The organism is Streptomyces sp. NPDC029151 (assembly GCF_055564315.1).
Window position 1 is genome coordinate 494,655 of sequence record NZ_JBVHWQ010000005.1, and the last position, 56,052, is coordinate 550,706.

Genomic DNA, 56,052 nt, shown 5'->3' on the forward strand with positions numbered 1-56,052 from the left:
AAAAGGAAAAAAAAAAAAAAAAAAACCACCCACCCCCAACACCCCCCCCACCCCCCCCCCCCCCCCCCCCCCCCCCCCCCCCCCCCCCCCCCCCCCCCCGCCGCATGTGGGCTTGGTGCACCCGACGCGGCAGACCGACTTCGAGTGCCGTTCTCCCGGCCGCGCGGCCGCCCCGGCGGGGCACCGTGGACCCGCGGTGATCCGGACTCCGGTCCGCTCCCCTCCCCCGCTGATCAGTTCGGGTTGTCGCCATGGGTCAGGGTCTCCCAGGCGACGAAGAGGTTGTTGCTGCCGGCCGGGCGGTTCTGTCCGGTCAGGGCCTGCGTGTTGGTCATGGCGATGCCCAGGCGGTTGTGCAGGGCGTTGTAGCCGACCTCGGTGACCGGGCCCAGCCCCCGCTTGACGGATCCGCCGCACAGCCAGCTCGGGACGGCGGCGCCCAGTTCGTACTTGGCCTGGAAGCCGAGCGCCTGCCGCAGTCGCTCGCCGACGTCCGTGCCGTACAGGTCCTGGCCCTGGATCCGGCTGGTCTCGGCGACGTGCGAGATGGCGGAGATGCCGTAGCCGGTGTGGGTGAAGTCGCGGCAGGTCTCCTGGGTGAGGCCGGTGACGAAGGTGGACTGGCCCTGCCAGTAGGAGACGATCTTGTCGCGGGTGTCGAGGTTCTGGCTCGGTACCGTCTTCGGCAGGTCGCCGTCGGAGGCGAGGTAGACGTACGCGGCGGTGCGGGTGCGGAACCTGGCCATGGCCGTGTCGTACGACGCCTTGTCCTCCAGGAAGACGGAGATGCCGACGGCCGCCTCCGTCATCGACAGCTCCCAGTTGCCGTTGGAGTTCGAGCCGTTGATGATCTCGGGCAGGTAGACGTTGCGGAGCATGGTCGCGAAGCGGCCGGAGTTGGCCCAGGCGCCGGTGTACGTGTACTTGATGATCTCGGCGGCCTTCGGCCAGGAGGAGCCGGCCCAGCCCGTCTGCAGCGGCGCGTTGCTGTTGGTGTGGTCCCGGAGCACGGCGGACCAGGCGTCCATCAGCTCGATCGCCTTCTTGGCGTAGCGCTCGTCGCGGGTGATGTACCAGGCGAGCGCGTCGGTGTAGGCCGCGATGGCGTCCTCGCGTTCGTCGGTGCAGCCGTAGTTGGGGTTGGAGTACGAACCGCACTCGACCACGGCGCGGGGCTTGGGCGTGCGGCTGAGGCTCGCGTACGGGCTCGCCGTCATCTGGTCGTAGGCGCTCTTCCAGGGCTGCGCGCCGGCGAGCACCTTGTCGCGGGTGAAGTCGAGTTGAGCGCGGGAGACGGTGACGCCGGGATGGGCGAAGGCCGCGGGTGCCGCCTCCGCCCGCTGGGCTCCGGGCCAGGAGAGCAGTCCGGCGCCGAGCAGGGCGGTGGCCGCCGTGAGGGCGAGAGCGGAACGCGGGGACTTACGGCGGCGCCGGGTGGGCATGTCCTGCATCTGATCCGTCCTCATATGTGAACGCTATACGGCTAGTTGAACGGGCGAGTTGAGCGAGACCATAGGTACGGACCAGCAGTGCGTCAAGGGGGTGGGAAGCGGCCTCCGTTTCCGGTGCCCTCCGGGGCGGTTGACCTTCCTGGCCACTTCCTGCACGGTGCACCGTGGTGGACACCCCTCCCCGCCGGGTGGCGCCGTCGCCGGCCGCCCGGTATCCCCCGCCTCCGACCTCAAGGGGCCGCCCTCATGCCGATGCCACCAGCCGTACTGCGGCTCGCCGTCACCGCCGCCGGCCTCCTGCTCACGACCACCACGGCCACCACGAACGCCCCGGCCTCGACTGCCGGTCCGGCCGCCACGGCCGGCGTGGCCTCCGCCGCCGTGCCCCCGCGCTCCGCCGTCGCCGGAGTCGCCGCCGACACGGCGGACCAAGTCACCTGGTCCGCCCCGCTGTCCACCCGGGGGCGCTACGTCGTCGACGCCCAGGGCAACCGCTTCCGGATGAAGGGCGCCAACTGGGACGGCGCGCAGGGCTCGTGGACGGGCACCGGCAGTGCCGCCGACCCGGCCAACCATCACGCCGGGCAGGACTCCCACGGCATACCCCTCGGCCTCGACCGGGTACCGCTCACCCAATTACTCGACGACTTCCACCGATTGGGGATCAACACCATCCGGCTTCCGTTCTCCGGCGAGATGATCCACGCCACGGCTCCCGTACCGGACGGCGCCGTGGCGGCCAACCCCGAGCTCCGGGGCCGGACACCGCTGGAGATCTACGACACCGTGGTCGACGCGCTCAGCCGGAGCGGGTTCGCCGTGGTACTCAACAACCACACCGTCACCTCCCGGTGGTGCTGCGGCATCGACGGCAACGAACGGTGGAACAGCGGACAGTCCACCGCGCGGTGGGCGGACGACTGGGTGTTCATGGCCCGTCGCTACGCCTCCGTCCCGCGCGTGGTCGGCGCCGACCTGTACAACGAGGTCCGGCGTGACGTGCTGGACGACCCCAACTGGGGGCTGGGCGACGACCACGACTGGTACGCCGCGGCCCGGCTCGCCGCCGACCGCATCCTCACCGAGGGCGACCCGCGCCTCCTCATCGTGATCGAGGGCATCAACTGGACCGGTGTCCCCGTCGACGGGCTCCCGCACGGACGGCCGGTGCTCACTCCCGCCCGCACCCTGTCCCACACCCTCGTGGACCCCCGCAAGCTGGTCTACTCCGCCCACTTCTACGGCTACACCGGCCCGCACCACAGTGGCGCCACCGGCATCGGCGAGACCCACGACCCCCGTTACCAGGACCTGTCCCCCACGGAGCTGGCCGCGGCCCTGGACGACGAGGCGTTCTCCGTGGAGGAAGGCGGCCGGCACCACACCGCCCCCGTCTGGGTGAGCGAGTTCGGCATCGGTGCGAACGAGACGAACCCCGCCGCCCGGGCCTGGTTCGGCCATATCGTGGACTACTTCGCCGAGCACGACGCCGACTTCGCGTTCTGGCCGCTCGTCGGCTTCGAGGGCCACGACGACTGGGCGCTGCTGCGCTACGACAGCGCGGGGCACCGCTCGGGCATCCTCGACCCCGGCGACTGGCGCGCCACCGCATGGCAGCGCCTGATGACCGCGCCAGGCAGGACCGGTCCCGTGGCGTCCGTTCCGCTCTGGCGCATGCTCAGCACCGACCACGGCGACTCGGTGGCGTCGCTTCGCGTACGCGGCACGGGGGACTGGGACCCGGGAGCGTTCAAGGCCGCATGCCCCGACGGCACACGACTGGCCGGGCTGGGCCACACCGGCGGGCGCGGCCTGTGCACCGACGCCGGCACCGGCGATCTACGGGCCCCGGACGCGCGCCAGACGGTCGTCACCGACGAGCGGTACGTGCCCGCCGGCGGCGACTGGGCGTCCGGCTACACCAAGTACCAGTGTCCGGCGGGTCAGTTCCTGATCGGGTACAGCCTGCGCGGCGCACGCGTGTCGGCGGCGCTGTGCGCGCCGGCGCGGACAGGGCCGGCGGCTGCGGGACGTACGGTCTGGTTCGACCGGTCCGACAACCGCCCCGCCGACGCGGCCGGCGGGGACTTCGCGTACGGCGCCTACAAGGGCCAGTGCGGGGCGGCCGAGTACGCCGCCGGGATCGCCTTCACCACCCGCCTGGGCAGCGGCCCCGGCCCCGCGGCCCTGCTCTGCCGGACGCTGCCCTGACGGCCGGGAGCGCCAGCGGGGGCCACGGCCCGGGTGGTGACGGCTGCCGTGGCCGGTGCGGAGGACCCCGTACGCAGTGGGCTGCCGCCCCGGGCCCCGGACCCCGTCACGGCCGGCGGCGCGCAGTGCGGTCGGGCCGGCCGGCCGGTGGGGGGACTCGGACGGGCGCGGGCCCGACGGTTTCCGGCGGTGGGCGGCGTGCCGGGGCACGACATCTGCGGCCTCGGGGAACATCGGTACAGCGGTTATCGGTGAGAACGATCATGGCCGGTGGAGTCGATGAGCGCGCACGTCGCCTCGACCTGTGGCCGGCTTCGCAGAAGCAGTGAGAATGCCCCTGAACAAGCGGGCGACGGCTGTCTTCGCCTGCGGGTTGTGCAGACATCCCCGCAGAGCGCTTGACCTTACCCTCAAGGGCAAGGTTTAGCGTTCTTCGAGGTGAGAGGCATGCGGATCGGTGAGCTGGCCCGGCGAGCGGGTGTGACGACCAAGGCGGTGCGCTACTACGAATCGCTGGGGCTGCTCGCGCCGGTGCGGTTGGCCAACGGCTATAGGGACTACGACGAGCACGACGTACGGCTCACGCAGGAGATTCGGGCACTGTGCCGCCTCGGCATCCCTGTCGAGGCGACACGGCCGTTCCTGGAATGCCTGGCCCTGGGGCACCGGCACGCGGACGACTGTCCGGCCGCGCTGGCCGGGTACCGGGACGCCATTGATGAGCTCACGCAGCGGATCGAGAGCCTCACCGCCCGCCGGGCGGTGCTGGTGGCGCACCTGCACGAGGCCGCTCATCGCAACAGCCGCTTCTCACCGGCCAACGGAGAGGAACCGATGACCGACTACACGAGCCTGCCTGCCGATCTGCCCGTTCCCGAGGACGACGGCGCTGCTGCCCACCTGCGCGGGGCGAAAATGCCGCAGCTGGAGCTCCATGCCACAGACGGCGCCACAATCAGCCTTGATGCGCTGGGTGCAGGTCGCACGGTGCTCTACATCTACCCGCTGACGGGCCGCCCTGGTACCGATCTACCCGAGGGCTGGGACTCCATCCCCGGCGCCCGTGGCTGCACCGCCGAGACATGCGGCTTCCGCGACCACCACCAGGACCTGCTCGCGGCCGGCGCGACCCAGGTGTACGGCCTCTCCAGCCAGGACAGCGACTACCAACGTGAGGTCACCGAGCGGCTCCGCCTCCCGTTCCAGATGCTGTCCGACCCCGCATGGAGCTTGGCCCAGGCACTGGGCCTTCCCACATTCACCGCAAGTGGGCTGACGCTGTACAAGCGGCTCACGCTGATCATCAAGGACAACGTGATCGAGCACGTTTTCTACCCGATCTTCCCGCCAGACAAGCATGCCGACCACGTCCTGGCCTGGCTCAGCGACAACGCCCACCGGTCTTGATACATCGGGTACAGCTATTGGCGATGATCATGGTTCGGTCGGGACAAGGGCGCTGACCCGGTTCTCGTATTCGCGGCGGGCCATGCGCTGTGCCGGGACGGTCGGGGCGCCTTGAGTGCCGTCGAGGGGTTGGCAGCGGGCGAGGAGCTGGCGGTGGACTGCCGGGGTGGCGCTGACCCGCAGGGTGTAGCCCTGACCGCGCCGCACGGTTACGCCGTGGTCGAGCGCGGCCAGCTCGGCGTCGCCCATATCGGCGGCGCGGAGGAAGTCGGCGACCTTGCCCGGCATGTCGAGGGTTTCCGGCAACCCCGGGGCGGGGCCGCCCTCCTCGATGGCCGTGTGGTCGGGCATGAGGTCAGCCACGGCTGTGCGGATCGCGCCGCGGCTGACGCCGTGCTCGCGGGCGAGGGCCGCGATCGAGCGGCCCTCCAGGTAGGCGGTGCGGACGGCGTCGGTCTTCGCGGCCGCCACGGCCGGGCGGCGCCCGCCTCGCGTTGGAGGCGCGCTGGAGTTCGCCAGCGGCGGCGAGGGTCTGCACCGTGGACTTCACGGTGGACAGCAGCTCTCCGGTGCGCGGGTGGCGGGCGGTGAGGTCCATGCTGGAGAACGCGCCGTCGTGAATGCGCAGGGCGAGGCGGTCGCGGTGGAGGACGTCGAGCACGTCGAGGATATGCCCGGTGCCGCGCACCAGACGGAACATCTCGGAGATGTGCACGGTGTCGCCCGGCCGCGCGTACGTGAGGAGCTCGCCAAACTTCGGCCGCTGGAGCGGGTGGAGGCGGCTGGAGGTGCCGGCCTCCTCCTCGAAGACCACCGGGTCGTCGATCCCTGCCTCGGCCAGGACGAGGTTCTGCCGGTCGGTCGACACCCGCTTCTAGACGAGATTGGCCACGCTCTTCCCCCGCTCCTGTCGGCGCATCGGACCTCGGGTGTCATCTAACCCTGTCGTCAACCCTCATCGGATCTCATTGGATCTGAGCTGTTGTCAGGCCCCCGAATCTCCGGGTTCATTGGACGCCCGCCAGCCCTGTCGTCATTCGTTCGTTTGCCGACAGGGGCAGATGCTTCCTCCGACGGTTCAACATCGGTCTCTTACGGGCCTCAGACGTGGAGCTCTGGCGGGAAGCCGGTCCAGCGGAGCTCGGCGGGGAGGTGACCGGTGTCGTTGAAGAGGAGGACCGCGGGGGGACGGTCGGGTGTGTAGCGGATGACGGTCAGGGCCGCGTTGGCATGGTTGATGCCCAGCCATCGCCACTTGGGCGCGTCAAGGGCGGCTCGGATGAGCCAGCCGACGAGGAAGTTGTGGGTGACGACAAGCTCATGCCGCGGTTCGTCTCCGACGACAGTCCCTGTGAACTCTGCAAGTGCCGCTGCGGCAAGCCCGGGGCCCTGCTCGCGTTCCTCGACCGTGAACTGACGCAGGAACTCGATCCAGGCGTCCGCTGCCTCCGGCGGCAGCTCCTCGCGTGTCGGCAGGTAAGGGAGGTAGTCGCCGGCCGCTTCGGAACGACGGCAGGGAACTCCGTCGAGCTGCTCACCGACCACCCGGGCGGTCTGTTCGGCACGGGCGAGAGGGCCGTGGTGGATCGCCGCCAGCGGAACCCCACGGAGCCGCTCCCCCAGCAGGGCAGCCTGGCGGCGGCCCGCATCCGTCAATTCACTCTCATCCGGCGATGCCTCGCCGTGACGGGCGAGATAGAGGTAGCGGGCGGCCGTACCGGTCATAGATGCGTCCTTCAGCGAAGTCGATCTTGCGGACTCATGGAAGGACGCCGACCTACGCGGACCGGTTCCCACGAGGGGGAGAGTCGGGCCTCAAGCCGATCAACGCGTTGCACGGTCTGCACGGCGTGTCTTGATCCTCGCCGCCGTCGTCCTCGTCCAGCTCCGGCGCGTCCGGATCGCGCAGCGGTCGCAGGGCACCGGCGGCCGGGACGCTGGCGGTGAAGCCCTAGCGGCCGAGCAGGTTCAGGTTGCGGTGCTTGAGCGGGGACAGGCGGGCGATGTCCTCTTCCTGGATCTCGTGTCCCTCGGCCTGGAGCTGGGCCACAGCGGAGGGGGCGGGGATGGGCGGAGGGGCTTCCTGGTAAGCCTCGGGAGGCTCGCCGACGTAGGTCGCGGTGGAGGCGGTTGCGGTGTCGGCGACCGTCCGGCGGGAGTGGCAGCCGCCGGCGATGGTGTGACAGGGCGGCACGGGCTTCCCGGTGCGCGCCGCACGGGTCACTGGTAAGGCCCCTCCCCGCCCAGGGCAGGTCATCCGGGCGCCGGAGCCGGGCTCGCCCGCAGATGTCCCCTCTGGTGCAGGCGTGCGAGCAGCGCGGCGCAGCCGAGCCCGGTCGTGGCCAGGACGGCCCACGGCAGCCAGCGCACCCCGGTGTCGAAGAGCGCCCCGACGGCGAGGTTGCCCAGCGAGACCGCGACGCCGGAGGCGGTGTTGTAGGCGCCGTAGTAGGTGGCGACGAGCCGGTCTCCGGAGAGCCGTACGACGGTGTCCATCTCGAAGGGGTACAGCAGCGCCCCGCCCCAGGCGAGCAGGACCGCGCACAGCGTCAGCGCGACGGCCCCGGCCGGGGCACCGGGTGACCGGGGCAGCAGCGGCAGGAAGGCGGCGCCCATCACGGCCAGCCCGCAGGCGACGGCCTGCGGGCCGGTCAGGGTGCGCTGGGCCCACGCGGTCAGCTTCAGCTGGCCCGCGAGTGCGGCCAGCGCCGAGGCGGCGAAGACCGCACCGGTGACCGGTCCGGTGCGGTCGCCGAAGAGTGCGCGGGCGTACAGCGGGAGGGCGAGATAGACCTGGAAGGACAGGACGTAGGAGCCGCTCATGGCGGCCGCGAAGAGGAGGAAGGGGCGGTTGGCGACGACGGAGCGCCAGTCGGCGACGACCGCCCGCCAGACGGGTCGGCTGTCGCGGCCGACGGGCCCGGTGCCACGGCCGGTGGGTTCGCCGTTACGGTCGGCGGGTTCGCCGTCACGACCGGCGGGTGCGCCATCACGACCGAAGGGTTCGCTGTCACGGCCGACCGGTTCACCGCCGCAGACGACGCCTTCGCTGTCACGGCCGACCGGTCCACCGCCGCAGACGGCGCGCTCGCTGTCACGGCCGGCGCGTTGACCGTCGTAGTGAGCGAGTTCGCTGTCCCGGCCCGGGGGCTGACCGACCCGGCCGAGGAGTTCGCCCTCACGACCGAGAGGTTCGCCGTCGCGGCCGGGGTGTTGACTGTCACGGTCGACAGGTTCGCTGCCGCAGCCGACGGGCTCGCTGCCGCAGTCGGCGGGCTCGCTGGCACGGCCGGCGGGGGGACGGGCGGGCAGGGCGTGGGACTGCAGGACGGCCAGGGCGCCGAAGATGAGCGCCGCGGCCGCGCAGACTGCGCTGAAGTCCCAGGCCAGCAGGGCGAGTCCGGCGAGCGGGCCGACCAGGATGCCCGCCTGGTAGAAGACGTTGAACGCGGCGAACGCCGCCACCCGCCGTTCCTCTCCGGCGTCCGCCGCGAGATACGCCCGTACGGCCGGGTTGAACAGCGCCCCCGCCAGACCGGTCAGCGCCGACGCCGCCACCAGGGCGGGCAGGGAGCCGGCCACCGCCAGCAGGGTGAAGGCGACCGCTCGCAGGGCGCACCCGATCAGGATCATCGGCTTGCAGCCGTAACGGTCGGCGAGAGTACCGCCGACGAGGAACATGCCCTGCTGGGAGAAGTTGCGGACGCCCAGTACCAGTCCCACCGCCCAGGCCGCGAGGCCGAGGCCGTGGGCCAGATGGTCGGCCAGATAGGGCATGAGCATGTAGAAGCCCAGGTTGATGGCGAACTGGTTCACCATCAGCAGGCGGGCCGGCCGGTCGAAGGAGGCCACCTGGGCCCACAGCCGCCTCACCGGCTCCCCGCCTCCGCTCGCGTCCCCGCCTCCGCCTCCGCCTGGCAGATTCCTGACCCCTCCTGGACTCCCGCCCTCACCCGCGCCTCCGCCGCCGCCTCCGCCTCCGCCTCCGCCCAGACCCCACCCTGAGCAGCCTGATCCCCCGTCCCCGCCCGGATCACGCTCCCGGCCCGGACCGCCTCCTCCGGCCGGACCTCCTGTGCCACTGCCTTCCCCTGGCCGCCCGCCACCGCTCGGTCCCCCGCCTGCACTCGAGCCTCGGCCCGGCCTCCCGCCCCCACCTGGTCCCCTTCCTTCGTCCGAACCCCCGCACCCCTTGGAACTCCACCGGCGGCCGGGGTCCCCGCCCCCGCACCAGTGGCGGCCTCCCGGTCACGCGCCTTCCCCCGCACCCGCGCGAGCGGATCGCGGACTCGGCCGCACCGGGTCCACCGGGTCACCCGGCGTGCGTCCGGCTCGGTGATGTCGTCCGGTTCGGGCGGTGGTGTCCGGCCCAGGAGGCCGTGTTCGTGGCACCAGGTGTCGTCGTAGACCGTGCCCAGGTAACGGTGCGGACCGTCGGGGAAGATCGCGGCGATCCTGGTGCCGGCGGGGTGGGTGCGCGCCGCCCACCCGGCGACCAGCGCCACCGCTCCGACGCTCCAGCCGCCGGAGACGTAGTGGCGGCGCGCGAGTGCGCGGCAGGCCCAGACCGCCTCGGCCGGCGCGACCCAGTGGACCTCGCCGAAGGCCGCGTAGTCGACGTTCTCCGGATGGATGCTGGACCCGAGGCCGCGCATCAGTCGCGGCCCCGTCGGCTGGCCGAAGATCGCCGAGCCGACCGAGTCCACCCCGATGAGCGTCAGCCACGGGAAGGTCTCCCGCAGCACGGCGGAGACCCCGGCCGAGTGCCCGCCCGTACCGACCGCCGTCACCAGCACGTCCACGCGGCCGAGTTGGGCGATCAGCTCGGCGGCCAGCGGCCGGTAGGCGGCGACGTTGTCGGGGTTGCGGTACTGGTCCGGGCAGTACGCGCCCGGCGTGCGGGCCAGGAGCTCGGCGACCCGGGCGCGGCGCGCCTCCTGCCAGCCGCCCTCCGGGTGCGGCGCGGCGACCTGGACGACCCGTGCGCCCCGCGCGGTGAGCAGGCGGGCCACGGCCGGTTCCATGCCCGGGTCGGTCACGACGGTCACCGGGTGCCCGAGGGTCAGTCCGGCCAGGGCGAGGCCGAGCCCGAGCGTCCCGCTGGAGGACTCGACGATCGGAGCGCCCGGCGCGAGTTCACCGCGTCGGCGGGCCTCGCGGACCATGTGCAGGGCGGGCCGGTCCTTGAGACCGCCGGGGTTGGCGCCTTCCAGCTTGGCGTGGAAGCCACGGCCGGGCGGGGCGAAGGGTTCGTCCACCCACAGGACGGGGGTGTCGCCGACGAGGTGGGCGGCGCGCCGGGCGGTCCGGCGACGGGAGGCGCGGCTGGCGACGGGTTCGGGCAAGTGTGCGGGCAGGGAGAGGTGCATGGGCGTACGGCTCCTTCGCGCCCGGCGGCTGTACGGCGGGCGCTGTGCTAGGGGGGCAGGGCGCGCGGGTAGGCCTCGGACGGGGGACTCTCGTCGCCGACCGGGTCCGGGGCGTGCGGGCGCGGGCCTACTGCCGCAGCACGCAGACGACAGCCAGTGAGGGGCCGTTCCGGCAGGGACGGGGGGTGCCGGGCGGCCTGCGCCGGGCGGTGTCCGTGGAGCGCCTGTCCGCCACGCCGGTGTGGAGCGGCTGGTCCGCCTCGTCGCCGAGCCCGACGTGGTCCAGGGCGGGGCGCGGGCGGTCCGCCGTGTGGTCGGCGTGTCCGTCGGCCGCGTGCCGGTGTTGCGGAAGCGGCTGGGCCGCACCCCCGCCGCCGGTGCCGTCCGCCACGGGCGGAACGAGCGGCGCCACGGAGGCGGTCGTGTCCGGACCGGTGAAGGAGCAGGCGTGCACCGCGCCGCAGAGGTGGGCGGAGATCACCAGCACCAGCCCCACGAGGAGCGCGGCGCGACGGCAACGCCTTGGGCGCCCGCCCGTACTGCCCCATGACCCGATCACATGCACAGAGTAATCATGAGGTGACGCACTGTCATAACGTCGTAGGTCGCAATCGTCCGACCGGGGGCCGCTCGATCATCACCGCGCCACGCGACGCCGTCCTCCTGCACCAGGCCATCGGCAGCGCCTGCCCGCTCCTCGGCCGGGACACCCTGGCCGGCCGGGCGGGCGGGACGCGAGACCGCGCGGACGCTGTACGGGGGAGGCGTCCGCGCGGTCGTTCGGGGGGCGGTCAGCTCGTCGCGCGGACCGCCTCGCGGATCAGGTCGGCGACCTCCTTCGGCCGGGAGACGGCCACCGCGTGCGAGGCGCCCTCGACCTCCACGACGGTCGCGCCGGCCCGCTTCGCGCCGAAACGCTCCACCTCCGGGTTGATCGCGTTGTCCGCACCCGCCACCAGGGCCCAGGACGGCTTGGTCCGCCACGCGGCGGCGGAGGCCTTCTCCTCGAACGCCGCGGTCGCGAGCGGGCGCTGGGCCGCCGCGAGGACCTTCGTGACCTCCGCGGGCAGGTCGGCGGCGAACACCGACGGGAAGGCCTCCTCGGCGATGGTGACCTCGACGGCGGGGTCCGCGCCCTCGACCGGGTACGTCCACTGCCTGAGGTTGGCCACCAGCGGCGAGAGCGGGAAGCGCCCCTGGAGTTCACCGAGGCTCTCACCCTCTTCGGGAGCGTACGCGGCGACGTAGACCAGACCGACGACGTTCTCCGTGACACCGGCGACGGTGATGAGCGCACCGCCGTAGGAGTGCCCGACCAGCAGCACCGGGCCGTCGACCTGGGCGGCGACCGAGGCGACGTACGCGGCGTCGGACGCCAGGCCGCGCAGCGGGTTCGGCGGAGCGAGCACGGCGACGCCGTCGCGCTGCAGTTCCTCGACGACCCCGGACCAGCCGGCGGCGTCGGCGAAGGCGCCGTGGACGAGGACGACGGTGGGAGTGGAGGTGGTCATGTGTGTCGTTCCCCTCCGGATCAGGCGGTGTGCAGGGCCGCGTGGAGCGTGCGGACCGCCATGGTGATGGCGGCCTCGGCGGCGTGGGTGCCGCGCAGGGCGTCGAGCATCACGAAGTCGTGGATGATGCCCTGGAAGCGGACCGCGGTGACCGGCACTCCCGCCTCGCGGAGCTTGTTGGCGTACGCCTCGCCCTCGTCGCGCAGCACGTCGGCCTCGCCGGTGATGACCAGGGCCGGCGGCAGGCCACGGAGCTGCTCGGTGGTGGCGCGCAGCGGGGAGGCGGTGATCCGGGCCCGCTCGGCCGCGTCGGTGGTGTACTGGTCCCAGAACCACTGCATGCCGTCACGGCGCAGGAAGTAGCCGGTGGCGAACTGGTGGTACGACGGGGTGTCGAAGTTCGCGTCCGTGACCGGGTAGAACAGCACCTGCTGCACCAGCGGGATTCCTCCGCGCTCCTTGGCCATCAGCGTGAGGGCGGCCGTCATGTTGCCGCCGACGGAGTCGCCGGCCACGGCCAGCCGGGAGCCGTCCAGTCCCTTGGACGCGCCCTCGTCCACCACCCACTTGGCGACGGTGAAGTTCTGCTCGATGGCGACCGGGTAGCGGGCCTCCGGGGAGAGGTCGTACTCGGGGAAGACGACGGCGGCCTGGGCGCCGACGGCGAGTTCGCGGACCAGGCGGTCGTGGGTGTGGGCGTTGCCGAAGACCCAGCCGGCGCCGTGGATGTAGACGACGGCCGGGAGGGTGCCGGTGGCGCCGGCGGGCTTGACGATGCGCGCTCGGACACTGCCGGTGGGGCCGCCCTGGACGGTGATCCACTCCTCGTCCACGGCCGGCTTGTCGATCGCGCCGGACTGCACCTCGTCGACCGCCTTGCGGCCCTCGGCCGGGGCCAGGTCGAACAGGTAGGGCGGGTTGGCGGTCGCCGCCGCGAACTCGGCCGCCGCGGGTTCCAGCACCGGGTTCACCGGCTCCTGGGCGTCAGACATGGAGGGCTCCTGTGATCACGTAGGGGACGCCGGTCGTTCCGGCGGACGACCCGGATCGCCGTGCTGGGCACTCCGGCGCCGCTGACCGCCACCGTACGTCCGCCGTCCGCCCGGCAGTTGACCGTCAGCGCACGCCCGGAGTCCTCACAGCGCACGTCGGCCTCCCGCCCCGGACCAACGCGGGACTGCTGATCCTCCGGGTGGTGGCGGGGCTGCTCATCGCCGGCCACGGGGTGCAGAAGGTGAGCTTCCGGCTCGGGGGCCACGGCTTGGCAGGCGGAACGGAGGAGTTCCGGCACGACGGGTTCCGCGGGGGCCGGCTGACCGCGGTCGTCGCGGGCGCCGGCCAGATCGGGGCCGGCCTGTTCCTGACCGCCGGTCTGCTCACGCCGCTGACCGCGATGGCCGCCATGGGCGTGATGACGGTCGCGGGCACCGTCAAGTGGCCCAAGGGACTCTGGGTGCAAAAAGACGGCTACGAGTACCCCCTGGTCCTCGTCGTCGTCTCCGCGGCGCCGGCCCTGACCGGGCCCGGCCGCTGGTCGGTGGACCACGCGCTGGGTGTCACCCCGTGGCCGGCGTGGGTCGCGCCCGCCGCGATCGTGATCGGCCCGGTCAGCGGGCTGCTGACCCGCCTGGTGCTGCACCGGGCCCCCACGGCGACGGAAGGGAAGATCCATGCGCGGCCTGCTGACTGACGCGCTCCGTACGCTGGCACCGCCCAGGGGGACCGCCATGGCCCGTTGGCGCCGCTGATGCTGACCCTGACCCTGGTCACCGGACCGTCGACGCGGTGAGTTACCTGGCGCTGGGGCACGTCTTTGTCGCCAACATGACCGGCAACGTGGTCTTCCTCGGGTTCGCGCTGGGCGGCGCGGCGACGCTGTCCGCGCTCGCCTCCGTCGTCGCGCTGACGGCGTTCCTGCTCGGCGCGCTGACCGGCGGCAGGCTCGGCACCCGGCACGCCGGGAACCGCGGGCGGTTGCTGACGACGGCCACCGCGGTGCAGACGGCTCCGGTCGCCGTCACCGTCGTCGTCACGGCGGTCGCCGACGGCCGGGGCGGCGCCGGGGTCGAGTACACGCTGATCGTGTGCCTGGGACTCGCGATGGGGCTGCAGAACGCGGTCGCCCGGCGCCTCGGCGTCCCGGACCTCACCACGACCGTGCTGACGCTCACCCTCACCGGTCTCGCCGCGGACTCGTCCCCGGCGGGCGGGACGGCGCCGAGGCCCGGTCGCCGGATCCTGTCGGTGCCGGCGATGCTGCTCGGCGCCCTCGCCGGAGCCGGGCTCGTCCTGCACGGCCACCTCGTGCTCACCCTGGCCCTGTGCCTGCTGCTGGCGCTGACCTCCGTGGTGACGCACCGGCTGTCCGCCTCCGGCGCGGCCTGGACCCGGCCGCCGTCCTGAGGGACGGGCCACGGTCAGCCTGCCCGGCCCGGGCTGCCCCGCTTCCGGAGGTGCCCGGACCGTCTTCGGGGGCGGTCCGGCGCCGAGGTGTCCGGACCCACCGCAGGTTGCGGATCGATCTCGGCGGCGCCCTCGACGGCGTTTCTTCTCCGGCCCGGCAGCGGCCTACCGTGAGGACCAGCAGCGGTCCACCGTGAGGACGACAGCGGGCGCCTCGCCCGGACAGCGCCCCCGGTCCTTCACCAGCCCCGGCCGACCCCGGCACGATACGGCTTCCTCGGTCGACAGCCGGGCGAGCAGGGTGTGCGGCGCCGGCGGAGGTCCGGCAGGTTCGCCGCCGACCCGGCTTACGGCCCCGGGGACCTGACCGCCGGCCGTGCCGTCCACGCTGCGCGGCGAGCCGTGGGCTCTCTCGGGCGACGGCCGTTTCCGGCGCCGGTTGCCGACGCAATGGTCGGCTGTCGCCGCGTGGCCGTTCTCCGACAATGCCCGCCCTCCCTCAATGCCCGCCCACGGAATGCGGACGCTCCACGCACACCTCGGCCGCCGGTCCGCCAGGACCGGCGGCCGGGGTGTGGTGAGGTCAGGCCGGTTCGGTGTCCAGCCGGCGCAGGACGTCGGGTGTCACGTCGTCGACGAGGCCGGCGAACTCCTCGGTGGAGGGCCGGTTCACCGGATGTCCTTCCCGGGGTGACGCGGCGGATTCCCGCGCGGCGTCATGGTCGCGTGGGGCAGTACGGGCGCGGGCAGACGGTCTCCCGGATATCCCTCGACGGCGCCGAAGCGATCGGAGGAGTTCTGCCATTCCTCGCGCGCCCTGACGATGTCCTCATGGCTGCGGCCGATGAAATTCCACCACATGACGATCTCCTCCTCGAAAGGCGTTCCGCCGAGGAGGACCGCTCGCGCCGCGCCGTCCGACTCGTTGGTGAGGGTCAGGCTGCGGGGGCCGGGGTGGACGTAGCCCAGCTGGGCGGCGTCGAGGACGGCGTCCGCGATCCGCACGGTTCCCTGGTCGACCAGGAGTCCGTGCTCGAAGCCGGGGTCCACGGCGAGCGTGACGGCCGCGCCCGGGGCGAGGACGATCTCGGCTCCGAGCAAGGGGGTGAAGGTCGGAACCGGGGAGGCGGAGCCGGCGAGGGACCCGAGGAAGACGCTGATCTCGGCGCCGTCGGTGCGTACGGGCTCGGGAACGTAGTGCCGGAAGTCCCGCGGGGCGGCCCGGTGCTCCTCCGGCAGGGCCACCCACAGCTGGACGCCGTGCAGGACGGTGGTGCGCGGGGTGGAGACCTCGGAGTGGCTGATGCCGTACCCGCCGGTCATCAGGTTCAGCTCGCCGGGCCGTACGAAGGCGTGGCTGCCGAGGCTGTCGCGGTGCTCGATCTCCCCGCTGAAGAGCCAGCTCACGGTCTGCAACCCGGTGTGGGGGTGCGGGGCGACGTCCATGCCGCCGGTCCGGGACACGTCGTCGGGGCCGTAGTGGTCGGCGAAGCACCAGGCTCCGATCAGGGTCCGGGTCCGCTGCGGCAGCGTGCGCCGCACGGTCATCGCCCGGGGGCCGCCCAGCGGGACGTCGCGCGGGGTCAGTACCTCGACCCGGGGCGTACGGTCCGCCTGCGCGTCGTCCACCGCCGTGCCGCAGCGCACTTCGACGGGCTCGGTTTCGACATTGCTCATCGGGGGCCACCTCTCCACCCGGACGGGGTTCTCCCGAACCAGTCACGGGGTTCTCTCCACCCAGTAATTGTTCTATATTCAACCATCATGCGTCCGGGTCCGCCCGGACACATGGCGGCCTGCTCGCGACTTCCTCTTCGGACCACGACCCGTGCGCTCGTCGGCAAACCGCTCCGCCGGCCCCGCCGTACGGTCGTCACCACCTCAGGGCCCGCGGAAGACGGGCCGGCACACCGAACCGCAACCGCCGCAGGCAGGGGGCCCGGATGAGACACGATCCCGCGGGGACCGCGGACCGAGATCCGATCGTATGCAGGACGAGCGTCCGTGTCGCCGTCACCGGCGAACCACCGGTGCCACTGACCGCCGAACTCCGGTACTCGGCGGCGGACCCCTACGCGGTCCGCCTGTCCCTCGGCGCGCCCCACGCCCGTTCCGTCGACTGGGTCTTCGCCCGGTCGCTCCTCGCCCAGGGGCTGACCCGGCCCACCGGGACCGGAGACGTCGTGGTCTTCCCCGAGCGACGGCGGAGTCCGGACACGATCCGCATCCTGCTCCGGACCCACGCCGGTGCGGCGCTCCTGGAGATCGCCGGCTCCGCCGTCACCTCCTTCCTGCACCGCACCCACGCCGTGGTGCCGCCGGGCACCGAAGACCGCCACCTCGACGTGGACCGCGTCGTCGAGCAGCTCATGGCAGGCAGCGAATGACCCGGCCGGTGCGCTGACAAGCACCGGCCGGTGCGCTGACAAGCACCGACGTGTGCGCTCCCGGGCCATGCGCCCGGTGTTGCAGCCCCTAGCGTCGACCGCGTACGCACAGCCCGCCGTCCGCAGGAGGCACTTCATGACCACTGGCACCAAGCCCCCGACCAGCCAGCCGTGGCTGCACCAGAAGGGCGCGGTCATCCAGGAGTTCGGAACCGTCAAGCAGTTCCCGCTCGCCCTGTCCTACGAGGCGCGCATGTACTCCTCCCAGCGCCTGAACAAGGTGCTCGCGGACACCCAGACCCTCTACGGCCTCTACAAGAAGCACCACTGGATCATGCGGGGCGCGACCTTCCACCAGCTTCACCTGCTCCTGGACCAGCACGCCGGTGCCCAGCTGGAACTCGTGGACGCCCTCGCCGAGCGCGTCCAGACCCTGGGCGGCGTGGCGGTGGGCGATGCCCGGCACGTCGCCGAGATCACCTCGATCCCGCGCCCGCCGGACGGCGTCGAGGAGGTCCCGGCCATGCTCTCGCGGCTGCTGGAGGCCCACGAGACCATCCTGACCGACGCCCACGACGCGGCCGCCCGGGTCGCCGAGCTGGGCGACGACGGCACCAACGACCTGCTGGTCTCGCAGGTCATCCGCACCGGCGAACTCCAGGCCTGGTTCCTGGCCGAACACCTGGTGGACACCCCGCTCGTCCGCTCCTGAGCCCTGTGGGGGCCGCCGGCGGCGGAGGGGGCGGGTGTCCGCGAGGCCGACGTCGCCGGGGCGTCTCGCCGGGCGGTTGCCGGCGGCTGCCGGCACCGTGCCGCTCGACGGCACGCCGGTGCGCGAGGTACCCCGACGGACCGCCGCCGGGACGGTCACGCCGGTCGAGGGCGACGACGCCGGACGCGGCGGTCTCGGCCGTCGCGGGCCTCGGTCATGGACGGGAACCGGGCTGACGGTCACGGCCGGGCCGACGCCGCCGCCCGGTCGGCACGGGACAGCAGGCGGCGGCGTCGGCGGGGTCCCCACACCAGCTCGGCCAGGACGAGGGCGGCCACCAGCCACGAGGCGGCCGCCTCACCGGTGGAGCCGGTCAGGGTGTCGAGCACGGCCAGGGCCCACATGAGCGCGGTCACGAGCAGGACGGCCCAGCGGGGCAGCCGATCCTCCGCCGCCGCCCTGTGCAGCGCGGCGGCGTACCCGACGACCGAGGGCGCCAGCCGGGGGTCGTCGACGGCCTCGCCCCGCCGGGTGGCGCGGACCACGGCCGCGCGGTCGGCGCCGCTCAAGGTCCGGGCCTGCGGCCAGAGGCGGTCCATGCGGCGCGCCGTCCGGATCCCGGAGAACAGGCCCGGCACGAGCAGGGCGACGGCGGCGCCCCACCACGACCCGGACTCCAGGAGGACGAAGGCCCCGCAGAAGACACCGGCGGCGAGACCCGCGCCGACACCCCGGCCCACCGGCCCCCGCTCCCACATCCGGCCCGGAACGAGAATCACCGGTCCACGGTGGCCGGTGTCCCGCCGGGAGGCAATCACCGCACCGGCACGTCGGCCCCGGCACACGCGCGCGGCCCACCGGAAGGCACGGCCTGTGCGGGCTTGGCGCGGCGAAGGCAGGGGTGTGCGGGCTCGGCGTGGCGTCCGCCGCGTGTCACCGGTGTCAGAGGCCGCTGCTCCCGTGGGGCCGCCCGGTGCGGGTGGCGCCGAAGCCGGTCTCGTGGTCCCAGACCTCAGTGCAGGAGGGGCACTGGAGGTGGAGCAGGCTGCCGGTGTTGGAGAGGAGGTAGCGCCAGTGGTCCCGGCACCTCCGGCCCTCCCGGCAGGTGGGGCAGTCCCGGTGGTCCTGGCAGTGCGGACAGGTCACCCAGGCGCGGCGCCCGATGTCCGCCTGGGGGTCAAGCGGAAGCACGGCCGCTCCCCCGGCGCGGGAGGACACCGGCCGCCACGAGGATGTCGTGGATCCGCTGCTGTTCCTCGTCGAGGCCCGAGTACAGCAGGTCGTACGCCTCCTCCTCGCCTCGCATCGCCTCGGCCGGGTCCCAGTCGGCGCCGAGCGCTTCCATCACGTGGGCGCGGCGGGTCATCTCGTGGCTGGTGAGATCCACGGCGAAGTGCATCGGCTCGGCGGGAGGTGCGGTGTCATGGTCGGACATATGACCGAACTTAGGTACATCTTTCGGTCACGCCAAGGGCCCGTGGGACACCTCACACCGGGCGCCGCGCCCGGCTCCCCGTACTCACGGTCGTACCCCTGGTCTCACGGATTCACGTGATGTGGTGGGCGGGCCGCGCTGGCACGGTGTGTCCGGACGACGCACTTGCCGAAAGATGGAGCTCATGTCGCCGCAGTCACCGGCACCGGAAACCGACATCCCGGGCAGTCTCTACACCACCGAGACGGTCCCCGCCCACCGGCGGCGGGCGTACTGGCGGGAGGTCCTGTCCCAGACCTTCGGCGCCGTGGACATGGGGGTCCCCGACGAGATCGGGTGCGGCACGATACGCGCGTCGCCGCTGGGCCCGGTGCAGGCGGTCACCGTGGACGGCGATCCGCTGCGGGCCCTGCGGACCCGGCGGCTCATCGCGGGCAGCGACAACGACGACCACGTGGTGGTGAAGCTGCTGAGCAGAGGGGTCGCCCGCATCGAGCAGGACACCCGGGAGGCCTACGTACGGCCGGGCCAGCTGTTCGTCTACGACATGGCCCGCCCCGTCCGGCTGACCCTCCCGGAGCGCTTCCGCACGAAGTCCCTCGTACTGCCCCGGCAGGTCCTGGGGCTGAGCGAGTCGGAGCTGCGCCGGATCACGGCGACCCCCCTGGGCACCGACTCGGCACTCGGCGAGCTGCTGACGCCGTTGCTGTCCCGGCTCGTGGACACGGCGGGATCGTATCCGCGGCGGACGGGCGAGCTGATCGCCCGCAATGTCGTGGACCTGGTGCAGACCCTGGCCGAGGAGCGGCTCGGCCGGACGGGCACGGACACCCCGGACGCCGCCCGGATGTCCCTGGTGCGGATCCGGGCGTACATCGACCGGCACCTCGCGAGCCCGGATCTGACACCGGACGCCATCGCCCGTGCCCACCACATCTCCGTGCGCTATCTGCACAAGCTGTTCGAGCCGGAGGAGATCACGGTCAGCCGGTGGATCCAGCAGCGCCGGCTGGAGCGGTGCCGCCGGGACCTGATCCGGCGGGAGTCGGCGAACCTGACCGTCGCCGCGGTGGCCCACCGCTGGGGTTTCGCCAGTGCCTCCCACTTCAGCCGGGTGTTCCGGGCCGCCTACGGGGTCTCCCCCGCCGAGTGGCGCGCCTCCGGCACGCACCGCCCGGCCTGACGCCGCCTGCCTCGTCGCGCGCACACGCCCGCCGGCATGTCCCGCGTCGCCCCGCCCGGCACGCCCCGCGTCATGCGTCCGCCGGCATCCCTCGCGTGGTCCCGCCCAGCCGGCACGCACCGCGCCACCCCGTCGCCCCGCTGTCCCGCGCCACCCCGTCGGCCCCGCCTGTCCCGCGCCCTCCCCCGAGACGGCCCGCACCGTCCCCGGTCATGACCTGGGTCACTCACCACCCCTTCCGCATATGCGCTGAGCTGCCGTTCTTGCCATAGTGGCCTCCGGGCGCCGGCGTAACGGGCGCGTGCGGACAGGGAGGACCCGAGTGGCGGGGGCAGGCGGACCGCTGTCCCGGAGCGGTCTGCGCGGACGGGAGGGTGAACTCGGACAGCTGCATGCGCTGATCGACTCGGTGGCGCACACCGGAAGCGGCGCACTGGCCCTGATCCGCGGGGAACCCGGCATCGGCAAGACCACGCTGCTCACCGAGGCCGTCGCCCGGGCCGCCGCGGCGGGCTTCTCCGTCGGTCTCGGCAAGGCCGACGAACTGCACCACATCGTGCCGCTGTCCTCGTTGGCGGCCTGTGTCCTGCACGGCGACCGGCCGCTGCTGTCCGGCGACGCCCTGGTCGACCTCGCGCGCCGTGACGACCAGCGGATCCGGCTGGTGGAACGCCTGGCGGAGATGATCGAGGAGCGGGCCGGCGGCATGCCGGTGCTGATCGCCCTGGACGACGCGCAGTGGGCCGACCCGCTCAGCCGGTTCGCCCTCCGCCAGCTGCCGGGCCGGCTGCGGACCTCGCCGGTGTTGTGGCTGCTCACCGAACGGCAGGGCGTCGACGGGCCGGCGGAGGAGATCGTCGCGGCCGTACGGGAGGACCTCCCGGTGCTCACCGTGTCCCTGGGCCCCCTGTCCGGGGCTGCCATCGGCCGGCTCGCCGGCGACGCCCTGGGCGCCGCCGCGGACGAGCGGGTGCGCGAGCTGCTGGCGGGAGCCGGCGGGAACCCGTTCCTCGCCGTCGAGATGCTCGCCGGACTGCGGACCGCCGACACCACCGGTGAGCCGGTGCCCCCGGGGCTGGTGACGGGCGTACGCGGCAGGCTCGGCTCCCTCCACCCCGAGACGCTGCGCTTCCTGCAGATGGGCGCGGTACTGGGACGCGGCTTCGGCTTCCGTGACGCCGCCGCGCTGTGCGGCCGGCCGTCCGTCGCGCTGATCCCGGCCCTGGAGGAGGCGGTGCGCGCGGGACTTCTGGACGACGACGGCGAGCAGTTGCTCTTCCGGCACGATCTGCTGCGCCAGGCGGTGTACGTGGACATCCCGCCCTCGGCCCGCAAGGCGCTGCACCGCGAGGCGGCGGCCCGGCTCGTCGCCGCGGGACACCAGCCGATCGACGTGGTGTCACACCTCCTGCGGGGCGCCGAGCCCGGGGACCGGGAAGCGGTCGCCCTGCTCCGGCGCGCGGCGGACGACGTGCTGGCGGTCACCCCCGGGCTCGCGGCCGACCTCGCCACACGGGCCCTGGACCTCGTACCGACGGCACGGCCTTTGTGGTTCGCCGTGGGCGAGCAGGCGATCGGCTGCCTGAGCCGGGCCGGCCGGAACCCGGAGGCGCTGGCGACGGGTGACCGGTTGCTGGCCTGCCGGCCGCCCGTGGAGACGGTCGGCCGGTTGCAGGCGGCCCTGGGCGGCACGCTGTGGAACATGGACCTCACCGACGAGTTGCTCCGCCGGACCGAGGGGGCCCTCGCGCTCGGGGGTGTCGCGCCGGAGGTGGGTGCGCGGCTGGCCGCCCTGCGGGCGCTGGCCCTGTCCCGGGCACACGACCTGGGGCCTGCGCGCGCGGCCGGGGAGGAGGCGCTGCGGGCCGCCCTCGCCGGCGGTGACCGGGAGGCCCATGTCCAGGCGTTGTTCGCGCTCGGGGAGATCGCGCTCAACGCGGGTGAGAACGCCGTCGCGCGGGAGCGCTTCACGGCACTGAGCGCCGTCGACCCCGCGTTCGCTCCCGAGGAGGTCGTCGCCTGCCAGCACATGGACGACTTCGCGACCGGCGAGCGGCTGCTGTCGAAGGCGGCGGACGGCGCCGGCGCGACGCGGGAGGTACTGCTGCTGTGGGCGCAGGGACAGCAGCACCTGGGGCTGGGCAGACTCGACGACGCCGACGCCGACTTCGTGACGATGGAGCGCCTGGAGGACGAGGTGCGGGTGCACGTCCAGCAGGTGAACGGCCGGGTGATCCGTTCCCGGATCGCCCTGTTGCGCGGCGACCGGGAGGCGGCGCGGGAACACCTGGCGGAAGCCCGCAGGAGGCTGGCGGTCAAACCGAACCCCGGCAACACGGCCGCGGTGCGCTTCCTGGAGGCGGTCCACGCCGAGGCCGACGGGGACGTCCGGCTCGCCGTCGACAGGATCCGCCGGGTGCAGGAGCAGGGCCCCTTCCTGCGCTGGCGGCTGCTGCGGACCTGGGTCCCCTCCGCGGTCCGGATGGCGCTGGCCGGCGCGGACCGGGAACTCGCCGAGGACCTGGCCGCGCAGGCGGAGGCTCACGCCGCGCGCAATCCGGCGGTCCCCAGCGCCACGGGTGTCGCGGCGCGGGCCCTCGGGCTGGTGCGCGACGACCTCGCCCTGCTGGAGCGCTCCGTCGCCCTGCTCCGGGCGGGTCCGCGCCCGCTGGTCCGGGCAGCGGCCTGCGCCGACCTGGGACGGGCGCTGCTCGCGGCGGGGCGGAAGACCGAGGCGGTGACCGCTCTGACCGAGGCCCGGTCCACGTTCGCCGCGTCGGGCGCGCCGGCCGCGGCGGCCCGCGTACAGCACGCTCTGCGGGCTGCCGGGGCCGACGGCCGCCGGGCGGCGGGCGGACAGCGCCCCGTCCAGGGCTGGCCGGCCCTCACCGCCTCGGAGAAGAAGGTCGCGCGCCTGGTCGCCGAGGGCCACAGCAACCGCCGGGCGGCGGAGTTGCTCGTAGTGTCCCCGCACACCGTCAACACGCATCTGACCTCGGCCTTCCGCAAACTGTCGGTCAACTCCCGGGTGCAGCTCGCCAACCTGGTGCGGGCGCTGCCCGACGACTGAGGGCGTTCGGTCTCGACGCCGGCGAATGCCTGCTGGACGTCACGACGCGTTTCCCGCCCGTGCCGGGCGCGGACGCCGTGTTCACCGAGTCCGTCCCGGCCCCTCCTCCGTACCGCCGAGCGGCGAACTGTCCATCCGCAGGGAGCACTTCGTCCGGGTGTACGCCGCCGACCTGTCCCCCGGCGTCACCCGCGTCCTCTCCGTGAGCCAACGCCCGCTCGCGCACAGCGCGCTGAGCGGTTGGCACGCCGTACCGCGCTCCCGGCCGCACGCCGTGGCGGCGATGATCCGGGCAGCGGCGGGCGGGGAACGGTGAGCGGGCGGGCCTTCGGTGAGCGGGGCGGAGGTCTTGGGTGAGCGGGGCGGGAGACGGGGCGGCGCCGTCCGAGCAGAAGATCTTCCAAGCGGTTGAATGCGATAGCATCCCAGGCCCGGGACCGGAACATGCCGGTATCGACCATCTCGCCGCACCCCTGGGTCGCCGGCACCAGACACCCCTCGGGAAGGCACCACCATGCGCTCAGCGGTCATACCGTCCTGGCGGCGGTTCACCGCTCTGGCCGGATCCGTCGCCCTGCTCCTGACGGCCGCCGGCTGCGGAGGAGGGACCGGCGCGGTGTCCGCCGACGGCAGGGTGACCTCGATCAGCGCCCTCGACTACTACACCGACACCACGGAACACGCGCAATGGGGCGCACGGCTGACCGCCTGCGGCAGGCGCGCCGGCGTCACCGTCGAACACCGGAGCGCGCCGGGGGCCTCGCTCGTCCCGCAGGTGCTGCGGCAGGCGTCCTCACGGACCCTGCCCGACCTGCTGATGCTCGACAACCCCGACCTCCAGCAGATCGCGCAGACCGGGGCGTTGACCCCGCTGGACGAGTACGGCGTCGACTCCGGCGGCTACGCCGAGGGCATCCGGTCGGCGGGCACCTACCGGGGCAAGGTGTACGGACTGGCGCCCACGGTCAGCACGGTCGCCCTCTTCTACAACAAGGACATGCTGGCCGAGGCCGGTGTCACCGTACCCAGGACCTGGGCCGAGCTGGAGAAGGCCGCCGCCGAGCTGACCCGGCCGGGACGCTACGGGATGGCGGTGGACGCCAACGCCACCTTCGAGGGCACCTGGCAGTTCCTGCCCTTCCTGTGGTCCAACGGCGGGGACGAGACCCGGCTGGACACCCCGCAGGCCGCCCAGGCCCTCCGGCTCTGGGCCGACCTGGTCAAGAGCGGATCCATGTCGCGGTCGGTGCTGAACTGGACGCAGGCCGACGTCCACGACCAGTTCGTCGCCGGCAGGACGGCCATGATGGTCAACGGCCCCTGGCGGATCTCCGAGCTGGACAGGGCCGCGAAACTGCACTGGGGCGTGGCCCCGCTGCCCGTCCGCCGTCTCGGGCAGACCCTGGTCACCCCGCTGGGCGGCGAGGTGTGGACGGTCCCGCGGAACCCGTCCGAGGCCCGGCGGAAGAAGGCCGCCCGGGTGCTGGCCTGCCTCAACGACTCCCGCACCATGCTCGCCCTGGCCGAGCAGTACCACACCGTGCCCTCCCGTACCGCGGTCGCCTCCCGGTACGCCCGGGAGGCCCCGTCGATGGCCGCCTTCGTGAAGAGCGTGGAGCGGGCGAGGGCCCGCACCGGCCGGCTCGGCACCCGGTGGCCCCGGGCGGCGACCGGGATCTACACCGCCGTACAGGCCGCGCTGACGGGTGAGCAGACTCCGCGGGAAGCACTCGGGCATGCGCAGCGGATCGCGACCCGCTCCTGACCGGCCCGCGGTCCGGGCGACGAGGCGGGCCGGAGCCGTGGAGCCGACGGCCCGGCGACTCCGCCCGGCCCCACGGCTGCGGGAGGGCGTCACCCGGTGGACCCCACGGCTGCGGGAGGGCGTCACCCGGTGGACCCCACGGCTGCGGGAGGGCGTCACCCGGTGGCTGTTCCTCCTGCCAGCCCTGGCGTACCTGGTGCTGTTCGTCGGCTGCCCGCTGGCCGAGAACGTCGTGATGAGCTTCCGGCGGTACTCGGTGACGACCTTCTACACCGGTCAGGCGCCCTTCGCGGGACTGCGGAACTACGCGACGGCCCTGCCCTCGGACCAGTTCCGGGAGGCCGTGCTCACCACGGTGGTGTTCACAGTCGGTTCGCTCGTCGGACAGTTCGTGATCGGGCTCGCCCTCGCCCTGTTCTTCCAGCGCAGGTTCCCGCTGAACGGCGTCCTGCGGTCGCTCCTGCTGCTGCCCTGGCTGGTGCCGCTGGTCGTCTCCGGGACGACCTGGAGGTGGATGCTCGACACGGACACCGGCGTGGTCGACCGCGCGCTGCGCGGCCTCCACCTGGTGTCCTCGGGCGTCCCGTGGCTGACCGGCACGTCGGAGGCGCTCGTGTCGGTGATCCTGGTCAACGTCTGGGTGGGCATCCCCTTCAACACCGCGATCCTGTACGGCGGTCTCCAGGCCGTCCCGGTCCACCTGTACGAGGCGGCGAAGCTGGACGGTGCCGGCCCGGTGGCGTCGTTCCGTCATGTCACCTGGCCGCTGCTGCGGCCGGTGGCCGGTGTGGTGCTGGTGCTGGGCGTGGTCTACACGGTCAAGTCGCTCGACATCATCCTGGTGGTGACGGGCGGCGGACCGGCCGACGCGACACAGACCCTGGCCACCCGGTCCTACGCGCTCTCCTTCCAGCAGTTCGACTTCGGCCGAGGCGCCGCCCTGGGCAACGCCCTCGTCCTCGTCTCGTTCGTCCTCGCCCTCGTCCACCTGCGTGCCGGCCGGCGCGCGGCGGACTCCTGAGCGGGCGGCCCCGTGAGACGCTCGCCCGCACGCGGCCTGCTGTCGACCCTGGTGGGGATCGTCCTGCTCGCGGTGATGCTGTTCCCGGTGTACTGCATGGTGAACGCGTCCCTGCAACCGGCGGGCGGCCTGCCGCGGGCGGACTGGTTCCCCCGCCGGCCGGACCTCTCGGGCTACGCCACCGCCCTGCACGACCAGGGACGCAATCTCGTCACCAGTCTCGTCGTGGCCCTCGGCAGTGTGGTGCTGAGCCTCGCCCTCGCCACGCCTGCGGCCTACGCGCTGGCCCGGTTCAGTTTCCGGGGCGCCCGGCTCGTGCTGTTCGGCGTCCTGGTCACCCAGATGGTGCCGGGCGTCGTCGTGGCCAACGCGCTGTACAGCGCCTACACCGACCTGGGACTGCTGAACTCCTGGCTCGGACTGGTCCTCGCCGACTCGACCGCCGGGGTGCCCTTCTCGATCCTCCTCCTGCACGCGTTCCTGCGGGGTGTTCCCCGGGAGATCGTCGAGGCCGCCCGGGTGGACGGCGCCGGGAGGCTGCGCGTCCTGTGGTCCGTGGTGCTCCCGGTGAGCCGCGACGCGCTGATCACAGCGGGCCTCTTCACCTTCCTCTTCTCCTGGAGCGACTTCCTCTTCGCCCTCACCCTGAACACCACGGACAGGGTCCGGCCGGTCACGGTCGGCGTCTACGAGTACATCGGCGCCCACACGAACCAGTGGAACGCGATCATGGCCACTGCGGTCCTGGCGTCCCTCCCCGCGTCCGCCCTGCTGGTCCTCGCGCAGCGCCATGTCGCCGCCGGGGTGACCGACGGAGCCGTCAGGTGAGGCCGGCCGGCCTTCGCGCCGATCCGCTCGCCATCGCGTGCCCCCGGCGCGGCTCGACGCCGATGCCCGGGCGGGGCGGCCGTCACCAGCGGACGGCCGTGAAGTCGATCGGACGAGGACGCAGCAGGCGCGTGCGCTGCGTCAGCCCGTGCAGGCGGCGGGCCATCTCGGCGGCCGGCAGACGGCGCCGGTCTCCGTGGCCCGGCAGGACCCACTCGAAGCGCAGCCGCTCCGCCGTCCTGGCCAGGGATGCTGCCAGCTCCTCGATGGAGTACCAGGTCACGCTCTCGGCGACCTCCAGGTCACCGGTCGTACGGGACCAGTAGAAGCTGTCGCCGGTGAAGCAGTAGCGGTCGTCGGCGAGGTAGAGGACGCTGCCCCGGGTGTGGCCGGGGAGGGGGTGGACGGTGACGCCTTCGGCGATCTCCAGGGGGTCCAGTCCGCGGATCACCCGGTCGGCGTCCGGAGCGGCGTCCAGGTCGCCCTCGTGGATCCACAGCCGGGCGCCGAAGTGGTCGGCGTAGCGGCGGCCGTGTGCCGCGTGGTCGCGGTGGGTGAGCAGCACGTCGGTGACGGGGCCGCGGGTCGTGTAGCGGTCGGCCAGCGTACGGCTCCAGCGGGGGGTGTCGATCATCATGCTGGTGCCGGAGGGCCGCGGGAGCAGGTAGGAGTTGGCGCCCGCGGTGCGGGGCGAGTTGTGCCCGCAGACGAGGACGCCGTCGTCCAGGGCGAGCGGGAACGGGTCCAGCGACTCGTCCGCCCGGCCGGTCACGGGGCGGATCGAGCGGGTGGGGCAGGCGAAGACCGCGGCGTGTAAGCGCCGGTTCTCCGCCTCGTCGGCCGGCGGGCGCAGGACCCGCGACTTCCCGTCGCTCTCGTCGATCAGCCCGGGCGCGAACTGCCGGGCCACATCGCAGTTGGTGCAGCGGTCGTCCACGTACCACCCGTCCACGGCGGGACTCCTTCCACGGGGAAGCGGCCTCGGCGGAGACCGCCCTTCCAGGGGTATCCCGTCGGCCGTGGAACCGGTAGGCCCCGCCGACCTTGTGTTTCCGGCTCCGTGGCGCTCTCGGGACCGCTGGCGAGACTACGGAGAAAACAGCGCAATCCCGGCAACTCCGGCTGCTGTCCCGGTGCCGCGGCTCACGGCCGTACCTCGAAGCCGCCCCGCCCGTCGAACCGCACCTCGTGCACCGCGTCGAAGCCGTCCGCCGCGGACGGTCGGCGCAGCCGCTTCAGCGTGGCCAGGACGCCGACGTCGGGGACCCGGTCGCGGCCCCGGCGCACGGCGTTGCGCCGGAGGGAGCCCTCGACGTCGGGCGGGAACCAGTAGGCCGTCGCGGTCGCGCCGTGGGCGTGGGCCGCCTGCACCAGCGGGTCCCACTCCTGCGGCGAGGGGTTGGTGTTGTCCACGGCGACGGCCCGGCCGGCCGACAGGTGTTCCGCCAGCAGCCGCATCTGCCGTACCTGCTTGTTCCGGGCGCCGCGCGGGAACAGGTCCTTGCTCACCAGCTCGTAGCGGTCGGCCAGGACGTGCGCGTAGAAGGTGGACTTCCCGGCGGCCTGGAGCCCGACCAGCACCGCCACGTCCGGGCCGGCCGCCGAACCCGCCGTACCCTCCCGGCCCACCGCACCAGCCATAGGCGTCTCTCCGGTCATGTCGGCCACGATGGCACGCCGCCGGACGGCCCCGCGACCGCCCGCGGATGCTCAGCGTGTCCGCGTCAGGGCGGGCGCCTGACCGGCCGGCCCGTTCCGCGCGGCCGGCTTCGGCCGTGCGGCGCGGGCGACGAGGAGGACGACGAGTCCGCAGGCGGCGACCAGCAGCCAGCCCGGGCGGGAGGCGTGGGCGAGCCCCGCCGGGCCGGTGTCCGCGACCAGGCCGCCGGCGAGGGCGATGCCGAGGGCGGCGCCGATCTGGCGTGCGGTCGACGTGATCGCGCCCGCCACACCGGCCCGGGCGGGCGGCAGTCCACTGACGGCGGTGTGGGTGAGCGGCGCGTTGGCGAAACCGAACCCGATGCCGATGACCAGGTAGGCGAACAGCAGGAGGAGGACGCTCGTGTCCTGCTCCAGGCCTGCCAGGCAGAGCCCGCCCGCGGTGAGGAAGCCGCCCGCCAGGCACAGCGGCAGCCGCGGGCCGCCGCGGCCGACCAGACGGCCCGACCAGGGCGCGCAGACGGTCGCCCCGAGCGCCATGGGCAGGGTCGTGGTCCCGGCGGCCAGCGGGGTGAATCCGCGGGCGTGCTGCAGGTAGAGGGTGTTGAGCAGCAGTGCCGCGTTGAGGGCGACGAACACGGCCACGGCACCGAGGACCGCACCGCTGAAGACGGGCCCGCGGAACAGCCGGGGGTCGATCAGCGGTTCGTCCCGGTGGCACTCCAGCCACACGAACCCCGCCGTGGCCGCGGTGGCGAGCACGCAGGCGACCGCCACCACCGGCGAGGTCCAGCCGGTGCGGGGCCCCTCGATGAGGATGCCGACCCAGGCGCCGATCGTCACGGTCAGCAGGAGCTGCCCCGGAACGTCGGGCCGCCGCGCCCGCCCGGCCCGGGACTCGGGCACGAACACCGCGCTGAGCACGAGGGCGGCCACGATGACCGGCGCGTTGATCCAGAACAGCGACCGCCAGCCCAGGGCCGCGACGAGGGCACCGCCGGTGACCGGTCCGGCCGCCATGCTGAGCCCGAACACCGAGGCCCAGACGCCGATCGCCTGCGCCCGCTCGCGCGGGTCGGGCATGGCGTTCACCACGATGGCGAGGGCCACGGGACTGAGCATCGAGGCGCCGGCTCCCTGTACCGCGCGGGCCGCGACCAGCGCGCCCACGGACGGGGCCAGCGCGCAGGCCAGCGAGGCCAGGCCGAAGGCGGTCAGTCCCCACTGGAACACCCTCCGGCGCCCGAAGCGGTCCGCCAGCGCGCCGGAGGAGATCAGCAGCCCGGCCAGGACGACGGTGTAGGCGTCCACGGTCCACTCCAGGCCGCGTGTCCCCACGTCCAGGCCGTGCCCGATGGCCGGCAGGCCGACGTTGACGATGGTGGTGTCCAGGCCCACCAGGAACATGCTCAGACAGCAGACGGCGAGCACCGTCCAGCGTCTGCGTCTGCTCAGCGCCGGTGGACGGGCAGCCGGGGGGTGAGCAGGGGAAGTCGTCGTCACGGTCGTCGTCCGCCTCTCCGGTACGCGGGTGGTACCGGGTCAGGCTCGGGCAGGGCGACGCCGATCGGCCAACTTCTTTGCGGAGACGGCAAACAGCCGTTCCGCCGGTCGTCAGCCGCGGTTCTCCAGCAGGCCGGCGACCTGCGTTCGCACGACCTCCCACGCGGCGGCCGGCAGGTCGCCCAGGGCCGTACCGCGCAGCGCTTCGAGGGTCTCCCCGGGGCGGGACTCGCGGTGGGCGGTGCCGCCGAGGACGTCGTAGCCGTCCCGTACGGCGACCCGCACGCGGTCGGGTGCCCCGTACTCGGCGTGCAGGGCCGAGGCCACGACCAGGGGCGGCGCTCCGCCGGCCGCCCCGGGCAGTTTGCGGTACGCCGAGCGGACGGGCGGCCGCCAGTGCAGGCTCAGCAGGAGCGGACGCTTGGCGACGACCTCGGTCAGGTCGGCCTCACGGACGCCCTCGGGCTCCAGGACCGTCGCCCGGGCGTCCAGGACGAGGGCGGCGGGCAGCAGGCAACGCAGCGTACTGCCGGCTATGTTGCCGCCGACGGTCGCCGCCCGGCGTACGGCACCGGTGCCGACGCCGGCGGCGGCCAGCCGCAGGACGTCGGGGACGGGGGCGTCGACGCGGTGCAGGAGCACGGCGCCGCCCAGGGTGTCGCGCCCCAGGACGTTGGCCTCCGGCAGCTCGCGGAGGGACATCGCGAGGTCGGGGAATCCGTCCCGCTGCCAGGCCGCCCACACGAGGGTCGCCCCGCCGACCGGCACGGCTCCCTCCGCGAGGCATTCCCGGGCTTGGGTCACGGACGTGGGCAGACGCAACAGCACAGCGGTCCCCCTGCCTTTCTGGTGCTCACCTGCACGAACGGCTCGAACGGCGGGCGGACGAGGCCGGCCGGCCGTCCACCGACAGCGCAGTCTTGTCGCGCGGCCGGGGGCGCGTCCAGGGCTCACACGAGCACACCACGCGCGCCCGGCCGGGAGCCGGCGACCCCCGCCGGGCGGCGGGCGTGCGCGGCCCTTAGGGTGGGGGCCGTGACGGGCGAGACCGATCTGCGCACCCTGCTCGGCGGGATGCGGCCGGAACTGAACCCGGGCCGCTACGTCTTCACCATGGCCGAGGGCGGCGTGCCCTCCGGGGTCTCCCCGGTGGTGACGGTCGCCGAACAGGAGGGCCTCACCCTCGTGGTGCCGCAGGCGGAAGCGGACGCGGCGGGGATGGCGTACGACTATGTCGCCGGGTGGATCACGCTGCGCGTCCACTCCGCGCTGGAGGCGGTCGGGCTGACCGCGGCCGTCGCCCGCGCCCTCGCCGACGAGGGCCTGAGCTGCAACGTGGTCGCCGGCTTCCACCACGACCACCTCTTCGTGCCCCACGACCAGGCCGAGCGGGCGGTCGAGACCCTGCGGCGGCTGGCGGACACGGCTCGCTGAGCGTCCCCGGCCGCCTCGGACGCGGAGGACAGGCGGCGGCCACCGCCGTGAAAAAAGGTCCTGCCGGGCCGCACGGCCCGGCAGGACCTCACCGGTCACACCGGATGCCGCTAGCCGCGGCGCCCGGCGGGATCGTGGGCGGTACCGTCCCGCTCCTCCTCACCGAGGACCGGTCCGGACGCCCCGGTCCCGGCGGGCGTCACCTCCGCCCGGTCTCCGTGGCCCGGCCACCAGGCCGCGTGGCCGATCAGGGCCGTGAGGCTCGGGGTGAAGAACATCGCCATGACGAACGCGGCCACCGCGATACCGAAGGAGACCGCGAAGCCCATCTCCGACAGCAGCGAGTTGCCCGCGAGCATCATCGTGGCGAAGGTCGCCGCGAGGATGAAGCCCGCGGCGGCCACGGTCGGCCCGGCGTGCCGGAGCGCCATGCCGGCCGCCTCGCGCGGATCCCGGCCCTCGCGGGCCTCCTCCCGCAGCCGGGCGATCATGAGGATGTTGTAGTCGGTGCCGATCGCGACCACGAAGAGATACATGATCACGGGCAGCATGAACATCAGGCCCGAGTGCCCCTGCCCCTCCTGGAAGATCCACACGGTCGCGCCGAGGGTGGCGCCGAAACCGAGGCCCACGGAGGCCATCAGGTACCAGGGGGCGACCACACTGCGCAGCAGCAGGCCCAGGATGAGCATGATGAGGATGGCGGCGACGGGGAAGACCGTCCGGTAGTCGTGGTTGACCGCCGCGTTGATGTCCTTGTAGATCGAGGACATGCCGCCGACGAGCGCCTCCGTGCCGCCGGGCGCCGAGGAGTGCGCGACGTCGCGGACGCGGCCCACGGCGTCGATCGCCTTGTCCGTCGACGCCTCGTACTTGAGGGTGACGGTGAAGTCGGCGGTGGTGCCCTCCTTGTTCAGCTGGGTCATCCGGGCGTTGGCGACGCCGTCCACGGCGCCGAGCTTCTGCGCGTACGCGTCGAAGGCGGCCTTGTCCAGCGGCTTGCCGTCGGTGCTGGAGAGGTAGACGTCGGTCGGTGCCGCGGCGCCCGCCGAGTACGCCTTCTGCATCTCGTCCTGGACGACCATCGACTCCTTGGTCTTGGGCATGGAGCCGGACGCCAGGTCGAAGGTGGCCTTGTAGCCGAAGGTGCCCAGCGACAGGGCGAGCAGGACGAGACCGGACACGAGGGCGGTCAGCGCCGGGCGGCGCTGGACGCCCCGGCCGAGGGCGGCGAAGCGGGCGTTCTGCGGCTCCTTCTGCCAGGACTTGGAGGGCCAGAACACCTTGGGCCCGATGAGGGAGACCACGGCGGGGATCAGCGTGAGGCCGGCGACCAGGGTGGCGCCGACCGCGATGGCGAGCGCCGGGCCCATCTGCTTCAGGAAGCCCAGCGTGGACAGGACCAGGGCGAGGAACGCGATGATGACCGCGCCCGCCGCCGAGGCGATGGCCTCGCCGACCCGGCCGACCGCGTTGATCATGGCCTGCTTCGGTTCGTCACCGGCGCGCAGGCTCTCGCGGTAACGGAATATCAGGAACAGGAAGTAGTCCGTGCCCACGCCGAAGAGCACGACGATGAGGATGGACGAGATCGAGCTGTTGGCCTCCAGGTCGAACAGCTTGGTGGCGTACGCGATGAGCCCGTTGGCGACGGCGGAGACCAGGCCGATCAGCAGCAGGGGCAGTACGGCGAGGATGGGGGCCCGGAAGATGATCAGCAGGGTCACCAGGATGATGACGAAGGTGCCGATGCCGATCAACGCCTCGCCGCGCTTGGACGAGTCCTGTTGGTCGAGCGCCTGGGCGGCGGAGCCGCCGAGCTTGACGTCGAGGTGGGTGCCCTTGGCCAGTTTCTTGGCCTCTTCACGCAACACCTTGGCCGCGTCGGCCTGTTTGGGCTGGCCGGCGTTCTTGCTGTCCATCTGCACCAGGGTCAGGGCATACCTGCCGTCCTTGGACGGCTGGCCGGGGACGACCTTCTGCACCTGGTCGATGTGCTTCCCGCCCAGTTCGGTGGTGATCCGGGCGACATCCTTCTGGTCGGCGGCGGTGAGCTTGCCGCCGTCGGTGCGCTGGTAGAGCGCGATCGCGGACGGGGTGAAGGCGCTGGGGAACGCCTTCTGCTGCAGATCCGCCGCTTTGATGGACTCGTAACTCTTGGGCAGGAAACTGCTCTCGTCACTGTTGGAGGGCAGGCTCGGAGCGGTGGCGACTATCGCCACCGCTGCGATCAGCCACGCCACGATCGTCCACACGGGATGACGGACGACGGCGGTTCCTATTCGTCGGAACATGCGGAGGGTCCTCCTGAGAAGGAAGATCACCGCAGCCCGGGGAGCGGTCCCTGGCATCGGCGACCCTGACCGGCCCGCTTCCAACAGGCCGGTCACATGGTTGTCTTGGCCTCACATCCTAGTGACCACGAACACACGTCCGCTCACCGGACGCGCCGACCGCGGGCCCCGAACCGCGGACGCGACGTGAACGTCCCCGCGAGGCCGCGAGTCCGGGTCCGGACGGTGAACGGCCCGCCAACGCCCGGCAGCCGCAAGGGAGATGGCCGGGAAGCGACCAGCGGGCTCAGGACGGACCGGCCGGAACACTGCGTACGCGCGGAACGGACCGGCGGGATCCGGCCGTCGAAGAGCACGGGACGCGCGCGGCGGCACCGCGCACGCTCCCGGCACCAGGCCGGCGACCACCGGGGGCGCGTCCGGGTCAGCCCGCTCCCCTGGTCCGCCTGCGGGGGGCCGCCGCCCGGATCTCCTCGGTCGCGGCGCGGAACGCGGGGGCCGCGCGGGTGAAGTAGTCGAAGATCAGCGCGCGTTGGTCGGGCGTGTAGTGCGCCAGGACCTCGGCGAGACGGCGGCGGGCCGGGCCGACGACCTCCTCCACGCGGGCGAGCGCGTCGGGGACGGGTTCGACGCGCACGCGGCGGCGGTCCGTGGGATCGGGGGTCCGGCGCACGTATCCGGCGCGCTCCAGGCGGTCGATCAGGCGGGTGGTGGCACCCGTGGTCAGGCCGGTGCGGGTGGCGAGTTCACCCGGCGTGAGGGTGCCCTCCTGGGTGATGAGGCTGAGCGCGTACCACTCCGAGGACTGCAGACCCGCGGCTTCCGCGCCGGCCAGGCCGTGGAGGCCCACGGCGTCCAGGTACTGACGGAAGACCACGCGCTCCTCGTCCCCGTGGCTCCGGGAATCCGGCACGGTTACCCCCTTCCCAAATCTCTGCACGTATGCAGATACTTCTCTTAGTAAGATTCTGCGCCAGTCTAACCACGACGGGAGACCTCCGCCATGCCCACGCCCCACGACTCCGCCGCCGTCACCGCCGTCCTGAACGCCCTGGTGGCCGCGTGGAACCGGCACGACGCCGACGCCTACGGCCGTCTGTTCACCGAGGACGCCAGCTACGCCACCTACGTCGGCACCCTGTACCAGGGGCGCCAGGACATCACCGAGAGCCACCGCGTGTTGTTCACGACGTTCCTCAAGGACACCCTGCTCGCGGACGAGGTCGTCGCCGTGCGCTTCCTCGGCCCGGACACGGCGGTCGTCACCGGGCGCGGCGACACGTACAAGGGCGGCCGGCCCCGTCGGCTCGGGAAGGTCCAGACGTACACGCTGGTCCGGGAGGCGGACGGCGAGTGGCGCATCGCCGCGTTCCAGAACACCAAGCGCAGGCCCCTGATGGAGGCGGTCTCCTTCCGGTTCGCCCCCGGACTGGTCCCGGCCGCCGCCCGTGCGTGAAGGGAGGTCGTGCCAGAACCGCCCCAGCGGTTTGTTTCGCGCCGACAGGTGCGCCCGCCGCGCCGCGCGGGAGATGGCCGTACGGGGGCGCCGGAGTGCCGGCCGGTTCAGCCGGAGACGCCGGTGAGGGCGGCGGTCTTCTCGTGGACCTCGGCGATCACGCGGGCGCCGCGGTCCGGCGCGGTGTCCAGACGGACGAGGACGGCCGGGGCGGCGATCGCGGGGAGGAGGTGGTCGTACAGACCCGACATCCGCTCGTCCAGGTCGGCCCAGCCCGCCACGGCCTGCGAGACGAACTGCACGCCGATCCAGGCGCCGAGGAAGATCTGGGCGGTCTCCTCGGGCACGACGTGCGGGAGCACCTCGCCGCGCTCCTTGGCCTCCGTCAGCACGCACGAGGTCAGCCGGGCCCAGGCCGGCCAGGCGCCGCCGAGGACGTCCTGGCCCTGGAGATCGGCCGAGAGCCGGACACCGGCGAGCAGGATGGGCTCCCGGGGAAGCCGCTTGGCCAGGGTCATGCCGGCGTCCACCCACTCCTGCAGCTTCAGCTCGCGCGGCAGGTGGTACTCGGTCCTCATCTGCTCCTCGAGCACACCCCGGGCGAGGGCCGCCTTGGAGTCGAAGTGGAAGTACAGGGCACCTTTGGTGACACCGGCCCGGTTGAGGATCTCGGCGATGGTGGCGGCCGCGTAACCGCGCTCCGCGAAGACGGCCGCGGCGGCCTCCAGAACAGCACGTCGGGTCCGAACAGCTCGCTCCTGCTGAGCCATGGACCCTCCCTCAGCTGAAAATTAAACCAAACCGCTCGTACCATACCGCACGGAACGTCAACGGGAAGGCCCGCTCGGGCAGTTGGCACACAGTGGCACTTGCGCCCGGCGCTCGACGACCGGATCCCGTACGGCGCCGAGGCCGCCCCGGCGAACCCCGCCCGCGAGGACGACGCAGGCGGCCGCGAACACCGCGGCCCGCACTGTGCGCATCCCCCGCCCTGCTCTCATGACCCCCCGGCCCCGCGTCCCCCGCCCCGGTCGTGGTCCGGAGGTACGGAAATCCCCCTCACGTGACCGGCGGGCAGGTGTCGTACCGGCGTGCGGGGGCAGTCGGCGGTGTATGGATGCACAGTCATGGGCCTTGCGGGGACGGTCCCGGGCGCGGCGGGTAGCGGACAGCACGGCCATGGCCGTGGCGGCCCGGGCGGGCTTCGCGGCCCGGGGGCTGATCTACGTACTGGTGGCGGTCATCGCACTGCGGATCGCCTTCGGCGGGGACAACGACGGGAGCCAGGCGGACCGCGGCGGCGCCCTCGGCCAGCTTGCCCGGCAGCCGTTCGGGGCCGCGATGCTGTGGGTCGTGGGCATCGCACTCGCCGGGATGGCGGTGTGGCGGCTGTCGGAGGCGGTGTTCGGCGCGGCCGGCCCCGACGGGACGAAGCTCTCCCGCCGGGCGGCCGCCCTGTACCGGTTCGGCTTCTACTGTTTCGTCTCCTACTCGGTGCTCGCCTACGCGGCCGGGGACCGGGGCAGCGGCAGCGGCGCCTCGGACCGCAACACCGATGACGTCACCGCCCGGGTCCTGGAGTGGCCCGGAGGCCAGTGGATCCTCGGTCTCGCGGGTGTCGCGGTGGTGATCGCGGGGGTGTGGGTCGCGGTACGGGCGATACGGCGGACCTTCCGCAAGCACCTGCGGACGCAGGACATGTCCGCCCGGACCCGGCCGGTCGTGGAGGCCCTCGGGGTGACCGGCGGCAGCGCCCGTGGCCTGGTCTTCGCCGCGGCCGGTGTGTTCGCCCTCATCGCGGCCGTCCAGCACCAGCCGGGCAAGGCCCGGGGCATGGACGACACCCTGCGTGCCTTCCGGGACCTCCCGGCCGGCCCCTGGATGCTCGCCCTGGTCGCGCTCGGCCTCGCCGCGTTCGGCCTCTTCTCCTGGTGCAACGCGCGCTGGCGCAAGCTCTGAACCCGGCGGCTGCCGCTCAGGCGTCGGAGTCGGGCCTCTTCCGCGCCGCCGTGTACGCCTGGGCCGGGGTCATGGGAACGCCGTCGAGGGTGACCGTCTTGTAGGGGCTCACCTTGGCGCAGGTCTTCGCCTGGTCGGCGGTGGAGGCGTGGGCGCCCCCGACGGCGTCCTTGGTGTCGGCGGGCGCGGGCGAGGAGGCGCCGCCCGGGTAGCTCGTTCCGCTGGGCCAGTCGCTGCCGATCACGAGGACGAGTCCGGTGCCGGTGCCCTGCTTGACGTGGGAAGAGGGCAGGCCGAGGGCCTTGGCCACCGTCCGCGCCTCGGGTTTCCGGCCGGCGCCGTAGGTGAGGGTGGTGGCCGTGGCGGGGTTCGGGGCGTTGGCCGTGGTCGTGCCGGAGCCGAAGCCCTTGCCGGTGAGGGCGGTGGCGACGGCCGAGGCACGGCCGGTGACCGTGGTGCCGTTCTCCACGGTCACCGCGATCCCCGCGGCCGGTACGGCGGAGGCGGTGGGCTTGGCCTCCGCGGTCGCCGAGGCCGCCGCCGACTTCCCGCCCGACCCGGTGGTCAGGGGCTGGTCGTCGGCGATCGTGGCGAACAGCGACCGCGCGCCCGCGCCCACCACGACACGGTCGCCGTCGTCCGGGTCGGGTGCCGTCTGCATGGTGGTGAAGGTGATCCGCCTGGTCGGGACCTTGTTCACGTCGTCCGCGAGCGAGATCAGCTTCTTCACGCTGCCCAGGCCGTCGTCCACGGTGAGCGCCTTGGTGGCGGCGTCGGCGAGGCCGTAGACCGCCGTGGGGTCGGTGAGCGTGCCCGCGCTCTTGAACTTGCGGATCATCGCGCTGAGGAAGATGTGCTGGGAGATCGTACGGCCGAGGTCGCTGCCGTCGCCGAAGCCGTGCCGGGAGCGTACGAACTCGAGGGCCGCGACACCCTTGAGGGTGTGGGCGCCCTTGGACAGCTTCAGGTGCGAGTAGGTGTCGTAGACGTCGTCGCTGACGCACACGGAGACGCCGCCGACCGCGTCGGACATCTTCACCACGCCGGAGAAGTCCAGCTTGACGAAGTGGTCGATGGGGATGCCGGTGAGCCGGTGGACGGTGGCCACCTGACAGGCCGGGCCGTACTGGAGGGCGCTGTTGATCTGGCCGTAGTACCCGGCCGTGGACCGTCCGCCCGCCCTCTCCTTACAGGCCGGGACCTTCGTCATGGTGTCGCGCGGGATGCTCAGCACGGTGGCGTTGGAGCGGTCGGCGGATATGTGCAGCACCATCTGCACGTCCGCGTTGCTGCCGGTCTGCACTCCGCCGCCCGAGCAGCCGCCGCCGAGTTTGCAGTCCGTCCTGCTGGTCCGGCCGTCGGAACCCATGACGAGGATGTTGATGGGGGTGCGGCCGAAGGCGTCGGCCTTCTCCGTGCCGCCCTTGCCGTCCAGCGAGACGCTGCGGATGTTGCCGTCGAGGTGCTGGTAGAACCACCAGCCGGCACCGGCGGTGACCACGATGAGGACGGACAGGCAAATCCCGGCGAGCTTCAGCAGGCGCCTGCCGCGCCCGGCAGGGCGGCCCTGGCCTCCCCGCCTTCCGCCGCGCCCGCGCTTGAGTGCCGCCCGGTTCGGGGCCCGGCCGCCCGGCGGAGGCGCACCGCCCGCCTCGGTCCCCCGCTGCCGGGGAACCCGTACGCCGGGGCCGCGCGTGGCCTGGCCGGCCGGCCCGTCCCACGGGTCGCTCATCTTCCACTCCCCTGAACGGTCGCGCCCGCGCCGGGTCGGTCGCGGGGTTGCGCAATCTAGCAAACACCGTGTCCGAGCAGCGCGGATGCCCACGGGATCCACAGGTGGCGGAGTCTACGTGCCCTTCCTGGGCGCCCGGCGCGGTCCGCGGGGCGCCCACCGGGGCTACGCCGCCGGGGCCGGCGTACCCGGGCGGGACGGGGGCGGCTCGGGCGGGGCCGGGGTGGCGAGGCGGGGGAAGGAGCGGGCGGCGGCCAGGAAGCCGAGTGTCGTCAGCACGAACGGCCAGGTCAACGCGTGGCCGCCGGCGGGGGCCAGCAGATGGGCGACGGCCGGTGTCACGGCGGTCGCCGTCGCCGCGCCCAGCAGGGCGTACAGCAGCGTGGCCGGGGCGGCCGCCAGGAACACACCGCACAGGGCGAGGGCGACGAGCACCGCGTTGCAGCCCATCGTGCCGTCGGCGATCCGGGCCGCCGGCGCGCCGAGCGCCCAGGCGGTGAGGACGCCCGTCGCGCTGCCGGCGCAGGCCACCAGCCCGGCCGTCCGGCCGGCCAGGAAGAGCCCGGCGAGCAGCAGCGCACCCACGTACCACTCGTCGAGGAAGAACACCTGGGACACGTTGCGGAAGAACGCCCGCCACAGCTCGCCCGGGCGGGGATCGCCCGGGCCGGAGGCGGCGCCGGGCAGCGCGGCGAGGCTGCCGCCGTGCGGCCAGATCCGCCGGAAGGCGGGCGCGGCGACCGTGACCGCGCCGGCCAGCAGGCAGTACGGCAGGGTCAGCGGGGGCAGGTGCCACACGCGCAGCAGGCGGATCACGGCCGCCGTGACGACCGCGGCCACCGTGCAGCCGGCGGCGGCGAGCACCGCCGTCGCCGGCCGGTCCGGGTCGAGGAACACCGCGAAACAGAGGGCGAGGAGGCAGGAGTTGAAGCCCTCCAGACCCGACGCCACGCGGTCCGGGGCGACGTGCAGCAGCCGGGCGGTGCCGGTGCCGAGGGCGGCGCCGCCCAGCGCGTAGGCGCCGTAGCGCCAGTCGGCCGCGCACAGGGCGAGGCAGAAGAGGGCGCCGGTCCGCGCGTCCGCCAGGAACATCACCTGTGCCGGGCCGCGCAGCAGGGCCCGCGCGCAGGCCACCCCCCGTCTTCGACGCCACCACCGGGCACCGTCCGACCGCCGCACGCCCCGCCCCCTCACCGATGCGCCCCCTCTGTCGTTTTCCGCTGTGCGGCATACATATTCCGTCAGGCGGTACGAGTTGTCGAGGGGCCCGGACTTACCGGTGGCTCCCGGCAGGGGTTTCCGGTGGGCGTACCGGGAGCCGGAGGGTCACTTGGCGGCGTCGCGGCGCCGGACGGCCACCAGCACCAGTCCGCCCAGCACCGTCGCGCCCACCGCGCCGGCCGCCAGGAGCGGCACGCCGTCGCCGCCGGTGCTCGCGAGGGTTCCGCCGGTGCCGGAACCGGACGTCGTGGACGCGGCGGACGCCGAGCCGGAAGCGGCCGTCGTACCCGACGTGCCCGTCACCCCTGTCGTCCCGGTGGCGCCGGCCGCTCCCGCCGTTCCTGCCGTTCCGGCCGTTCCCCCCGTTCCCGTCGTTCCTGTCGTTCCTGTCGTTCCGGAGCCGCCCGTCGACCGCCCGTGCGGGTCGTCGCCCCCGCCCTCCGTGCCACCACCGGCCGTGGTGCCGCCGGCGGTGCTCGTGCCGGGCTCCCCGCCGCCCGTCACGTCGACGGCGAGGTAGGCCGTGTCGTTCGCCCGGTTCTCGTCGAACGCGGGGTGGATGCCGTACACGGAACTGACCGTCACCGCTCCCTTGGTGCTCCGTGCGGTCTTGCCGATCTCCAGGACGAAGGTGTAGTCGAGGGACTGGTCGACGTCGATGGTGTGACCGGCGGGCCGGCAGACGTACCGGGTGTGGCCCGGCTCGGACGGTCCGGTCGGCCCGTCGACGCCGAACGGTGCGCAGTCCCCGGGCACCTCCTTGGCGACGGTTCCCTGCGGGATCCGCACCATCAGGGCCGGCTGGTCGTCGCTGTCCTGGGTCCCGATCCAGCCGGGGCCGTGGTTGCGCAGCGTGGCGGTGACGGTCACCCGGCTCCCGGGCGCGCCCTCCACCAGGTCCCCCTCCGCCGCGAGGTCGGCCGTGCTGTCCGCGGTCAGGGTCAGCCGCCGGTAGCTGTCGTCGAAGCCCTCCCCCGGCGCCTCGCCGGTACGGCCCGTGCCGTACTCGACCGCCTCCATCAGGGCGTGGGGCAGGGCCTTGAACCGTACGGGAGTGGTGATCGAGGCGCCGGGCCCAACGACCGTGTCCAGCTCGCACAGCGCCTGCCGGACGTGGTCGGCGAGGGTCGAGTAGGTGCAGCCCGCGACCTGGTCCGGGAAGTCCAGCCCACGGGTCAGCCGGATCCGGAAGGTGAGGCCGTCGGCGGGCGCGGTGCCCTTGTTGGTGACGGTGACGGCGTTGTCGTAGATCTCGCCCGGCTTGGGGGAGGCGGCCGGGAGGGCGGAGACCACCAGGTCGGGCGTCTGTTCCTCGGCGTACGCCACGGGGACGGCGAGGACGGGGACGCCGATGCCGATGGCCGCGGCGGCCACGGCGGCCGCCGTGGAACGGAGGGGTGCGCGCACGGTGGATCTCCTCTTCGTATGCACAGGGGTATGCGCAGGGGTGTGCACAACGGCATGCGTCGGCATGCCGGACGGCGGGCGGGCTGGTCATGACCGCCAGGTACGGCACCGTCATGTACTGGACACACGAGAGGCGTCAGAGGTTGCGGGGAATCCTCCGCGCGATCCGGGGCAGCCTCCTCGGAGAGAAAAGCTCTGGGCAAAGATCGGGCGAGCGTGGACGAGGAACGCGTGGCGGACACCGCAGGCAGCAGCGAGCAGGACGAACACGACGAACCCGACGGGCTGTCGGTCACCCGGTCCGCCGTCGACGGTGTCACCGTCGTCACGGTCGTCGGAGAGGTCGACCACCACACCTCCGGTGCCCTGCGCCGGGCCCTCGCCCCGGCGGATCCCGACGGGGCGCGCACGGTGGCGGATCTCAGCGGGGTGCCGTTCATGGACTCCAGCGGCATCAACGTGCTCATCGCCGCGCACCAGGCCCATGCTCCGGCGGGCTGGCTGCGGCTGGCCGCGGTCCGCAGGTCCGTCCTGCGCACCCTGGAGATCGTCGGCCTCACCCCCCTCCTCCCCTGCTACCCCAGCGTCCGCGACGCCCTGGACGGCTGACGAAAAGACCCCGTGACCGACGAGGACTTGGGCCAGGGGCCGCGGACGCGGTGAGGCGGGTCAGGACTGCGGGCGCCGCCCGTGGTTGGCCGCGTGCTTGCGCCGCCCCTTCTTCTTCCGGCGTCGCTTCGAGGACATGGGCACCTCCTGGGACAGGGAGCGGAGCACGGTGTGCTCCGTCGGCGGGACATAGAGGACATAAGCAAGATATCCCCGCACCCCTGGGCACTCCACCGGAGGCGGTGTCGAGGATTCGCCTGGCTATGATGCGGAATGCCGGACTTTCCGCGCGTTCTTCCGCCCCCAGAGGAGCAGACACCATGACCGGTGTTCCCGAGCCGATCAGCGCACAGGCCCGCCGTGCGCTGGAACAGGAACTGGCCGACCTGCAGGCCGAGCGCCGACTGGTCGCCGGCACGCTCCGGGACCTCTCGGTGGGCGACCAGGCCGACCAGGCCGACGAGTTGCGGCGCGCCGATCAGCTCGGACGCCTGGACCGTCGTATCGAAGACATCACCGAACGGCTCAGCCAGGCGGAGACGGCCGGACCCGCGCCCACCGACGTGGTCGGCGTGGGCAGCACCGTCACCGTCCGCTTCTCCGACGGGGCGACGGAGGTCCTGCAGATCGGGGAGGTCGCCGAGGCACTGGACCAGACGCTGGTCACCGCCGACAGCCCGCTGGGCCGTGCCCTGCTCGGGCGTGGGCCCGGGGACACCGTTCACTACGAGACCCCGGACGGGCCTGCGTCGGCCGTGGTCGAGTCGATCGGGGAGTGACCGGCGAGCGGCCGTGGAGACGTCCCAAAGCGAGCGGGAACTTGCCCCCGGAAGGGGGGAGCCCCGACGGGTGCGTACGGTACGTCAGGATCCGGCGTCCGCGGGCGCGGTGGACGCGGCCCGCCGTACCGAGCAGTGCAGCGAGTCGTTCCGTACGTCGGCCACGATGGTGTCACCGGGCTCGCCCTCGCCGCTGAGCAGGATGGTGGCGATGCGGTTGTCGAGTTCCGCCTGGATCGTCCGCCGCAGCGGCCGGGCACCGAACTCCGGCTGGTGGCCGTGGGCGATGAGCAGCTTCTTGGCCGCTTCCGAGACTTCCAGGCCCAGGCCCTGGGCGCGCAGCTTGCGCCGGCTCTCGTCCAGCAGGTGGTCCACGATCCGCCCCAGGTCGCCCTCGGTCAGGCCGTGGAAGATGATGATGTCGTCGATCCGGTTGAGGAACTCCGGCAGGAACCGGCTGCGCAGATCGTCCATCAACGCGTCCCTCAGCTCGGACACGTCCCCCTTGTGGTCCAGGATGCGGTGCGCGCCGATGTTGGACGTCATGATGACGACGCAGTGCCGGAAGTCCACGGTGCGGCCCTGGGCGTCGGTCAGCCGTCCGTCGTCCAGGATCTGCAGGAGGGTGTTGAAGACATCGGGGTGGGCCTTCTCCACCTCGTCGAAGAGCACCACGCTGTAGGGCCGGCGGCGGACCTTCTCGGTGAGCTGGCCGGCCTCCTCGTACCCCACGTATCCGGGAGGCGCGCCGACCAGCCGGGCGACGGTGTGCTTCTCCTGGAACTCGCTCATGTCGAACCGGATCATGCGGTCGTCCTCGCCGAACAGCAGGGCGGCGAGGGTCTTGGCCAGTTCGGTCTTGCCGACGCCCGTCGGGCCGAGGAAGAGGAAGGACCCCACGGGCCGGTTGGGGTCTCCCATGCCGGCCCGGTTGCGGCGTACGGCCTGGGAGACCGCGGTGACCGCCTCCTCCTGGCCGACGATCCGCGCGTGCATCTCCTCCTCGAGCCCGAGCAGCCTCTCCTTCTCGTCGGCGGTGAGCTGGGAGACCGGGATGCCGGTGCGGCGGGAGACGACGTCGGCGATGTCGGCGGCCGTGACGGAGACGACACCCTCGCGGCGCTCCTCGATGCCGGCGAGTTCGCCCTCCGCTTCGGCGATCTCCCGCTTGAGTTCCGAGGCCTTCTCGAAGTCCTCGGCGGAGACGGCCTGTTCGAGTTCCCTGCGCAGCTTGGCGATACGGTCCTCACGGCTGACGATCTCGGTGGAGCGCCCGGCGCTGCGCAGCCGCACCCGGGCGCCGGCCTGGTCCATCACGTCGATCGCCTTGTCCGGCAGGAAGCGGTCGCTGATGTACCGGTCGGACAGTTCGGCGGCGGCCACCAACGCCGCGTCGTCGAAGCGGACCTGGTGGTGGGCCTCGTAGGAGTCGCGCAGCCCCTCCAGGATCTGCACCGTCTCCTCGACCGTGGGTTCGGGGACCAGCACCGGCTGGAACCGGCGCTCCAGTGCGGCGTCCTTCTCGACGTACTTGCGGTACTCGTCCATGGTCGTGGCGCCCACGACGTGGAGTTCACCGCGCGCGAGGGCGGGCTTGAGCATGTTGCCCGCGTCCATGGATCCCTCGCCGGTGGCGCCGGCGCCGACGACCGTGTGCAGTTCGTCGATGAAGAGGATGATGTCGCCGCCGGCCGCCTGCACGTCCTCGATGACCTTCTTCAGCCGCTCCTCGAACTGTCCGCGGTACTGCGCGCCCGCCACCATGCCGGACAGGTCCAGCGAGACGACCCGCTTGCCCCTCAGGGCCTCGGGGACCTCCTCCGCCACGATCCGCTGGGCCAGCCCCTCCACGATGGCGGTCTTGCCGACCCCGGGTTCGCCGATCAGCACCGGGTTGTTCTTCGAGCGACGGGACAGGATCTCGATGGTCTGCTCGATCTCCTCGGCCCGCCCGACGACCGGGTCGAGCCTGCCGGCCTTCGCCTCCTCCGTCAGATCCCGGCCGTACTCGTCCAGGGTGGTGGCGGGCTGCTTCCGCTCGGCCTGTGCTCCCTCCGGACGCGCCCCCTCCTCGCCCAGTCCGGGAAGGCGCTTGGTGTCCAGGCCCTCGGCCCGCAGCATCCGGGCGGCGCCCGTGTCGCTGTCGCCGAGCAGGGCGCTCAGGATGTGTTCGGGGCCGATGTAGGACACGCCGGCCGCCTGCGACTGGGCGTAGGCGGCCTGGAGGGTGCGCTTGGCCGCGGGGGTGAGGCCCGGCTGTGCGGAGGGCTCGCCGGACTCGCGTGGAAGGACCCTGGCCAGCTCGGCGGCGACCGTGTCGGGGTCCACGCCGACCTGGGAGAGCAGCCGGCGGGACGGGGCGACCTGGGTGGCCGCCCAGAGGAGGTGCTCGGTGTCGAGGTCGGAGGTGCCGTCGTCGGCGGCCCGCCGCGCGGCCAGGTTCAGCAGTTCCTGCGAGGACTCGGTGAGCAGCCGTCCGATGGGGACGCGCTGCACCGCGGGGGGCGAGGACGCCGGTGACATACCGAAGAAGCGGTTCAGCAGCTCGCTGAACGGGTCCGACGAACCGAACGGTGCACCGAACGACATCGACATGGCGGCTCCAGGCGCGCGAGGGGGAGCGATCCGGGGAAGGTGTCTGCCGGAGGGAGGCCGGGCGGGTCAGGGTCGGCTCCGGGCCGGCTGGGGGGGCGGCTGGGGTGGGCCGGGGGCAGCCGGGGGTCAGTACCCACTGAAACCCGGTGCGGACGGCACCGCAAGCGGAGACCGCCGACGGCGGTCGGGGACGGTCGCGGTCGGGGAAGGGGGGTGAACGCGGCCACCTGGGGACGACGGGGCGGTGTGCGGCCGTACCTCGTCCGGGCGAGGCCGGTCCGCGAGCGCCAGCGTGAGGAGATGCGCCATGAGGTCACCGACGCCGACACCGCGATCCGGATGGGCAGCGGTGACGTTCCCGTCCTCGCGACACCCCGGCTGATCGCCTGGATGGAGGCGGCCACCGTACGGGCCGCGGTCCCCCTCCTGGAAGCGGGTCGGACGACCGTGGGCACGGCGGTCCGCGTCGAGCATCTGCGGGCCACGGGAGTGGGCGGCGAGGTCGAGGTGACCGCCGAGCCCGCTTCGGCTTCCGGGGACCGGCGCCTCACCTTCGCGGTACGCGCCGTCGACGGCTCGGGCCGGGTGGTCGCGAGGGGCGAGATCGAACGCGTGGTGGTCGACCGACAGCGGTTCCTCGCGCGGTGTCCGGACGCGGGGGCGAGCGAGGGGGTACCGGACGAGGGACGCGCGCCTGACCCGGTACCGTCCGAGCCACCGTCGTCCGACGCGGTGGCTTCCGAGGGGCCCGGCGCCTGACGCGGTGCCGTCCCGGCCGCCGTCCGACACGGTGCCTTCCGGGCGACCCGCACACCCTTTACTCCCGAAGAACCCGCGCCCGACCCAGTGCCACCCGTGGACCCACGCCCGACGCGGTGCCGTCGGGCCGTCCGCCGTCCGGTGCGGTCCTGTTCGAGCGCCGTCCGGTACGACGGAGCGCCGGTCCGTCCGGCGGGGCTCTCGTGCGCGGCTCGACGTGTGGGAGAGTCGGGCGCCGTTGCCCACGCCGGCCGCAGGAGGCGGCTGCCGTGGCCGAGAGGATCAGGAGTGCCGCCATGTCCGATGAGATCACGCTGCGTCCGGTGACCGTCGAGGATCTCGACCTGTTCGAGCGGGAGTTCAGCGGGCCGGAGGGGACCGGCCCGTACCAGTGGTTCGGCTTCGTTTCCCCGGCCGGCCTGCGTCGGCGGTTCGCGGAGAGCGGACTGCTCACCCCCGACGGCGGCGTGCTGTCCGTGGCGGAGGCGGGCGGGACGGTGGGGCGGGTCGAGTGGTTCCCCGGCACCTGGGGGCGGCCCGCCACCTCCACCTGCTGGACCCTGGCGATCGGCCTGGTGCCGGCCGCGCGCGGCCGCGGCATAGGCACCCGGGCCCAACGGCTGCTGGCCGACTACCTCTTCGACCACACCAGGGCCGAACGGCTCCAGGCCTGGACGGACCGCGCCAACCTCGCCGAGCAGCGCGCGTTGGAGAAGGCGGGTTTCGTCAGGGAGGGCGTCCTGCGCTCGGCCCAGTGGCGCGAGGGCCGGTGGCACGACCAGGTGATCTTCTCCATGCTCCGCGCGGAGCGGTCCGGGGGCGAACCCGGGTGAGCGCAGGGCCGGCGCAGGGAGGTTCAGACAGGCGTGTGCCCCTGGAGGTACGTCCGCACCGGGCCCGGCAACGGCGTCCCCGCGGTCTCCTCGATCGGTGTCCAGCGCAGTTGTTCCGCTGTGAACCGGCCCCCGGACGACGGTGACTCGGTCAGGAGTTGGCACACCACGGCCGTCTCGCCCACCGATCCGCCCGGTGTTCCGCCCGCCGTCCCCTGCGGGTTCAGCGGCTCGGTGCCGTCGACCAGGTAGCCGGTGGTCTCGTAGACGATCCGTGCCGCGGTGGCCTGGGCGGTCTCGGCCGGCTCCGGGGTACCGGAGGGCAGGGCCCAGCCGTCTCCGTCCGGCACCAGCAGTACCCGCCCGTCGTACACCACGACCGCCCGCACCACGCCCTCGGCCCGCTCAAGCGTCATTCGTCTCCCTCCCCGGCACTTCGTACCTACCCAGGGCGGGCCGGTGACGCACCTGTCAGTACAGCATCGGCAGGTCCCCGGGCCGTACGCGCAGCGTCACCGGGAGGGCGGCCTCCACCTCGCCGTCGGCGCCGTAGGGGACGGGCCGGTCGGCCTCGACGCGCAGTTCCCGGCCCTGGAGGACCCGTACTTCGGGGCGCCGGACGTGGGCGCCCGTCTTCAACTCGTTCATCAGGGTGAAGAACAGGCGGCGCGGGGCCTCGCGGATCAGCACGACGTCCAGCAGGCCGTCGTCGACGCGGGCGCCGGGCGCGATGAGCCGGCCGGAGCCGTAGTAGGGGGAGTTGGCCACGACGACGGTGTAGCCGCGGTGGTGGAGCTCCTCGCCGTCGACGGTGACGCGGTAGCCGGCCGGCCGCCAGGTGGTGACGGCGCGCAGGCCGCCCGCGTAGTAGGACGCGGCGCCGCGCAGCAGCCGGGCGTTGTTGGCGTGCCGGTTGGCCTCCGCGTCGACGCCGGCGTACACGCTGCCCAGGACCACCGTGCGGGGGTGGACGGCCGACTCCACCTCGATGGTGTCGACGGGCCGCGGCTCGGCGTGCAGCAGGATCTCCGCGAGCGCGTCCGGTTCGGCGGGCAGGTGCAGCGCGCGGGCGAAGTCGTTGCCCCGGCCGGCGGGTACGAGGCCCAGCACCGTTCCGGTGCCGCTGAGCGCGCCGCCGATGCCGCCGGCGATGCCGTCGCCGCCCACGGCCAGCACGATCCGGCCGCGTTCTCCGGCGGTGCGGGCGATGTCCTGGGCGTGGGCGAGGCTCCGGCTGTACTCGGTCTCCAGCTCGGCGCCGGCCGCGCGGAGCAGCCGGGCCAGCTGGAGCAGGGTCGCCGCCCCGGTCGAGCCGCCCGCGGTGGGGTTGACGACGGCGGTGAACTGGCGCATCGAATGGGCCTCCGAGGCAGGCGGTCGGGTCGGGTCGGTGGGGTCAGTCGGTGGGCAGCAGGACGCCGGGGTTGAGCAGTCCCTCGGGATCCAGGCGGCGCTTGACGGCGCGCAGGGCCGAGACGCCGAGCGGGCCGGCCTCGCGGACGAACCAGTCGCGGTGGTCGGTGCCGACCCCGTGGTGGTGGGAGATGGTGCCGCCGGCCGCCAGCACGGCTTCGTTGGCCGCGTGCTTGGCGGGCGCCCAGTGGGCCACCGGGTCCTCGCCCTGGGCGCTGACGACGGTGAAGTACAGGGAGGCGCCGTTCTCGTACACGTGGGAGATGTGGCACATGACGAGGGGCGGGGTGCCGGCCTGGGTGAGGGTGTCGGTGAGCGCCGTACGGACGGCCGTGTAGAGGCCGGGGACGGCGGACCAGAAGGCCGCGGTCTCCAGCGTCTCGGCGAACGCGCCGACGTCGAGCAGGGCGTCGCGCAGGTACGGCGCGGAGTAGCGGCCGTGCGCCCAGCGTTCGCCGGGTTCGGTGCCGGCCGGGGTGCCCCCGCAGTCCGTCAGGACGGCCGCCGCCCGTTCGCGGCGGTGGGCGGTGTCCTCGGCGGTCCCCTCGTAGCCGGTGACGGCCAGGCAGCCCGCTCCGCCCTGGGCCGGGCCGGCGCCGATCGCGTCGGGCTGGGCGAGGCCGATGAGCGTCTCGGTCTCGTCGGACAGGCGCAGCACGGTCGGCCGGGGACCGTCCTGGGCGAGCCGGCGCAGAGCGGCGGCGCCCTCCTCGAAGGAGCCGAACCGCCAGCCCTCGTAGACCCGTGACTCCGGGCGGGGGCGGATCCGTACGGTGACGGAGGTGATGACGCCGAAGGCGCCCTCCGAGCCGAGGATGAGCTGGCGCAGGTCCGGTCCGGCGGCGGAGCGGGGGGCGCGGCCGGTCTCGAGGGTGCCCTCGGGGGTGGCGAGGGTGAGTCCGAGGACCATGTCGTCGAAGCGGCCGTATCCGGCGGAGGCCTGTCCGCTGGAGCGGGCGGCGGCGAAGCCGCCGATGGTGGCCCACTCGAAGGACTGCGGGAAGTGGCCGAGGGTGAAGCCGTGTCCGGCGAGCAGGGCCTCGGCCTCGGGGGCGCGCAGGCCGGGCTGGAGGACGGCGGTGCGGGAGACGGGATCGAGGTCGAGCAGGCGGTTCATGCGGCGCAGGTCCAGGGCGACGAACGCGCTGCGCTGGGGGGCGAGTCCGCCCACCACCGAGGTGCCGCCGCCGAAGGGCACGACGGCGAGACCGTGGGCCGCGCAGGCGCGCAGGACCGCGAGGACCTCGTCGTGGTCGGCGGGCAGGACGACGGCCTGGGGGACGTCGGTGACGTCGCCAGCGCGGATGCGCAGCAGGTCGGGGGTGGACTTCCCGCGGGTGTGCCGGACACGGCTCTCCGCGTCCGTACGGACGTGCTCCTCGCCGCCGACGGCCGCGGCGAGCGCCCGCAGGGCGGCGGGGGCGGCCGTGGGGGCGGGCGGGCGGATGTCCTCCAGGGCGAGGGCGGGCGTGCTGCGCGGCTTGACGCCGAGCAGGTCGCGCAGCAGCCCGGTCACCGAGTCGGGCAGCGGTGCCGCCTTGGCCGGGTCGCCCCAGCCGTTCCACAGCATGTCCATTGAACGGTCGTCCTCACAGGTCGGTGTGCTGGTCGGTGTGCTCGGTCGGTGCTCGGGCGGGCGCGGCTCGGCTGCCTTCCGCGGGGCCGGACCGCTTCCGTCCGGGCCCCGGGGCGTTACACTGTGACACATGACGCCTATTCGTCACAACGGTTCGGGCAACGGCTCCGAGAGCGGCTCGGGCAACGGTTCCGACAACGACCCCGTGCTCGACGCGGTACGCGACTGTGTGCTGGCGGTCGGGGTGCGCCGCACCACGCTCGCCGACGTGGCCCGCCGCGCCGGCGTCTCCCGGATGACGCTGTACCGCCGCTGGCCCGATCTGCGCACCCTGGTCGGCGACCTGATGACCCGGGAGTGGATCGGCGTGGCCACCCGGGCCATACCGGAACCCGCGCCGGGCGTCACCACGCGAGCCCGGATCGTGGACGGAATGGTGGCCGGCGTCGAGGCGTTCCGCGCGCACCCCCTGTTCCACAAGATCGTCGACGTCGATCCGGAACTGCTCCTGCCGTACGTCCTCGACCGGCGCGGCGCGAGTCAGGAGGCGCTGCTGGCGCTGCTGGCCGACGCGTTGCGCGAGGGCCACGCGGACGGGTCGGTGCGGCCCGGCCACACCGAACGGCAGGCCCGCGCCCTGCTGTTGACCGTGCAGTCCTTCACCCTGTCCCTGCGCACGATGACCGACGAGGACGATCCGGAGCTGGACTCCGCCGCGTTCCTCGGCGAGCTGCGCACCCTCCTGGAGAGGACCCTGACGCCATGAGCCACACCGAGGCCGCGCCCGGCTCGTCCCTCAGCATCCACCGGCGCCGCCGGGAACTGGCCGAGGCCGCGGACGGCCGGGTGGCCGACGTCCTGGTCGTCGGACTGGGCGCCACGGGCGCCGGAGCCGCCCTGGACGCGGCGGCCCGCGGCCTGGACGTCGTCGCGGTGGACGCCCACGACCTGGCGTTCGGCACCTCCCGCTGGAGTTCGAAGCTCATCCACGGCGGGCTGCGCTATCTGGCCTCCGCACAGTTCGACGTCGCCCACGAGAGCGCGGTCGAACGCGGGGTGCTGATGACCCGGACCGCCCCGCACCTGGTGGCCGCCCAGCCGTTCGTGCTGCCGCTGACCCCGCTGGTCTCCCGGGCACAGGCCTCGCTGGCGTGGGCCGGGTTCCGGGCCGGGGACGTGCTGCGGCTGGCCGCCCGGACCCCGCGCCAGGTGCTGCCCGCCCCGCGCCGGCTGTCGGCGACCGAGGCCCGGCACCTGGCGCCCTCGGTGCGCGCGGCCGGGCTGCGCGGCGGGCTGCTGTCCTGGGACGGCAAGGTGACCGACGACGCCCGGCTGGTCACCGCCCTGGCCCGGACGGCCGCCGCGCACGGCGCCCGCGTGCTGACCCGGGTACGGGCGCTGGAGCTGACCGGGGCGGGCGCCCGGATCCGGGACGAACTCACCGGCGAGGAAGGCGAGATCAGGGCCCGCGCCGTGATCAACGCCACCGGCGTGTGGGCGGGCACCCTCGCCGACGGCATCCGGATCCGCCCGTCCCGCGGCACCCACCTGGTGCTGCGTTCGGAGCGTCTCGGCACCCTGCCGGCGGGCCTGCACATCCCGGTGCCCGGGGAGACCAACCGCTTCGTCCTGGTGCTGCCGCAGGGCGACGGCCGGGTCTACGTCGGGCTCACGGACGAGCCGGTCGACGGCGGCATCCCGGATGTGCCGGAGGTGCCGGAGACCGATATCGGCTTCCTCCTGGACGTGCTCGGCTCCGTCCTGGACGTCCCCGTGACCCGGGAGGAGGTCGTCGGCGCCTTCGCCGGACTGCGCCCCCTGCTGGACACGTCCGCGGACGCCGGTGCCCCGGCCCGCACCGCCGACATCTCCCGCCGGCACGCGGTGGTGGCCTCCCCGGACGGTGTCACGACCGTCGTCGGCGGCAAGCTCACCACCTACCGGCGGATGGCGCAGGACGCCGTGGACGCCGTGGTGGAGTCCCGGGGGCTCGACGCCGCCCCCTCCCCCACCGCCGCGCTGCCGCTGACCGGCGCCGCCGCCCCCGACCGCCTGCGCGCGCTGCCCGCGCCCCGCCGCCTGGTCCGCCGGTACGGCACCGAGGCCGTGGCGGTCCACGCCCTCGCCGCCGAGGACCCCGCCCTGGCCGAACCGGTCCTGCCCGGCCACCCCGTCACCCGGGCCGAACTGCTCTGGGCGGTCCGGCACGAGGGCGCCCTGGACGAGTCCGACCTCCTCGACCGCCGCACCCGGATCGGCCTGGTGCCCGGGGACCGCGCCGAAGTCCTCGCCGTCGCGCGGGACATGGTGGAAAGGGCGACCGCCCCGCGTCCGTGACGGGGCCGGGGAGCCCGACCGGAAGGGGACCTGCGCAACCGGCGCCCGGGCTCGATGGAGCCCGGGCGCCGGTGTGCGGCCGGCCCCCGCACATGCCGATGGATTTCCGGAAATAGGGTCGCACTCCAGTGATGTCCAACTACTCCGGACCAGGGTTGTACAACCCCTCGGGAAACGCCGGGGCCTTACACCCGGCGAATCGCCACGGAGCGCCGGTTTCGCGACTTGTTCCTCATATTCCGATACCCCCGACAACAGTAAGTGCACGATATGGCAAAATGCCGCAACGTGTTTGCGGCGGGCGGTGCACGGAAAGCCATTGCCGAGGAGACGCACGCGGGTAGAATGCACCCTGGGGCACGCCCCCGGGAAACGGAGGATGTCGGTGTCGGACAACATCGAACACATAGTGATCCTCGGCGGCGGCACGGCGGGCTGGATGAGCGCCGCATATCTCGGCAAGGCGTTACAGGGAGCGGTCCGCATCACGGTTCTCGAAGCGCCTGCCATTCCGAAGATCGGGGTCGGCGAGGCCACCGTGCCGAACCTGCAGCGCGTCTTCTTCGACTTCCTCGGCATCCCGGAGGACGAGTGGATGCGCGAGTGCAACGCCTCCTTCAAGATGGCCGTGAAGTTCATCAACTGGCGGACCCCCGGTGAGGGCAGTCCCACCGCGCGCATGCTGAACGGCCGGCCGGACCACTTCCACCACCCGTTCGGCATCCTTCCGCAGGAAGACGGCGTCCCGATCACCCATCACTGGTCCGACCGCGCGGCGCGCGGCGAGACCGACCTGCCCTTCGACTACAGCTGCTTCGTCGACCCGGTCCTGATGGACGGCAACCTCGCCCCGCGCCACCGCGACGGCCGGCCCGCCACCCGGTACGCCTGGCACTTCGACGCCCATCTGGTCGCCGACTACCTGCGGCGCTGGTCCGTGGAGAAACAGCAGGTCCAGCACGTCCAGGACCGGATGGTGGACGTCCAGCTGGACCAGAACGGCTTCATCCGCTCCCTGCGCACGGAGAGCGGGCGCACCCTCGAGGGCGACCTGTTCATCGACTGCTCCGGCTTCCGCGGCGCGCTGATCAACCAGGTCATGGAGGAACCGTTCCTCGACCAGAGCGACCACCTGCTCTGCGACAGCGCCCTGGCCTGCCCCGTGCCGCACGACGACGCGGCCCACGGGATCGAGCCGTACACGTCGTCCATCGCCATGAAGTCCGGGTGGGCCTGGAAGACGCCGCTGCTCGGCCGCTTCGGCACCGGGTACGTCTATTCCAGCCACTTCGCGACGGAGGACGAGGCGGTACGGGACTTCACCGCGCTCTGGGGACTCTCCGCCGACCGGGAGTTCAACCGCATCCGGTTCCGGGTGGGCCGTAACCGGCGGTCCTGGGTGAAGAACTGCGTCAGCATCGGTCTGTCCTCCTGTTTCCTGGAGCCGCTGGAGTCGACCGGCCTCTACTTCACGTACGCGGCCATCTACCAGTTGGCCAGGCATTTCCCGGACAAGAGTTTCAGCCCGATATTCGCCGATCGCTTCAACAAAGAGATCGCGGCGATGTACGACGAGTCCCGCGATTTCCTGCAGGCGCATTTCTATTTCTCGCCGCGCGAGGACACGGAGTTCTGGCGGGCGAACAAGGGGCTGACCCTCGGTGAGGAGATCCGCGAGAAGGCGGAGATGTACCTCAAGGGCATTCCTGTCAATCTGCCGACCGCCGACGAGTCGACGTACTACGGAAACTTCGATGCGGAGTTCCGTAACTTCTGGACCAACGGCAGCTACTACTGCATCTTCGCCGGCCTCGGCATGCTGCCGGAGCGTCCCATCGCACCGCTCGCGTACGGCCGTGACGGGCGGGCGTCCGCGCAGAGAATGTTCGACGGCGTGGCCCGGCGGCAGCGGGAGCTGACGCGGACCCTGCCGACCATGTACGACTACCTGCGTGACTTCCACGGAGCGTCCGCCGGCTCCGGCGACCGCGACCGCCATGCCCGCTGACGGCTTCCGGGACCTGATGAGCCGCTTTCCCAGCGGGGTGACCGTGGTGACGGCCCGCGGTCCCGGCGGTGAGCCCGTCGGCATGACCTGCTCGTCGGTCGCCAGCGTCTGCACCGACCCGCCGACCCTCCTGGTGTGCCTGCGCAGCGACAGCGCCACACTGGCGGCCGTGCGCACGGGCACGTTCGGCGTCAACATGCTCGACCGGGACGCCCGCGACATGTCCGAGCTGTTCTCGGCCCGCGATGTCGACCGGTTCTCGGCGGTCTCCTGGGAGCCCTCGCCCGCGGGGGTCCCCTGGCTGCCGGACTGCTCGGCCGCCATGGCGGAGTGCCGGGTACGGGCCACCCATCCCGTCGGTGACCACACCGTGGTGCTGGGAGAGGTCGCCCACACCGTCACCAGCGGAAGACCTCCGCTGCTGTACGGGATGCGACGCTACGCCCGCTGGCCGGACGGACCCGGCCACGGCGACGAGCCCGCCGTCACGGACGGCTCACCACCGAAGAGGAAGGCCGTCCCAGCGGACGGTGTGAGGAAGCGATCGGCATGACGGACGACAGTGTGCTGGGCGGTCTCGACGCGGAGACCTGGGACGCCCTGGCCGCGGACCACTTCTACTCGTCGAGCATGTGGCTGAGGCACTGTGCCGACTATCCCGGAGCGACCGTGGGCGCGGTGCACGCGGCCACGGCGGACGGACTGGCGGCCGTACCCACCGTGGAGTTCGACGGGTCCCAGCCCCTGAACTACCACTGGCAGAAGATCCTCACCGGCCGGGACCTGCCCGCCCCTCCGGCCGGCGGCCTGCTCGTCGGGCCCCGACTGGCCTACCAGGCCCACGTGCTGCGCGACTCGGACGACCCCGCTCTCCTGGTTAAGCTGGTCGCCCGGGTCCGGCAGGCCCACGACCGGCTGGAGACGCGCGAGACGGCGTGCGTGGCGATGTACCTCGGCACCGAGGACGTACGGCTGCTGCGCGCCGCCGGTGTGGAGGCACAGCCCGTGCTGCTGGAACCCGACGCCTGGATCGAGGTGCCGCCCGGCGGGTGGGACGCCTGGCTCGCCTCCCTGACGTCGAAGCGCCGGGTGGCGGTCCGCCGGGAGGTACGGGCCTTCGAGGAGGCCGGCTGCCGCATGACGCACGTCGGTCTGCCCGACTGCTGGGAGCGGCTGCCCGCGCTGGCCAACTCCATGGCCCTCAAGTACGGGTATCCGACACGGACCCCCGAGTTCCGCGTCGAGTTCGAGCGGTACGCGCGGATGACCGGGCCGGCCGGCCGCGTGGCCCTGTGCCATGCGCCCGACGGAGCCCTGATCGGGTTCTGTCTGTACTACGTGTGGGGCGACGCCGTGTACCTGCGGTGGGCGAGCTTCGACTACGACCACCTGGTGGGCTGCGAGGAGTACTTCAGCCTTGTCTACTACAGCCAGATCAGGCTGGCCGGGGAGCTGGGCGTCCGCTGGGTGCACGCCGGCAAGAAGGCCCTGGAGGCGAAGGTCCTGCGCGGCGCCGAGCTGCGCCCGCTGTGGATGCTCGACCTGTCCCCCGACAGCCCGCTGGTGCCGGCGGCGGACCAGGTACGCCGGCACAACGCCCGGTTGCTCGCGGAACTCGAAGGCGACCCCGGCACGAGGCGGGCCGTCAAGAACCGTGCGGAATGGGACCTGTTCACCTGACGCCACCGGGCACGCCGCCCGCGCCGCGGCGTGCCGGACGCAAGG

The 56,052-nt window shown here is 73.2% G+C and carries 50 protein-coding genes and 3 pseudogenes; 24 read left to right on the forward strand and 29 right to left on the reverse strand.

The genetic code is table 11. The features are described 5' to 3' along the window. Nucleotides 1–233: 233 nt before the first annotated feature. Nucleotides 234–1,451: an alginate lyase family protein gene (locus ACZ4VF_RS21780; RefSeq protein ID WP_467928000.1), complete on the reverse strand. Its 1,218-nt coding sequence runs from the start codon at nucleotides 1,449–1,451 to the stop codon at nucleotides 234–236. 246 nt (nucleotides 1,452–1,697) lie between these two features. Here ACZ4VF_RS21780 and ACZ4VF_RS21785 point away from each other — a divergent pair, with 246 nt between their 5' ends. Then, nucleotides 1,698–3,662 carry a glycoside hydrolase family 5 protein gene (locus ACZ4VF_RS21785; RefSeq protein WP_467927854.1) on the forward strand — a complete coding sequence of 655 codons (1,965 nt, stop codon included), beginning with the start codon at nucleotides 1,698–1,700 and terminating at the stop codon, nucleotides 3,660–3,662. Between the two features lie 447 nt (nucleotides 3,663–4,109). Next, nucleotides 4,110–5,069, forward strand: coding sequence for a redoxin family protein (locus tag ACZ4VF_RS21790; protein WP_467927855.1), 960 nt, complete (start codon nucleotides 4,110–4,112; stop codon nucleotides 5,067–5,069). Between the two features lie 27 nt (nucleotides 5,070–5,096). Here ACZ4VF_RS21790 and ACZ4VF_RS21795 read toward each other — a convergent pair whose 3' ends face one another. The 9 genes and pseudogenes from ACZ4VF_RS21795 to ACZ4VF_RS21835 form a co-directional block, all read right to left on the reverse strand. Then, nucleotides 5,097–5,432 carry a resolvase gene (locus tag ACZ4VF_RS21795; RefSeq protein WP_467927856.1) on the reverse strand — a complete coding sequence of 112 codons (336 nt, stop codon included), beginning with the start codon at nucleotides 5,430–5,432 and terminating at the stop codon, nucleotides 5,097–5,099. Beyond that, entirely contained in the window at nucleotides 5,425–5,937 is a 513-nt protein-coding gene (locus ACZ4VF_RS21800; RefSeq protein WP_467927858.1) for a recombinase family protein, read from the reverse strand. Before ACZ4VF_RS21800 ends, ACZ4VF_RS21795 begins: the two co-directional genes overlap by 8 nt. 233 nt (nucleotides 5,938–6,170) lie before the next feature. Next, nucleotides 6,171–6,794, reverse strand: coding sequence for a histidine phosphatase family protein (locus tag ACZ4VF_RS21805; RefSeq protein ID WP_467927859.1), 624 nt, complete (start codon nucleotides 6,792–6,794; stop codon nucleotides 6,171–6,173). Between the two features lie 130 nt (nucleotides 6,795–6,924). Next, nucleotides 6,925–7,125, reverse strand: a pseudogene (locus ACZ4VF_RS21810) (hypothetical protein); the annotation flags it as partial. A 197-nt stretch (nucleotides 7,126–7,322) separates the two neighbouring features. After that, a complete protein-coding gene (locus tag ACZ4VF_RS21815; RefSeq protein WP_467927860.1) occupies nucleotides 7,323–8,942 on the reverse strand; it encodes an MFS transporter in 1,620 nt (539 codons plus the stop codon). Nucleotides 8,943–9,313: 371 nt separating this feature from the next. After that, a pseudogene (locus tag ACZ4VF_RS21820) lies at nucleotides 9,314–10,438 on the reverse strand (PLP-dependent cysteine synthase family protein); the annotation flags it as partial. 127 nt (nucleotides 10,439–10,565) lie between these two features. After that, the gene (locus ACZ4VF_RS21825) at nucleotides 10,566–10,925 is read right to left on the reverse strand and encodes a hypothetical protein (protein ID WP_467927862.1); all 360 of its coding nucleotides are present in this window, start codon (nucleotides 10,923–10,925) and stop codon (nucleotides 10,566–10,568) included. Nucleotides 10,926–11,229: 304 nt separating this feature from the next. Continuing rightward, complete coding sequence (locus tag ACZ4VF_RS21830; RefSeq protein WP_467927863.1) at nucleotides 11,230–11,949, reverse strand: alpha/beta fold hydrolase; 720 nt, start codon at nucleotides 11,947–11,949, stop codon at nucleotides 11,230–11,232. Nucleotides 11,950–11,969: 20 nt separating this feature from the next. Beyond that, nucleotides 11,970–12,941, reverse strand: coding sequence for an alpha/beta hydrolase (locus ACZ4VF_RS21835; RefSeq protein ID WP_467927864.1), 972 nt, complete (start codon nucleotides 12,939–12,941; stop codon nucleotides 11,970–11,972). Between the two features lie 185 nt (nucleotides 12,942–13,126). Between ACZ4VF_RS21835 and ACZ4VF_RS21840 the strand changes: the two genes are divergently transcribed. Beyond that, nucleotides 13,127–13,639, forward strand: coding sequence for a DoxX family protein (locus ACZ4VF_RS21840; protein WP_467928001.1), 513 nt, complete (start codon nucleotides 13,127–13,129; stop codon nucleotides 13,637–13,639). Continuing rightward, a pseudogene (locus tag ACZ4VF_RS21845) lies at nucleotides 13,620–14,352 on the forward strand (YoaK family protein). The gene ACZ4VF_RS21840 and the pseudogene ACZ4VF_RS21845 overlap by 20 nt, the downstream one beginning before the upstream one ends. Before the next feature lie 669 nt (nucleotides 14,353–15,021). Here ACZ4VF_RS21845 and ACZ4VF_RS21850 read toward each other — a convergent pair. Further along, on the reverse strand, nucleotides 15,022–16,029 hold the full coding sequence (locus ACZ4VF_RS21850; RefSeq protein ID WP_467927866.1) for a pirin family protein: 1,008 nt from the start codon (nucleotides 16,027–16,029) through the stop codon (nucleotides 15,022–15,024). Nucleotides 16,030–16,295: 266 nt separating this feature from the next. Here ACZ4VF_RS21850 and ACZ4VF_RS21855 point away from each other — a divergent pair, with 266 nt between their 5' ends. Both ACZ4VF_RS21855 and ACZ4VF_RS21860 read left to right on the forward strand, forming a co-directional pair. After that, nucleotides 16,296–16,739: an SsgA family sporulation/cell division regulator gene (locus ACZ4VF_RS21855; RefSeq protein ID WP_467927867.1), complete on the forward strand. Its 444-nt coding sequence runs from the start codon at nucleotides 16,296–16,298 to the stop codon at nucleotides 16,737–16,739. A gap of 136 nt (nucleotides 16,740–16,875) precedes the next feature. After that, nucleotides 16,876–17,451 (forward strand): Dps family protein, encoded by a 576-nt coding sequence (locus tag ACZ4VF_RS21860; protein ID WP_467927868.1) that lies wholly within the window; start codon nucleotides 16,876–16,878, stop codon nucleotides 17,449–17,451. A 239-nt stretch (nucleotides 17,452–17,690) separates the two neighbouring features. Here the strand turns inward: ACZ4VF_RS21860 and ACZ4VF_RS21865 are convergent, their stop codons facing one another. The 3 genes from ACZ4VF_RS21865 to ACZ4VF_RS21875 form a co-directional block, all read right to left on the reverse strand. After that, nucleotides 17,691–18,230 (reverse strand): hypothetical protein, encoded by a 540-nt coding sequence (locus ACZ4VF_RS21865; protein ID WP_467927869.1) that lies wholly within the window; start codon nucleotides 18,228–18,230, stop codon nucleotides 17,691–17,693. Between the two features lie 163 nt (nucleotides 18,231–18,393). Then, nucleotides 18,394–18,642 carry a hypothetical protein gene (locus ACZ4VF_RS21870; protein ID WP_467927871.1) on the reverse strand — a complete coding sequence of 83 codons (249 nt, stop codon included), beginning with the start codon at nucleotides 18,640–18,642 and terminating at the stop codon, nucleotides 18,394–18,396. Further along, entirely contained in the window at nucleotides 18,629–18,886 is a 258-nt protein-coding gene (locus ACZ4VF_RS21875) for a DUF6400 family protein (protein WP_467927872.1), read from the reverse strand. The genes ACZ4VF_RS21870 and ACZ4VF_RS21875 overlap by 14 nt, the downstream gene beginning before the upstream one ends. A gap of 184 nt (nucleotides 18,887–19,070) precedes the next feature. Here ACZ4VF_RS21875 and ACZ4VF_RS21880 point away from each other — a divergent pair, with 184 nt between their 5' ends. The 6 genes from ACZ4VF_RS21880 (at nucleotide 19,071) to ACZ4VF_RS21905 (ending at nucleotide 26,753) form a co-directional block, all read left to right on the forward strand. Further along, nucleotides 19,071–20,069, forward strand: coding sequence for a helix-turn-helix domain-containing protein (locus ACZ4VF_RS21880; RefSeq protein ID WP_467927873.1), 999 nt, complete (start codon nucleotides 19,071–19,073; stop codon nucleotides 20,067–20,069). A 322-nt stretch (nucleotides 20,070–20,391) separates the two neighbouring features. Beyond that, the gene (locus ACZ4VF_RS21885) at nucleotides 20,392–23,139 is read left to right on the forward strand and encodes an ATP-binding protein (protein WP_467927875.1); all 2,748 of its coding nucleotides are present in this window, start codon (nucleotides 20,392–20,394) and stop codon (nucleotides 23,137–23,139) included. A 157-nt stretch (nucleotides 23,140–23,296) separates the two neighbouring features. Next, a complete protein-coding gene (locus tag ACZ4VF_RS21890) occupies nucleotides 23,297–23,455 on the forward strand; it encodes a hypothetical protein (protein ID WP_467927876.1) in 159 nt (52 codons plus the stop codon). Between the two features lie 198 nt (nucleotides 23,456–23,653). Further along, nucleotides 23,654–24,904: a sugar ABC transporter substrate-binding protein gene (locus ACZ4VF_RS21895; protein ID WP_467927877.1), complete on the forward strand. Its 1,251-nt coding sequence runs from the start codon at nucleotides 23,654–23,656 to the stop codon at nucleotides 24,902–24,904. Nucleotides 24,905–24,941: 37 nt separating this feature from the next. Continuing rightward, on the forward strand, nucleotides 24,942–25,925 hold the full coding sequence (locus tag ACZ4VF_RS21900) for a carbohydrate ABC transporter permease (RefSeq protein ID WP_467927878.1): 984 nt from the start codon (nucleotides 24,942–24,944) through the stop codon (nucleotides 25,923–25,925). A 12-nt stretch (nucleotides 25,926–25,937) separates the two neighbouring features. Next, nucleotides 25,938–26,753, forward strand: a complete 816-nt coding sequence (locus ACZ4VF_RS21905) for a carbohydrate ABC transporter permease (protein ID WP_467927880.1) — start codon at nucleotides 25,938–25,940, stop codon at nucleotides 26,751–26,753. Nucleotides 26,754–26,835: 82 nt separating this feature from the next. Here the strand turns inward: ACZ4VF_RS21905 and ACZ4VF_RS21910 are convergent, their stop codons facing one another. The 4 genes from ACZ4VF_RS21910 to ACZ4VF_RS21925 all read right to left on the reverse strand — a co-directional run bounded on the left by ACZ4VF_RS21910 (nucleotide 26,836) and on the right by ACZ4VF_RS21925 (nucleotide 30,743). Next, nucleotides 26,836–27,705 carry an MBL fold metallo-hydrolase gene (locus tag ACZ4VF_RS21910; protein WP_467927881.1) on the reverse strand — a complete coding sequence of 290 codons (870 nt, stop codon included), beginning with the start codon at nucleotides 27,703–27,705 and terminating at the stop codon, nucleotides 26,836–26,838. 191 nt (nucleotides 27,706–27,896) lie between these two features. After that, nucleotides 27,897–28,412 (reverse strand): AAA family ATPase, encoded by a 516-nt coding sequence (locus ACZ4VF_RS21915; RefSeq protein ID WP_467927883.1) that lies wholly within the window; start codon nucleotides 28,410–28,412, stop codon nucleotides 27,897–27,899. Nucleotides 28,413–28,463: 51 nt separating this feature from the next. After that, nucleotides 28,464–29,819, reverse strand: coding sequence for an MFS transporter (locus tag ACZ4VF_RS21920; protein WP_467927884.1), 1,356 nt, complete (start codon nucleotides 29,817–29,819; stop codon nucleotides 28,464–28,466). A gap of 207 nt (nucleotides 29,820–30,026) precedes the next feature. Continuing rightward, nucleotides 30,027–30,743 carry an FAD binding domain-containing protein gene (locus ACZ4VF_RS21925; RefSeq protein ID WP_467927886.1) on the reverse strand — a complete coding sequence of 239 codons (717 nt, stop codon included), beginning with the start codon at nucleotides 30,741–30,743 and terminating at the stop codon, nucleotides 30,027–30,029. Between the two features lie 207 nt (nucleotides 30,744–30,950). Between ACZ4VF_RS21925 and ACZ4VF_RS21930 the strand changes: the two genes are divergently transcribed. Further along, nucleotides 30,951–31,349: an ACT domain-containing protein gene (locus ACZ4VF_RS21930; RefSeq protein ID WP_467927888.1), complete on the forward strand. Its 399-nt coding sequence runs from the start codon at nucleotides 30,951–30,953 to the stop codon at nucleotides 31,347–31,349. A 110-nt stretch (nucleotides 31,350–31,459) separates the two neighbouring features. Here the strand turns inward: ACZ4VF_RS21930 and ACZ4VF_RS21935 are convergent, their stop codons facing one another. Beyond that, entirely contained in the window at nucleotides 31,460–33,643 is a 2,184-nt protein-coding gene (locus ACZ4VF_RS21935) for an MMPL family transporter (protein WP_467927889.1), read from the reverse strand. 424 nt (nucleotides 33,644–34,067) lie between these two features. Then, nucleotides 34,068–34,556: a MarR family winged helix-turn-helix transcriptional regulator gene (locus tag ACZ4VF_RS21940; protein ID WP_467927890.1), complete on the reverse strand. Its 489-nt coding sequence runs from the start codon at nucleotides 34,554–34,556 to the stop codon at nucleotides 34,068–34,070. A gap of 90 nt (nucleotides 34,557–34,646) precedes the next feature. Here ACZ4VF_RS21940 and ACZ4VF_RS21945 point away from each other — a divergent pair, with 90 nt between their 5' ends. Then, nucleotides 34,647–35,099, forward strand: coding sequence for an SgcJ/EcaC family oxidoreductase (locus ACZ4VF_RS21945; RefSeq protein ID WP_467927892.1), 453 nt, complete (start codon nucleotides 34,647–34,649; stop codon nucleotides 35,097–35,099). 107 nt (nucleotides 35,100–35,206) lie between these two features. Here the strand turns inward: ACZ4VF_RS21945 and ACZ4VF_RS21950 are convergent, their stop codons facing one another. Beyond that, complete coding sequence (locus ACZ4VF_RS21950; protein ID WP_467927893.1) at nucleotides 35,207–35,869, reverse strand: ScbR family autoregulator-binding transcription factor; 663 nt, start codon at nucleotides 35,867–35,869, stop codon at nucleotides 35,207–35,209. Between the two features lie 409 nt (nucleotides 35,870–36,278). Between ACZ4VF_RS21950 and ACZ4VF_RS21955 the strand changes: the two genes are divergently transcribed. Next, a complete protein-coding gene (locus tag ACZ4VF_RS21955) occupies nucleotides 36,279–37,058 on the forward strand; it encodes a DUF1206 domain-containing protein (protein WP_467927894.1) in 780 nt (259 codons plus the stop codon). A gap of 16 nt (nucleotides 37,059–37,074) precedes the next feature. Here the strand turns inward: ACZ4VF_RS21955 and ACZ4VF_RS21960 are convergent, their stop codons facing one another. The 3 genes from ACZ4VF_RS21960 to ACZ4VF_RS21970 form a co-directional block, all read right to left on the reverse strand. After that, a complete protein-coding gene (locus ACZ4VF_RS21960; RefSeq protein ID WP_467927895.1) occupies nucleotides 37,075–38,790 on the reverse strand; it encodes an LCP family protein in 1,716 nt (571 codons plus the stop codon). Nucleotides 38,791–38,955: 165 nt separating this feature from the next. Then, a complete protein-coding gene (locus tag ACZ4VF_RS21965) occupies nucleotides 38,956–39,924 on the reverse strand; it encodes an urea transporter (RefSeq protein ID WP_467927897.1) in 969 nt (322 codons plus the stop codon). 192 nt (nucleotides 39,925–40,116) lie between these two features. Then, nucleotides 40,117–41,418 carry a hypothetical protein gene (locus ACZ4VF_RS21970; protein WP_467927898.1) on the reverse strand — a complete coding sequence of 434 codons (1,302 nt, stop codon included), beginning with the start codon at nucleotides 41,416–41,418 and terminating at the stop codon, nucleotides 40,117–40,119. 216 nt (nucleotides 41,419–41,634) lie between these two features. Between ACZ4VF_RS21970 and ACZ4VF_RS21975 the strand changes: the two genes are divergently transcribed. Then, complete coding sequence (locus ACZ4VF_RS21975; RefSeq protein ID WP_467927899.1) at nucleotides 41,635–42,027, forward strand: STAS domain-containing protein; 393 nt, start codon at nucleotides 41,635–41,637, stop codon at nucleotides 42,025–42,027. A 60-nt stretch (nucleotides 42,028–42,087) separates the two neighbouring features. Here the strand turns inward: ACZ4VF_RS21975 and ACZ4VF_RS21980 are convergent, their stop codons facing one another. Beyond that, nucleotides 42,088–42,195 (reverse strand): hypothetical protein, encoded by a 108-nt coding sequence (locus tag ACZ4VF_RS21980; RefSeq protein ID WP_467927901.1) that lies wholly within the window; start codon nucleotides 42,193–42,195, stop codon nucleotides 42,088–42,090. A gap of 152 nt (nucleotides 42,196–42,347) precedes the next feature. Between ACZ4VF_RS21980 and ACZ4VF_RS21985 the strand changes: the two genes are divergently transcribed. Continuing rightward, nucleotides 42,348–42,806, forward strand: a complete 459-nt coding sequence (locus ACZ4VF_RS21985) for a GreA/GreB family elongation factor (protein ID WP_467927902.1) — start codon at nucleotides 42,348–42,350, stop codon at nucleotides 42,804–42,806. 84 nt (nucleotides 42,807–42,890) lie between these two features. Here ACZ4VF_RS21985 and ACZ4VF_RS21990 read toward each other — a convergent pair whose 3' ends face one another. Next, nucleotides 42,891–45,401, reverse strand: coding sequence for an ATP-dependent Clp protease ATP-binding subunit (locus tag ACZ4VF_RS21990; protein WP_467927904.1), 2,511 nt, complete (start codon nucleotides 45,399–45,401; stop codon nucleotides 42,891–42,893). Between the two features lie 300 nt (nucleotides 45,402–45,701). Here ACZ4VF_RS21990 and ACZ4VF_RS21995 point away from each other — a divergent pair, with 300 nt between their 5' ends. Both ACZ4VF_RS21995 and ACZ4VF_RS22000 read left to right on the forward strand, forming a co-directional pair. Further along, entirely contained in the window at nucleotides 45,702–46,160 is a 459-nt protein-coding gene (locus ACZ4VF_RS21995; RefSeq protein ID WP_467927905.1) for a thioesterase family protein, read from the forward strand. Between the two features lie 296 nt (nucleotides 46,161–46,456). Then, nucleotides 46,457–46,993, forward strand: coding sequence for a GNAT family N-acetyltransferase (locus ACZ4VF_RS22000; protein WP_467927906.1), 537 nt, complete (start codon nucleotides 46,457–46,459; stop codon nucleotides 46,991–46,993). A gap of 23 nt (nucleotides 46,994–47,016) precedes the next feature. On the opposite strand, the gene ACZ4VF_RS22005 is transcribed toward ACZ4VF_RS22000, so the two are convergent. The 3 genes from ACZ4VF_RS22005 to ACZ4VF_RS22015 are packed head-to-tail and all read right to left on the reverse strand — an operon-like array spanning nucleotide 47,017 to nucleotide 49,982. Then, a complete protein-coding gene (locus tag ACZ4VF_RS22005) occupies nucleotides 47,017–47,409 on the reverse strand; it encodes an NUDIX hydrolase (protein WP_467927907.1) in 393 nt (130 codons plus the stop codon). A 55-nt stretch (nucleotides 47,410–47,464) separates the two neighbouring features. After that, nucleotides 47,465–48,346: a YegS/Rv2252/BmrU family lipid kinase gene (locus tag ACZ4VF_RS22010; RefSeq protein WP_467927909.1), complete on the reverse strand. Its 882-nt coding sequence runs from the start codon at nucleotides 48,344–48,346 to the stop codon at nucleotides 47,465–47,467. A 43-nt stretch (nucleotides 48,347–48,389) separates the two neighbouring features. Continuing rightward, nucleotides 48,390–49,982 (reverse strand): FAD-binding oxidoreductase, encoded by a 1,593-nt coding sequence (locus tag ACZ4VF_RS22015; protein ID WP_467927910.1) that lies wholly within the window; start codon nucleotides 49,980–49,982, stop codon nucleotides 48,390–48,392. A gap of 130 nt (nucleotides 49,983–50,112) precedes the next feature. Between ACZ4VF_RS22015 and ACZ4VF_RS22020 the strand changes: the two genes are divergently transcribed. The 5 genes from ACZ4VF_RS22020 (at nucleotide 50,113) to ACZ4VF_RS22040 (ending at nucleotide 56,007) form a co-directional block, all read left to right on the forward strand. Beyond that, complete coding sequence (locus ACZ4VF_RS22020) at nucleotides 50,113–50,748, forward strand: TetR/AcrR family transcriptional regulator (protein ID WP_467927911.1); 636 nt, start codon at nucleotides 50,113–50,115, stop codon at nucleotides 50,746–50,748. Then, nucleotides 50,745–52,319, forward strand: a complete 1,575-nt coding sequence (locus tag ACZ4VF_RS22025) for a glycerol-3-phosphate dehydrogenase/oxidase (RefSeq protein ID WP_467927912.1) — start codon at nucleotides 50,745–50,747, stop codon at nucleotides 52,317–52,319. Before ACZ4VF_RS22020 ends, ACZ4VF_RS22025 begins: the two co-directional genes overlap by 4 nt. Nucleotides 52,320–52,698: 379 nt before the next feature. Beyond that, nucleotides 52,699–54,327 (forward strand): tryptophan halogenase family protein, encoded by a 1,629-nt coding sequence (locus tag ACZ4VF_RS22030; RefSeq protein WP_467927914.1) that lies wholly within the window; start codon nucleotides 52,699–52,701, stop codon nucleotides 54,325–54,327. After that, nucleotides 54,317–54,880, forward strand: a complete 564-nt coding sequence (locus ACZ4VF_RS22035; protein ID WP_467927915.1) for a flavin reductase family protein — start codon at nucleotides 54,317–54,319, stop codon at nucleotides 54,878–54,880. Before ACZ4VF_RS22030 ends, ACZ4VF_RS22035 begins: the two co-directional genes overlap by 11 nt. Continuing rightward, complete coding sequence (locus ACZ4VF_RS22040) at nucleotides 54,877–56,007, forward strand: GNAT family N-acetyltransferase (protein WP_467927916.1); 1,131 nt, start codon at nucleotides 54,877–54,879, stop codon at nucleotides 56,005–56,007. Before ACZ4VF_RS22035 ends, ACZ4VF_RS22040 begins: the two co-directional genes overlap by 4 nt. Nucleotides 56,008–56,052: the final 45 nt, after the last annotated feature.

Bases quoted from the DNA above. Each gene is read 5' to 3' on its own strand.
- ACZ4VF_RS21780 (WP_467928000.1), bottom strand. From the start codon at position 1,451: ATGCAGGACATGCCCACCCGGCGCCGCCGTAAGTCCCCGCGTTCCGCT.
- ACZ4VF_RS21785 (WP_467927854.1), top strand. From the start codon at position 1,698: ATGCCGATGCCACCAGCCGTACTGCGGCTCGCCGTCACCGCCGCCGGC.
- ACZ4VF_RS21790 (WP_467927855.1), top strand. From the start codon at position 4,110: ATGCGGATCGGTGAGCTGGCCCGGCGAGCGGGTGTGACGACCAAGGCG.
- ACZ4VF_RS21805 (WP_467927859.1), bottom strand. From the start codon at position 6,794: ATGACCGGTACGGCCGCCCGCTACCTCTATCTCGCCCGTCACGGCGAG.
- ACZ4VF_RS21830 (WP_467927863.1), bottom strand. From the start codon at position 11,949: ATGACCACCTCCACTCCCACCGTCGTCCTCGTCCACGGCGCCTTCGCC.
- ACZ4VF_RS21835 (WP_467927864.1), bottom strand. From the start codon at position 12,941: ATGTCTGACGCCCAGGAGCCGGTGAACCCGGTGCTGGAACCCGCGGCG.
- ACZ4VF_RS21850 (WP_467927866.1), bottom strand. From the start codon at position 16,029: ATGAGCAATGTCGAAACCGAGCCCGTCGAAGTGCGCTGCGGCACGGCG.
- ACZ4VF_RS21855 (WP_467927867.1), top strand. From the start codon at position 16,296: ATGAGACACGATCCCGCGGGGACCGCGGACCGAGATCCGATCGTATGC.
- ACZ4VF_RS21860 (WP_467927868.1), top strand. From the start codon at position 16,876: ATGACCACTGGCACCAAGCCCCCGACCAGCCAGCCGTGGCTGCACCAG.
- ACZ4VF_RS21875 (WP_467927872.1), bottom strand. From the start codon at position 18,886: ATGTCCGACCATGACACCGCACCTCCCGCCGAGCCGATGCACTTCGCC.
- ACZ4VF_RS21880 (WP_467927873.1), top strand. From the start codon at position 19,071: ATGTCGCCGCAGTCACCGGCACCGGAAACCGACATCCCGGGCAGTCTC.
- ACZ4VF_RS21895 (WP_467927877.1), top strand. From the start codon at position 23,654: ATGCGCTCAGCGGTCATACCGTCCTGGCGGCGGTTCACCGCTCTGGCC.
- ACZ4VF_RS21915 (WP_467927883.1), bottom strand. From the start codon at position 28,412: ATGACCGGAGAGACGCCTATGGCTGGTGCGGTGGGCCGGGAGGGTACG.
- ACZ4VF_RS21920 (WP_467927884.1), bottom strand. From the start codon at position 29,819: ATGTTCCTGGTGGGCCTGGACACCACCATCGTCAACGTCGGCCTGCCG.
- ACZ4VF_RS21935 (WP_467927889.1), bottom strand. From the start codon at position 33,643: ATGTTCCGACGAATAGGAACCGCCGTCGTCCGTCATCCCGTGTGGACG.
- ACZ4VF_RS21945 (WP_467927892.1), top strand. From the start codon at position 34,647: ATGCCCACGCCCCACGACTCCGCCGCCGTCACCGCCGTCCTGAACGCC.
- ACZ4VF_RS21950 (WP_467927893.1), bottom strand. From the start codon at position 35,869: ATGGCTCAGCAGGAGCGAGCTGTTCGGACCCGACGTGCTGTTCTGGAG.
- ACZ4VF_RS21955 (WP_467927894.1), top strand. From the start codon at position 36,279: ATGGCCGTGGCGGCCCGGGCGGGCTTCGCGGCCCGGGGGCTGATCTAC.
- ACZ4VF_RS21960 (WP_467927895.1), bottom strand. From the start codon at position 38,790: ATGAGCGACCCGTGGGACGGGCCGGCCGGCCAGGCCACGCGCGGCCCC.
- ACZ4VF_RS21985 (WP_467927902.1), top strand. From the start codon at position 42,348: ATGACCGGTGTTCCCGAGCCGATCAGCGCACAGGCCCGCCGTGCGCTG.
- ACZ4VF_RS21990 (WP_467927904.1), bottom strand. From the start codon at position 45,401: ATGTCGATGTCGTTCGGTGCACCGTTCGGTTCGTCGGACCCGTTCAGC.
- ACZ4VF_RS21995 (WP_467927905.1), top strand. From the start codon at position 45,702: ATGCGCCATGAGGTCACCGACGCCGACACCGCGATCCGGATGGGCAGC.
- ACZ4VF_RS22000 (WP_467927906.1), top strand. From the start codon at position 46,457: ATGTCCGATGAGATCACGCTGCGTCCGGTGACCGTCGAGGATCTCGAC.
- ACZ4VF_RS22005 (WP_467927907.1), bottom strand. From the start codon at position 47,409: ATGACGCTTGAGCGGGCCGAGGGCGTGGTGCGGGCGGTCGTGGTGTAC.
- ACZ4VF_RS22010 (WP_467927909.1), bottom strand. From the start codon at position 48,346: ATGCGCCAGTTCACCGCCGTCGTCAACCCCACCGCGGGCGGCTCGACC.
- ACZ4VF_RS22015 (WP_467927910.1), bottom strand. From the start codon at position 49,982: ATGGACATGCTGTGGAACGGCTGGGGCGACCCGGCCAAGGCGGCACCG.
- ACZ4VF_RS22020 (WP_467927911.1), top strand. From the start codon at position 50,113: ATGACGCCTATTCGTCACAACGGTTCGGGCAACGGCTCCGAGAGCGGC.
- ACZ4VF_RS22025 (WP_467927912.1), top strand. From the start codon at position 50,745: ATGAGCCACACCGAGGCCGCGCCCGGCTCGTCCCTCAGCATCCACCGG.
- ACZ4VF_RS22030 (WP_467927914.1), top strand. From the start codon at position 52,699: ATGTCGGTGTCGGACAACATCGAACACATAGTGATCCTCGGCGGCGGC.
- ACZ4VF_RS22035 (WP_467927915.1), top strand. From the start codon at position 54,317: ATGCCCGCTGACGGCTTCCGGGACCTGATGAGCCGCTTTCCCAGCGGG.
- ACZ4VF_RS22040 (WP_467927916.1), top strand. From the start codon at position 54,877: ATGACGGACGACAGTGTGCTGGGCGGTCTCGACGCGGAGACCTGGGAC.